The following is a 55755-nucleotide window of genomic DNA, read 5'->3' as shown; positions in this document are numbered from 1 at the left end:
TATTCAAGGAGTTTTTCGTTCCTGCTACGCTGGAAGTGGGGCGAAGTATAAAGACTTCTGGAAACCCGTCAAGCGCTATTCGCAATAAATCTGTCACATCGGTCAAAAACGCTGAAAAACAAAAGAGGGAGGCCTTGCGGCCTCCCTCCTTTCAGCCCGACCTCAAAGGCTTGGGAATGCGAACTGCGATGCTTCATGGCTGGCGCGCTGCGGCCAACGCTGGGTGATCGCCTTGCGCCGGGTATAGAAGCGCACGCCATCCGGGCCGTAGGCATGCAGGTCGCCAAACAGCGAGCGCTTCCAGCCACCGAAGCTGTGATAGGCCACCGGCACCGGCAACGGAACGTTGACCCCCACCATGCCCACTTCGATCTCGTCGCAGAACAGACGCGCCGCTTCCCCATCACGGGTGAAGATGCAGGTGCCGTTGCCGTATTCATGATCGTTGATCAACTGCATGGCCTGCTCGAGGCTGTTCACCCGTACCACACACAGCACCGGGCCGAAGATCTCTTCCTTATAGATACGCATCTCGGGGCTGACCCGATCGAACAGCGTACCGCCCACGAAGTAACCTTGCTCATGCCCCGCAACACTGTAGCCGCGGCCGTCCACCACCAATTCGGCACCGGCGGCCAGGCCGTCATCGATATAGCCAACCACCTTGTCGCGCGCAGCCGCAGTCACCAGCGGCCCCATGTCCAGGCCGCAACTGGTACCGGCACCGATCTTCAGCGCCTTGATCTGCGGCACCAGCTTGGCCACCAGTGCATCGGCTACCTGGTCACCCACGCACACCGCTACCGAGATTGCCATGCAGCGTTCACCGCACGAACCGTACGCCGCGCCCATCAGTGCGCTGACCGCGTTGTCCAGGTCGGCATCGGGCATCAGCACCGCGTGGTTCTTCGCACCACCCAGCGCCTGCACACGCTTGCCACGACGAGTGCCCTCGGCATAGATGTACTCGGCAATCGGCGTGGAGCCCACAAAGCTCAGCGCCTTGACCTCTGGGGCTTCGATCAGCGCGTCCACCGCCACCTTGTCGCCATGCACCACGTTCAGCACGCCCTTGGGCAAGCCGGCTTCCAGCAACAGCTGGGCAATGAACAGCGACGAGCTCGGATCGCGCTCGGACGGTTTGAGAATGAAGCAGTTGCCACAGGCAATCGCCAGCGGGTACATCCACAGCGGCACCATGGCCGGGAAGTTGAACGGGGTGATCCCCGCAACGATGCCCAGCGGCTGGAAGTCGGACCATGCATCGATGTTCGGGCCCACGTTGCGGCTGTATTCGCCTTTGAGCACTTCGGGGGCAGCGCAGGCAAACTCGACGTTCTCGATACCGCGCTTGAGTTCACCCGCCGCATCCTCGAGGGTCTTGCCATGCTCTTCGCTGATCATCTGCGCAATGCGCGACTCGTTCTGCTCAAGCAGTTGCTTGAAGCGAAACATCACCTGGGCCCGCTTGGCCGGCGGGGTATTGCGCCAGGCCGGGAATGCCGACTTGGCCGAATCGATGGCCTGCTGCACGGTTTCCCGGCTGGCCAGCGCCACCTTGCGTACCGCCTGGCCGGTGGACGGGTTGAACACATCGGCGGTGCGCTCACCGCTTGAAACCATTTCACCGTGGATCAGATGCTGAACAATGCTCATGCAGAACTCCAGAAAGGGGGTTCAGGCGCGGCACCGCGCGCCTGCTTATATAAAGAGAGGGATCAGCCGACCTGGTTGATCGCTTCGCCCACCGCATCGAACAGGCGATCCAGTTCTTGCGGGGTGGTGTTGAAAGTCGGGCCGAACTGCAGGGTGTCGCCGCCGTAGCGAACATAGAAGCCGGCGTTCCACAGCTTCATGGCGATCTCGAACGGACGCACGATGGCATCCCCGTCCCGCGCGGCAATCTGGATGGCACCGGCCAGGCCGTAGTTGCGAATGTCGACGATGTTCTTCGCGCCCTTGACTCCGTGCAGCACACGTTCGAAATGCGGTGCCAGGTCGGCAGCCGACTGCACCAGGTTCTCCTTCTCCAGCAGGTCGAGTGCAGCCAGGCCGGCAGCGCAGGCAACCGGGTGCGCGGAGTAGGTGTAGCCGTGCGGGAATTCGACCGCGTATTCCGGGGTCGGCTGGTTCATGAAGGTCTGGTAGATCTCGCTGCTGGCAATCACCGCGCCCATCGGGATGGCGCCGTTGGTAACCTGCTTGGCGATACACATCAGGTCGGGCGTCACACCAAAGGCGTCGGCACCGAACATGGCACCCATACGGCCAAAACCGGTGATCACTTCGTCGAAGATCAGCAGAATGTTGTGCTGGTCGCAGATCTCGCGCAGGCGCTTGAGGTAGCCCTTGGGCGGTGGCAGTACACCGGCGGAGCCGGCCAGCGGCTCGACGATCAGTGCCGCGATGTTCGACGCATCGTGCAGCTCGATCAGCTTGAGCATCTCGTCGGCCAGGGCGATACCGCCCTCCTCCGGCATCCCCTTGCTGAATGCGTTGCCCGGCAGCAGGGTGTGCGGGATATGGTCCACATCCAGCAACTGGCCGAACATCTTGCGGTTGCCGTTGACGCCGCCCAGGCTGGTGCCGGCGATGTTCACGCCGTGGTAGCCACGGGCACGGCCGATCAGCTTGGTCTTGGTCGCCTGGCCTTTGAGGCGCCAGTAGGCACGCACCATCTTCAGCGCGGTATCGGCGCATTCGGAACCGGAGTTGGTATAGAAGACGTGGTTCAGGTTGCCCGGGGTCAGGTCGGTGATCTTCTCGGCCAGCTGGAACGACAGCGGGTGGCCGAACTGGAAGGCCGGCGAATAATCCAGCACACCCAGCTGACGCGACACCGCTTCCTGAATCTGCTTGCGGGTATGCCCGGCGCCGCAGGTCCACAGCCCCGACAGCGCATCATAGATCTTGCGCCCCTTGTCATCCGTCAGGTAGCTGCCTTCGGCGGCGACGATCAGGCGCGGGTCGCGCTGAAAGTTGCGGTTGGCGGTATAGGGCATCCAGTGCGCATCCAGCTTGAGCTGGCTGGCAAGGCCGAGGGGAGCGTTTTCAGGCAGATTCATGGGACAAACCTCGCAAGGCAATGAGCAACATGAGGGAGGCAAACGTTGTTGCAGCTAAGTTGTCACGGGGATAAAGTCTGAAAAAGCCTACTTTTCTAATCTTCAGTTAGCTGGACACTAAACTATGAGCCGTCGCCCGGAGCCGCTTGCGCAGGTCAGTGATTTCGACATCCGCCTGTTGAAAATCTACCGCAGCGTGGTGGAATGCGGCGGCTTCTCCGCAGCCGAGAACGTGCTGGGCATCGGCCGCTCGGCCATCAGCCAGCAGATGAGCGACCTGGAGCAACGCCTGGGCCTGCGCCTGTGCCAGCGTGGCCGTGCCGGGTTCTCGCTGACCGAAGAGGGCCGCGAGGTGTACCAGAGCGCCCTGCAACTGCTCGGCGCGCTGGAAAGCTTTCGCACCGAGGTCAACGGCCTGCACCAGCACTTGCGCGGCGAGCTGAACATCGGCCTCACCGACAACCTGGTGACCCTGCCGCACATGCGCATCACCCATGCCCTGGCGCAGCTCAAGGACCGGGGGCCGGAGGTACGCATCCAGATCCGCATGATCGCTCCCAGCCAGGTCGAACAGGGCGTGCTCGACGGCAGCCTGCACGTCGGCGTGGTCCCCCAGACCAGCCCGCTGTCGGGGCTCGAGTACCAGCCACTGTACAGTGAGCGCTCACTGCTCTATTGCGCGGTCGGGCACCCGCTGTTCTATGCCGATGACCGCCAGCTGGACGACGACCGCCTCAACAGCCAGGACGCGATCGCCCCCACCTTCCGCCTGCCGGCCGAGATCCAGGCCCAGTATCAGGACCTGCACTGCACCGCCAGCGCCTCGGACCGCGAAGGCATGGCGTTCCTGATTCTTACCGGGCGCTACATCGGCTACCTGCCCGACCACTACGCCAACGCCTGGGTACAGCAGGGGCGCCTGCGCGCCCTCAAACCCGACGAACGCTTCTATGACCTGAGCCTGTGCTGGGTTACCCGCAAGGGACGGCGCCCGCACCTGGTGCTCGAGAGCTTCCTGGACAGCCTGGCGGCCACCCGCTGATGCGGTTTATCGGCTTTTTCGCCGATGAGCGCTTGCCCGCCTGCCACGGCTGGGTTATCAGTGCATGTGCCACACTACCCCGCTCTGTCCGGAATCGCCCATGACCTTCGAAGTCCCCGCACACCGCCTCCAGGCTGCCAGGCCTGCCGGCCGTATCCGCCAGAAGAACGAGCAGGCCATCATCCAGGCTGCCGAAGACGAGTTCGCCCGTCACGGCTTCAAGGGCACCAGCATGAACACCATCGCGCTGAACGCCGGGCTGCCCAAGGCCAACCTGCACTATTACTTCACCAACAAGCTGGGCCTGTACGTGGCGGTGCTGAGCAACATCATCGAGTTGTGGGACAGCACCTTCAACACCCTGAGTGCCGACGACGACCCGGCCGAGGCGCTGAGCCGCTACATTCGCGCCAAGATGGAATTCTCGCGGCGCAACCCGCAGGCCTCGCGGATCTTCGCCATGGAGATCATCAGCGGCGGCCAGTGCCTGACCGACTACTTCAGCCAGGACTACCGCGACTGGTTCAAGGGCCGGGCCGCCGTGTTCGAAAGCTGGATGAATGCCGGCAAGATGGACCGCCTCGACCCGGTCCACCTGATCTTCCTGCTCTGGGGCAGCACCCAGCACTATGCCGACTTCTCCACACAGATCTGCCAGGTAACCGGCCGCAGCCGCCTGACCAAGCAGGACATGGAAGACGCCAGCAATAACCTTATCCACATCATCCTCAAAGGCTGTGGCCTGACCCCACCGAACTGAACCCTGCTTATGCCTTTTACCCTGTTGGACACTTGCGAGTTTCGCGAAGAGATCCGCAAGAGCCGCTTCATCACCCTGGCCGGCCCCATCAGCAGCCCGGCCGAGGCCCAGGCCTTCATCGAACGGCACAGCGACCTGGCCGCCACCCACAACTGCTGGGCCTGGAAACTGGGGGCGCAGTACCGCAGCAGCGACGACGGCGAACCCGGCGGTACGGCCGGGCGCCCGATCCTGGCGGCCATCGAGGCGCAGGACTGCGACCAGGTAGTGGTGCTGGTGATTCGCTGGTACGGCGGCATTCAGCTGGGCACCGGTGGCCTGGCCCGGGCCTATGGCGGTGGCGCCAACAAGTGCCTGCAACAGGCCGAAAAGCGCCTGCTGGTAAGCCGTGTTGAGCTGCACTGCAGTTGCGCATTCAGCGAACTGGCCCTGCTCAAGCTACGCGTCGCCGAAGCCGACGGCCTGGTGATGGACGAGCAGTTCACCGCCAACGGTGTCGACCTGTTGCTGGCGCTTGGCGAGGAGCAGATCGAACCGGTGCAACGACAACTGGCCGACCTGAGCCGCGGGCGCATTCTGCTCGAACGGCGCTGACACTTGCCCACATCCACTGTGGGCCCGGCTGTGGATAACCTCTTAGCACTCGGCTGCAGCCCTTCTGGATCAAGGCTCGCAGAGAAACGATCATATTTTGATCAAGATTTGATGACAGGCCATCAAGCGGCGTCGAATCAGTGACTTATCCCCAGCCAGGTGTCCTCGAGGGCCGGCTCCATGGCCACAAAACCGTGCCTGGCGCTTGCGCACAAATACTGTGGAGCAAGCTGTGGATAAACCGTGAGCGCCTGCGCCAAAGGCCTGCCGGCCAATGCTCAGCGTCGATTGATCATTTTATGAGCAGCCTCCAGGCCATGCTACGCTGCGTATCCTCTGCCCACCTGTACGGAGTTATCCCATGACCGCCCCCAAAACCGCACTGATCATTGGCGCATCCCGTGGCCTGGGCCTTGGCCTTGTGCAGCGCCTGCGCGAGCAGGGCTGGAACGTGACCGCCACCGTTCGGGACCCTGCCAGGGCCCCTGCGCTGGCCGCGGTGCCCGGCGTACAGGTCGAGACCCTGGAAATGAACAGCACCGATCAGCTCGATGCACTGCAGGCGCGCCTCAAGGGTCAGACCTTCGACCTGCTGTTCGTCAATGCGGGGGTCAAGGGCCCTGATGACCAGAACCCGGAGCGGGTACAACTGGCGGATATCGGCGAACTGTTCATGACCAACAGCGTCGCGCCGATTCGCGTGGCGCAGCGCTTGAGCCCGCAGCTCAACGACAAGGGTGGGGTGATCGCCTTCATGAGCTCGGTGCTGGGCAGCGTGAGCATCCCCGACGCGCCCGACCTGGCCCTGTACAAGGCCAGCAAGGCTGCGCTCAATTCCATGATCAACAGCTTCGTCGTGCAGCTGGGCGACACCGGCCTGACCGTGCTGGCCATGCACCCGGGCTGGGTCCAGACCGACATGGGCGGCGAAGGCGCTGAAATCGACGTGCCTACCAGCACCGGCGGGATGGTTGAACAGGTCACCCTCAACAGCGGCAAGGGTGGCCTGCATTTCATCAACTACAAGGGCGAAAAACTGATCTGGTGATCTGACGCGCGGTGGGTGTAGACTCGGCCCTTCGCCCACCGCGGCGGACCTGGATCAGCAGACAGGGCAACACTGAGCTGGCTAACCTGAACCCACTTTCAGAGGAGCCGGCACCATGCCTGCGACCCGTATCTGGTTGAAAAACCCGCTTGCCATCTTTACCGCCAACACCCTCGACGCCCGTGGCGGCCTGGTGCTCGAAGGCGGCATCATCCGCGAAGTCCTCGGCCTCGGCCAAACCCCCGCCACACCTTGCCAGCAAACCTTCGATGCCCGTGAGCACGTGGTACTGCCAGGCCTGATCAACACCCATCACCACTTCTACCAGACCCTTACCCGTGCCTGGGCTCCGGTGGTCAACCAGCCGCTGTTCCCCTGGCTCAAGACGCTGTACCCGGTGTGGGCCCGGCTCACCCCGGCCAAGCTGGAGCTGGCGACCCAGGTAGCCCTGGCCGAACTGCTGCTGTCGGGCTGCACCACCGCTGCCGACCACCACTACCTGTTCCCCGACGGCCTGGAAAACGCCATCGACGTGCAAGTGGAGAGTGTGCGCAAACTCGGCATGCGCGCCATGCTCACCCGCGGTTCCATGAGCCTGGGTGAAGCCGATGGTGGCCTGCCACCGCAGCAGACGGTGCAGCAGGGTGAGGTCATCCTGGCCGACAGCCAACGACTTATCCACAGTTACCACGAGCGTGACGCGGGCGCGCAGATCCAGATCGCCCTGGCCCCCTGCTCACCGTTCTCGGTCACGCCCGAAATCATGCGCGCCAGCGCGACCCTGGCCCAAGAGCTGGACGTGCGCCTGCACACGCACCTGGCCGAAACCCTCGACGAGGAAGACTTCTGCCTGCAGCGCTTTGGCCTGCGTACCGTCGACTATCTGGACAGTGTCGGCTGGCTCGGCCCGCGCACCTGGCTGGCCCACGGCATCCACTTCAACCCCGACGAGATTGCCCGCCTGGGCGCTGCCGGCACCGGCATCTGCCATTGCCCCAGCTCCAACATGCGCCTGGCATCGGGCATCTGCCCCACCGTGGATCTGACCGACGCGGGTGCGCCAGTGGGCCTGGGTGTGGATGGCTCGGCCTCCAACGATGCGTCCAACATGATCCTCGAAACCCGCCAGGCCCTGTACCTGCAGCGCCTGCGCTACGGTGCCGAGGCCATCACCCCCGAGCGCGTGCTGGGCTGGGCCACGCGAGGTTCGGCGCAACTGCTTGGGCGCGACGACATCGGCGAGCTGGCCGTGGGCAAGCAGGCCGACCTGGCCCTGTTCAAGCTGGATGAACTGCGTTTTTCCGGCAGCCATGATCCGCTCTCGGCCCTGCTGCTGTGCGGTGCCGACCGGGCCGACCGGGTGATGGTCGGCGGCCGGTGGCGAGTGATCGATGGCCAGATCGAAGGGCTGGACGTGAAGGGCCTGATCGCCGATCACCGCCAGGCCGCCGCGCAACTGATCGCCGGCTAGGCAGCTACAGGCCCAGCAGCGCCAGCATGATGAACGTGGCGAACAGCACGAAGTGGGTCATGCCCTCGATCGCGTTGGTTTCGCCATCGTTCAGGTTGATGGCGCTGACGATCAGCGTGATGAAGATCATCACCGTCTGCACCGGGGTCATGGCCATCTGGAACGGCTGACCGGTGTACAGGGCCATGGCCTCCATCAGCGGCACGGTGAGGATCACCGTCGACAGCGAGGCTCCCAGGGCGATGTTGACCACCGATTGCATGCGGTTGGCCAGCGCCGCGCGCAATGCGGTGAGAATCTCCGGCGCGGCAGAGATGGCCGCCACCACGATTGCCGTCAGTACCGGCGGTGCTCCGCTGCCCTCCAGGCCATAGTCCAGGGTCTTGGACATGACTTCGGCCAGCAGGCCGATCACCACCACCCCCGAAATCAGAATCGCGATCGATCGCGCCTTGTGGCCGCCCGGCGTACCTGCCACCGGGTCGCGGCGCTTCTTCTGCGGGTAGCTGTAGCTGAAAAAGTAGCTGTGCGGCCCCACCTGCATGCGCAGAAACAGCGTATACAGCACCACCATCGCGCCGATGGTGAAGGCCGAATACAGATGCCACTGGGCTTCGGGGATGAACTCGGGCACCACCATCGACACGCCCATCGCGGTCATGATCATCACGCTGTAGGTGCGTGCCGAATCGTCGTTGTAGCTCTGCTCGCCGTGCTTGAGCCCGCCCATCAACGCGGCCAGGCCCAGGATCCCGTTGATATCGAGCATCACCGCCGAGTAGATGGTGTCGCGCACCAGCGTCGGCGAGGCCTCATTGCTCATCATGATGGCCAGGATCACCACCTCCACCAAGACCGCCGACAGGGTCAGGATCATGGTGCCGTAGGGGTCGCCGACCCTTTCCGCCAGCAGCTCGGCATGCTGTGCAACCCGCATCGAGGCGCACACGATCGCCCCCACCAGCGCGAACCCGGCCAACAACGCCACGCCATGGCCGTGCCCCAGCAACAACGGCTCCAATGGCCAGGCCAGCAGGGCGGTCACCACGGCCAGCAGCAAGAGCTTTTCCTGGGTCAGTAGCTTGAGCATCGGCGGCCTTGAACAGAAGGGGTGTGGCTAGAGACTGTAGCTGCTGTGGAAGGTTTCCTGCTGCCGGACCATCCGGCCAGGTTTCGCGCCGCCCCTCGTCAACCGCTGTAGAATGGCGCGCAACCGCACCTTGATGAGAACACGCTATGTACGACTGGCTTAACGCGCTGCCCAAGGCAGAATTGCACCTGCACCTGGAGGGATCGCTCGAGCCCGAACTGCTGTTCGCTCTGGCCGAACGCAATGGCATCGCCCTGCCCTGGAACGATGTGGAGGCCCTGCGCGCGGCCTATGCGTTCAACAACCTGCAGGAGTTCCTCGACCTGTACTACCAGGGCGCCGACGTGCTGCGCACCGAGCAGGACTTCTACGATCTTACCTGGGCCTACCTGCTGCGCTGCAAGGCACAGAACGTGATCCACACCGAACCGTTCTTCGACCCCCAGACCCATACCGACCGGGGCATCCCGTTCGAGGTGGTACTGGCCGGCATCAGCGCAGCCCTCAAGGATGGCCAGCGCAAGCTGGGCATCAGCAGTGGCCTGATCCTGAGCTTCCTGCGCCACCTGAGCGAAGATGAGGCCCACGCCACCCTCGATCAGGCCCTGCCCTTTCGCGATGCCTTCATCGCCGTGGGGCTGGACAGCTCGGAGCAAGGCCACCCGCCCAGCAAGTTCCAGCGCGTGTTCGACCGCGCCCGTAGCGAAGGCTTCCTGACCGTCGCGCACGCCGGCGAGGAAGGCCCGCCCGAGTACATCTGGGAAGCCCTGGACCTGCTCAAGATCCAGCGTATCGACCACGGCGTGCGCGCCATCGAGGACGAGCGCCTGATGCAGCGCATCATCGACGAACAGATCCCGCTGACCGTCTGCCCTCTGTCCAACACCAAGCTGTGCGTGTTCGACCACATGCGCGAACACAACATCCTCGAGATGCTCGAACGTGGCGTGAAGGTCACGGTGAACTCGGACGACCCAGCCTATTTCGGTGGCTACGTGACCGAGAACTTCCATGCCCTGCATACCCACCTCGGCATGACCCAGGACCAGGCCAGGCGTCTGGCGCAGAACAGCCTGGATGCGCGCCTGCTCAAGCCCTGACCTCTGCGCGGGCAGGTCGACCCATCACCGGTGGGTCGGCCTTGCCCGCCACCTGCGGCTACTCCCCCACCGCCAACGGCATGGGCGACTGTGCAATCAGCGGGATTTCACGCAACCCGGCGGGAGTGACGTGCAAGGCGCGCGAGTCACCGTTCATGCGCACCCAGCCCGACTGCACGAAAAGCCTGAGCAGGCTGCTGCCCAGAGCCCCGCCCAGGTGCGGGCGCTGCTCGCTCCACTCGCTGCAGCAACTGCACGCGCTGCAGGCTCTGCCCTCGCGCAGTGCCAATGCCTCGACGAAGATGCCAAAGTCGGCAAAGTGCAGGCGCCCCAGCGAGCTGACCTCCAACTGGCGGTCGCAGAGCTCCAGCCACTTGGCCTCCTGCAAGCGCTGGTAAAGGTCGGCCGCCAGCTCACCGCCCAGGTGGTCACGGCACAAGCGTGCGCGGCGCATCGCCAGCGGGATCCCCGGCGCCTCCCGGCTGACACGCACGCCCTGACGAAAATGCTCGCGCACCGGCACACTGGCCAGCGCCTCCACAGCGGCGCCCACCTCCGGGGCTGCCAGCCGAAAATACCGTTTGCGCCCGCGCGCCTCTATCTTCAGCAGCCCCCCTGCCAGCAGGCGCCCAAGGTGAGCGCAGGTGGAAGAAGGTGTCAGGCCGGTCATCCTGGCCAACTCGTCGGAGGGGCGGGCCAGACCGTCGATCAAGGCCCACAGCATGGCGCTGCGCTTGGGGTCAGCCAGCAGGCTGGCGATCACACTGATACTTGCTACAGGTTTCATATCTGCACTCCCTGCGGATTCCGAAGACGTAACTTGCCCGCCCCTGCAATGGAAACGTCTCTTGCTGGTAACGACTGCGGGGGCAAGTATATGCCGGCCTGTAAGCACTTAAACGGCCTCTATCTCCGGCAAAATTGCCCGTTTTGGGCAACCATGTGGCCTTCTGCAAAGGTCACTTTCGGGTGGCGGGCCTTCCGCCCCTGGCACCACAGCCGCATGGGGGCGGCTTTCCCTGCAGAGCGAGGGTTGCGCGCAAGGGCCGATGAGCGCGCAACGCCCTACATCCAAGGTAAACAAGTCACTCAACCTAAAATGAAATGTATGACCCTGATCCAGCGCCCGACAGCCGGCCCTGCCTAGCCGGTCATCGCCAGCAGCGGCTCCAGCAGGTGCCGGCATCTGGTCTTGAGTTCGTCGCGCAGCAACTGCACCGGCTTGCCGAGCTGCGCCCGGTGGGTGCACAGCAGATTCAGCGGCGCAGCTTCACCCCGCACCCCGGGCAGCAGCACTTCGAGGCGCCCGGCCTTCACATCGGCTGCCACATCCAGCCATGACTTGTAGGCAATGCCCACACCTGCCACGGCCCAGCGCCGTACCACGTCGGCGTCGTCGCAAAAGCGGTCGCCACGCACCAGCACCGTCTGTGTCGCGGCCCCGTCACTGAAGCGCCACTGGTCATGCACACGGCCACCCAACTGGTACAGCAGGCAGTTGTGCTCGGCCAGCTGTGCAACCGTCGCCGGTTGGCCATGGCGCGCCAGATAATCAGGTGCGGCGCACAGCACCCGGCGGTTGTCGGGGCACAGGGGCAACGCCACCAGGCTCGAGTCTTCGGGGGTTCCGTAGCGCAGCGCCACATCCACCGGCTGGCGAAACAGGTCGGCATTGCGATCGCCCAGCAGCAGGCGCACGTTCAGCAATGGGTGCGCCTGCTGCAACTGGTCCAACCAGGGCAGCAGCACATTGCGTCCGAAATCCGACGGTGCCGACAACTGCAGCACGCCGCTCACCTCGGCCTGGCCCTGAGCCAACGCCCGCCGTCCCTCCTCGAGGCTGGCCAAGGCTACCCGGGCGTGGTTGAGGAACCCCTCGCCTTCAGCGGTCAGGCGCAGACTGCGCGTCGAACGGGCCAGCAGGCGCACCTTCAATTGCGCCTCAAGGCGCTTGAGCGCTGCGCTCGCCACTGCCGGCGAAAGGTCGAGCTGGCGCGCAGCGGCCGACAGGCTGCCCAGTTCCGCGGCGCGCACGAACAGTTGCAGATCATCGGTACGCAGCACTTGTCGGCCTCATTATCAAAAAAAAATTGAAAGTATCTGCCGTTTTATCGGGTTTTAACCCCAAGTGAAAGCACTGATGATGGCGGCACTCCCCCCCTCAAGGACCTCTTCATGAAAGCCATTGCCTACTATCAATCGTTGCCGATCGCCGACCCCGCCGCGCTGCAGGACATCGAGCTGCCCGCCCCGCAGCCTGGCCCGCGCGACCTGCTGGTGCAGGTGCACGCCATCTCGGTCAACCCGGTCGACACCAAGGTGCGCCAGAATGTGCAGCCCGAGGCCGGCGTGGCCAAGGTGCTGGGGTGGGACGTTGCCGGTGTGGTCAAGGCGGTGGGCAGCGAGGTCAGCCTGTTCCAGCCTGGCGACAAGGTCTACTACGCAGGCTCCATCGCCCGCGCCGGGGGCAACAGCGAGCTGCACGTGGTCGACGAGCGCATCGTCGGGCACATGCCCCGAACCCTGGGTTTCGCCGAAGCCGCCGCATTGCCGCTGACCGCCATTACCGCCTGGGAGCTGCTGTTCGAACGCCTGCAGATCGCCGAAGGCAAGGCCGACCTGGGCCAGAGCCTGCTGATCGTCGGTGGCGCCGGCGGCGTCGGTTCGATCCTGACTCAACTGGCCAGCCAACTGACCGGGCTCAAGGTCATCGCCAGCGCTTCACGCCCCGAAACCCAGGCCTGGGTAAGGGAGCTGGGCGCCGATGTGGTAGTCGATCACCGTCAGCCCCTGGCCCAGGCCCTGAAGGCGCAGGGTATCGATAGCGTTACCCACGTTGCCAGCCTGACGCAGACCGACCAGCACCTGGACCAGCTGGTCGAGGCACTCGCCCCGCAGGGCAAGCTGGCGCTGATCGACGACCCCAAGCAGTTGGACGTGACCAAGCTCAAGCGCAAGAGCCTGTCGCTGCACTGGGAATTCATGTACACCCGCTCGCTGTTCGAAACCGCCGACATGCAGGCGCAGCACACGCTGCTCAACCGCGTGGCCGAGCTGATCGACGCAGGCACCCTCAAGACCACCCTGGGCGAGCATTTCGGCCCGATCAATGCAGCCAACCTGCGCCGGGCCCATGCGCTGCTCGAAAGCGGTGCAGCCAAGGGCAAGATCGTGCTGGAAGGGTTCTGAGCCCCTCCGGGCCCCGGCATGACCGTCAGTCAGTACACTGACGCCGGCCATGCCGGGGCCCGGTCGCGGCGCTACAATGCTGCTGCATTTACCCAACCACACAGGTAGGCAGCGATGAAGATTATCGTCAGTGCATCAGCCCGCAAACCCGGGTGCCCGTGGCAGGTTCAGCTCGACCAGCATGTGGTCAGCTTTCGCAGTGAGGCCGAGGCTCGCGCCTTTGTCGACACCCTGCAACAACGCTTGCGGGCCCCGCACCCGCTCAAGCAGGTCGGCTGAGCTGCAGGCGTCGGGTCAACATAGCCACGCCCACTGCCGCCGTACCGCACAGGCTGATGACCAGCGCCATCGGCAGCGCGCTGCCGTCATGCAGCACTCCCACCAGGGCAGCCGCACCCGCCGCCACGCTGAACTGCACGCACCCCAGCAACGCCGAGGCACTGCCGGCGCGGGCACCCTGCCCGCTCATGGCGCAGGCCGAGGCGTTGGGGATGATGCAGCCAAGGCTGGCAATGCACACGAACAGCGGCACCAGCAACGGCCACAGCGCCTGCGTATGCAGCGCGCTGATTCCCAGCAGCACCAGCCCGGCCGCCAGGTATACCCACACCGTGCGGGCCAGCAAAAAGGCAGGCCCACGCTTGGCCAGCAATCGCGCATTCACCTGCGCCACCAGGATGAAGCCCGCCGCATTGCTGCCGAACAGCCAGCCGTAATGTTCGGCCGGTACGCCATAAAGCTTGATGAACACGAAGGGCGAACCGGCGATATAGGCGAACATGCCGGCAATCGCGATGCCGCCGGTCAGTGCATGCCCCATGAACACGCGGTCCTTGAGCAGGCGCCCGTATTGGCGCAACGCCCCCGACAGCGGCTGGCGTGGTTGGCTGGAAGGCAGGCTCTCCGGCAGGCCCAGGGCAACAGCCAGCGTACAGCCGGCGCTGAACAGGGTGAGCACGAGGAAGATCGACTGCCAGCCATACAGGTTGACCAGCACCCCGCCCAGCATCGGGGCAAGGATCGGCGCCAGGCCCATCACCAGCATCAGTTGCGAGAACACCTTGGCCGAAGCCACTGCATCACACTTGTCGCTGACGATGGCCCGCGACAGCACCATGCCTGCGCAACCACCCAGGGCCTGTACAAAACGCGCGGCGATCAGGGCGTCCAGGCTCGGTGCAAAGGCACAGGCCAGCGACGCCAGGGTAAACAGGGTCACCCCGACCAGCAGCGGAATGCGTCGACCGAAGCGGTCGGCCACCGGGCCATAGGCCAGCTGCCCCAGCGACAGGCCTAGGAAATAGGCCGCCAGGGTGGTCTGGATGTGTTTTTCGTCGGTCGCAAAGGCCAGGGCCATTGCCGGGAAGCCGGGCAAGTAGAAATCGATCGCCAACGGCCCGAACGCACTGAGTGCGCCGAGGATCAGGATGGTGCGCAGGTTCATCGGGAATCCATAGCAGGCTAAGCAAGTGCCTTAGTCTAACCGGGCTGCCATGGATAAGCCGCGAATCTTTTGCCGAATTCGCTGGCACGTGCGCCCCTTGTTGGAGCCGGCCTTGCCGGCGATCGAGCGCGCAGCGCTCGCACACCGGAATGCACAGTGCAGCAGACACACCGCCCATGCAGGGTCGGTAGCCGCTTCGCGCCGGTTCGCCAGCAAGGCTGGCTCCTACAGGCGAAGCGGCTACCGGCTTGTTCAGGCCACAAGCTCGGCCTTGTAACCCTCATCGACAATCGCCTGCACGATCTGCGGCGCCTGCAGCGAACTGTCGACGCGCACCTGCTTGCTGGCCAGGTCCACCTCTACGATGGCCTGTGCATCCTGGCTCTGTACCGCACGGGTCACGGCCTTCACACAGTGGCCACAGGTCATGCCTTGAACAGTGAATACTTGCATGGGAACTACCTCCTTGGGATTTGAGCGCAGTCTCAAGCTTGCCATCGGGGCAAGGTCAAGTGCATGCCGAACTGGAAATCCGCGCCAAGCTCGGCCAAGCTGCGCCCTTGTCGAACGATCAGCAGGAGATTCATTCATGGGCAGGGCAGCATTGGGCCTTATCGGTTTGCTCGGGTTGTGCAGCATCGTGCCCCTGGCCAGCGCCGAAGGGCCGTCGGACTACAGCGTGTTGATCATTTCCCGCGAGCGTCTGGAGGTCGCCACGTCCTGCGAGATCGGCATCTATCTCAACGACCAGCTGTCGGCGCGACTGTTCCAGGAACACTCCACCTCGTTCAACCTGCCGGGCGGCCCGGTGAACGTGCGCCTGCGCCTGCTTCCCGGGCAGGCACCGGGTTGCAACAACGGCATCGAGAACCAGCGCAGCACGCGAATCAACGTACTGGCGGGCCAGGTCAACAAGTACCGCATCGTCATGGACAACAATGGCCTCAGCCTGAAGAAGGCCGCTCTGGGCTATTGACCTTGCCAATGGGGTAAGGTTGATGCTTGGCGCCTGTCCAAGGAGGAGAGCCCCATGTCCGCATCAACCACCTTCGATCTGCCGATTCAAGGCATGACCTGCGCCAGCTGCGCCGGTCGTGTCGAGCGCGCCCTGCGCAAAGTCGCCGGCGCCGAACACGTCAGCGTCAACCTCGCTACCGAACACGCCCGGGTGCAAGCCCCTGCCGACGCCCTGCCGGCACTGGTCGACGCCGTCAGCCAGGCCGGTTACAGCGTGCCCGCCCAGAGCCTCGAACTGCAGATTGGCGGCATGACCTGCGCCAGCTGTGCCGGGCGCGTGGAGCGGGCCTTGAACAAGGTGCCCGGCGTACAGCGGGTCAGCGTCAACCTGGCCAACGAGCGCGCGCACATCGAGCTGCTGGGGCAGGTCGACAGCGCGCTGCTGATCGACGCGGTGACCCAGGCAGGTTACACGGCCAGCCTGCCGCAAGCGGGCAAGGCCGACCAGGCCGACGCCGAGCGACGCCTGCGCAAGGAGCGCTGGTCGGTCGGCCTGGCCATACTGCTGGCCCTACCGCTGGTGCTGCCGATGCTGCTGCAGCCCTTCGGCATCCACTGGATGCTGCCGGCCTGGGCACAGTTCGTGCTGGCCACCCCCGTGCAGTTCATCCTGGGCGCACGCTTCTATGTCGCGGCCTGGAAGGCGGTACGCGCCGGGGCCGGCAACATGGACCTGCTGGTAGCCCTGGGCACCAGCGCCGGTTACGGCCTGAGCCTGTACGAATGGGCACGGGCCACTGCAGGCAGCATGCCGCACCTGTATTTCGAAGCCTCGGCGGTAGTCATCGCCCTGGTGCTGCTGGGCAAGTACCTGGAAAGCCGCGCCAAGCGCCAGACCGCCAGTGCCATCCGCGCCCTCGAAGCCCTGCGCCCTGAGCGCGCCCTGCAGGTGATCGACGGCCAGGAGCGCGACGTACCCATCAGCGCCCTGCGCCTGCATGACCTGGTGCGGGTACTGCCCGGCGAACGCTTCCCGGTGGACGGTGAGGTGATCGAGGGCCAGAGCCATGCCGACGAAGCCCTGATCAGCGGCGAAAGCCTGCCCGTGCCCAAGCAGCCGGGCGACCGCGTGACCGGCGGCGCCATTAACGGCGAAGGCCGCCTGCTGGTAAGTGTGCTGGCCCTGGGTACTGAAACCGTGCTGGCGCGCATCATCCGCCTGGTCGAAGACGCCCAGGCCGCCAAGGCCCCCATCCAGAAACTGGTCGACCGGGTCAGCCAGGTGTTCGTGCCAGCCGTGCTGGTGCTGGCCCTGGCAACCCTGGTCGGCTGGTGGCTGGCCGGCGCGCCAATCGAAACCGCGCTGATCAATGCCGTGGCCGTGCTGGTCATCGCCTGCCCCTGTGCCCTGGGCCTGGCCACACCCACCGCGATCATGGCCGGTACCGGCGTGGCCGCGCGCCACGGCATCCTGATCAAGGACGCCGAAGCGCTGGAGCGTGCCCATGCAGTCAACCGCGTGGTGTTCGACAAGACCGGCACCCTCACTTCCGGCAGCCCGCGCATCGTTCACAGCAAGGCCCAGGGCATCGAGGCAGGCGAACTGCTGCAACTGGCCGGCGCCCTGCAACGCGGCAGCGAACACCCGCTGGCCAAGGCGGTACTGGATGCCTGCCAGGAGCAGGGCCTGACCGTACCCGACATCGACGACAGCCAATCGCTGACCGGCCGCGGCATCGCCGGCCACCTCAATGGCCGCGACCTGGCCCTGGGCAACCGTCGCCTGCTGGAAGAAAGCGGCCTGCAACCGGGTGAACTCGCCACCAGCGCCCAGGCCTGGGAGGCCGAGGGGCGCACCTTGTCGTGGCTGATCGAGCGCGGTGCGCAACCACGCGTGCTGGGCCTGTTCGCCTTCGGCGACAGCCTCAAGCCTGGCGCAGACGCCGCCGTACGCCAGCTGAGCCAACAGGGCATCAGCAGCCACCTGCTGACCGGCGACAACCGCGGTAGCGCCAAGGTGGTGGCCCAGGCCCTTGGCATCAATGACGTGTACGCCGAGGTGCTGCCGGCCGACAAGGCCGCCACTGTTCTCGAACTGAAGAAATCGGGTGTGGTAGCGATGGTGGGTGACGGCATCAACGACGCGCCGGCCCTGGCCGCCGCCGACATCGGCATCGCCATGGGTGGCGGCACCGACGTGGCCATGCAGGCCGCCGGCATCACCCTGATGCGCGGCGACCCGCGCCTGGTACCGGCCGCCCTGGAGATCAGCCGCAAGACCTACGCCAAGATCCGCCAGAACCTGTTCTGGGCCTTCATCTATAACCTGATCGGTATTCCGCTGGCGGCCTTCGGCCTGCTCAACCCGGTGCTGGCCGGTGCGGCCATGGCCCTGTCGAGCGTCAGCGTGGTCAGCAACGCCTTGCTGCTCAAAACCTGGAAACCGCAAACGCCGCCACAGGACGATGCCCCATGAACATCGGACAAGCCGCCAAACGTACCGGCCTGAGCGCCAAGATGATCCGCTACTACGAGTCCATCGGCCTGCTCAAGCCGGCCTCGCGCAGCGACAGTGGCTACCGCCTCTACCAGCAGGACGACCTGCACGCGCTGGCATTCATCAAGCGCTCGCGAGACCTGGGGTTTTCATTGGAGGAAGTGGCCAAACTGCTGACCTTGTGGCAGGACCGCCAGCGCGCCAGCGCCGACGTGAAAGCCCTGGCCAACGAGCATATCGCCGACCTGAACCGGCGCATCGACGAGTTGGTGAGCCTGCGCGATACGCTGAGCGAGCTGGTCGCCCACTGCCAGGGGGACGATCGCCCCGACTGCCCGATCCTCAAGGACCTGGCAGCCGGCAGCTGCTGTCACTAGCGCGTTACTGCATCCACGGCGGTGGCGGTTCCTCGGCCTTGGCCGGGCCGTTCTCCGCCTCGGCGCGTGCAGCCTGCCGGCGCGCCTCGTCCAGGCGCGCCGCTTCGATCTCGCGCATCACCCCGTCGACATCGGCGCTGTGCTCGTCCTCCGCGAACTGCCCGCTCAGCGGGCTTTCCGGAGTCAGCTCGCCGGCCTCGTACAACGCCCACATTTCCTTGGCGTAGCGGGTGGCCTTGAGCTCCGGGGCAAACTGGCCGAAGTACCCGGCCATGTTCCCCACATCGCGCTCCAGCATGCTGAACGCATGGTTGTTGCCGGCCGCATCCACCGCCTGGGGCAGGTCGATGATCACCGGGCCGTCAGGGCCGAGCAGCACGTTGAATTCCGACAGGTCGCCATGCACCAGGCCGGTGCACAGCATCAGCACGATCTGGCGGATCACGAAGTCGTGGTACTCGCGGGCCTGATCGGCCTCCAGGTGCACGTCGTTCAGGCGTGGCGCCGCATCGCCATGGGCATCGGACACCAGCTCCATCAACAGCACGCCATCGAGAAAGTCGAACGGCTTGGGTACCCGCACGCCGGCACTGGCCAGGCGAAACAGGGCTGCCACCTCGGCATTCTGCCAGGCCTCCTCGGCCTCCTTGCGCCCATACTTGGAGCCCTTGGCCATGGCCCGCGCCTGGCGGCTGTTGCGCACCTTGCGGCCCTCCTGGTATTCGGCGGCCTGACGGAAGCTGCGCTTGTTGGCCTCTTTGTAGACCTTGGCGCAGCGCAGCTCGGTACCGCACCGCACCACGTACACCGCGGCTTCCTTGCCACTCATCAGGGGTCGGATGACTTCATCGACCAGCCCGTCTTCTATCAGTGGTTCTATGCGTTTTGGAGTCTTCATCGGCTTTTGTTCTGGGTCCTGTTTTGCCAAACACACGGGTATCACGGGTTGCCGGCCATCGTCTCACAGCCATGAGCCAGATGCGCGCTCACGATACAACAAGGCCCTCAAAGGAAGTGGACCCGATAATGTCCAAATAATTTAATCCCGCCTGCACCGAGTGCCTCGTGGCTTCCCGAACATGGCAGACACTCACTGCCTGAACAGTTCCCCCGGCGTCGCCCCGAACAAGCCCTTGAACGCCACGATGAACGCCGACGTCGACTCATAGCCGCAACCCAGCGCCGCCTGGGTCACGCTCTGCCCCTGCTCCAGCGCCTGCAGCGACGACAGCAGGCGCATGCGCTGGCGCCAGCCGCGAAAGCTCAGCCCCGTCTCGCGCTGAAACAACCGCATCAGGGTCTTCTGCGAACGCCCCAGGCGCTCGGCCCAGTAGGCCAGGCCGGCGTCCTGCTCCGGGTGCGCCAGCAATGCATTGCACACCTCGAGCAGGCGCGGGTGCTGCGGCAGCGGCAACGAAAAACCCACCTCGGGCAGCCCCTGCAACTGCTCCAGCAGCACCTGCACCAGATGTGCCTCGGGGCTCTCGCCTTCGGCGTAATCCACCGGGAACAGGCAGAACTGCTTGATCAGCTCACGGGCCAGCGGCGTCACCTCCAGCACCCGGCAGCGCGGCCCGGCCCACGCCGCATCGGCCTGACGCACATACAGGCTGCGCATTTCGGCACGGGTCGAGGTAATCACCTCATGCTCCACCCCGGCCGGTATCCACACGCCCCACTGCGGCGGCGCAAAAAAACTGCCCTCGGCGGTGTACACCCCCAGCACCCCGCTGATCGCATAGGAAAACTGTATCCAGTCGTGTCGATGACGCGGCGTCCACGAGCCGGCCCCCAGGCTTTCGGCACGCGCATACAGTGGCCGCGGCAGGGCATCGAGCAGCGGGATTGGGCGTGGCAGCAGATTTTGTCCGTTACTCGGCATCGCTTGGCCTTGTGTCGCGAGACGGAAGAATGGCCACAGGTTAGCCTGCCGCTTCGTTATTACAAGATGATTCGCAGGCCCGCCTATGCAAGCTCACCTCAAGCGCGTGGTAACCGACTGGTTCCTGTGCGGCATGTTTCTCGCCACCTTCCTCGCCTGGCTGTTCCCGCACTTCGGTGCCAGCGGCGGCTCGATGCACGCCGAATACGTGATCAACATCGGCGTGTTCGTGGTGTTCTTCCTGCACGGCATCAACCTGTCCAGCGAACAGATCCGCCATGGCCTGAAGAACTGGCGCCTGCACCTGATGGTGCAGGGCTTCACCTTCGTGGTGTTCCCGCTGCTGTGGTGGCTGGGCAACAGCGTGCTGGGCAGCCATGTGCCGGCGCTGCTGATGCTGGGCTTTCTGTACCTGTGCGCCCTGCCCTCGACCATCTCCTCGTCGGTGGCGCTGACCGGCAGCGCCGGCGGCAACGTGCCCGCCGCAATCCTCAACGCCAGCCTCTCCAGCGTGCTGGGCATCTTCCTGACCCCGTGGCTGGTGAGCCTGGTGGTGGGCAACGGCAGCGATGGCATCGACCTGGGCGCCACCCTGCTCGACCTGTGCGCCATGCTCCTGCTGCCGCTGGTGCTGGGGCAGTTGCTGCGCCCGTGGCTGGGCCGCTTCTTTGCCCGCCACAAGCGCTACACCAACGTGATGGACAAGGTGGTGATCCTACTACTGGTGTACGCGGCGTTCTGCAACTCGATGATCTCGGGGCTGTGGCAGCAGCAGGGTGGCTCGGTACTGCTCACCGCCGTTCTGGGCAGCGCGTTGCTGCTGGCGCTGATCCTGTGGCTGACCACCCGCAGCGCGCGGCTGCTCAGGTTCAGCCAGGCCGACGAGATCGCCGCAGTGTTCTGCGCCAGCAAGAAATCCCTGGCCGCCGGCGCACCGATGGCCGCATTGATCTTCGGCGCCCATCCCGGGCTGGGGCTGATTCTGCTGCCGATCATGATCTATCACCCGCTGCAGTTGATCGTGTGCTCGATCATGGCCGAACACTACGCCAACCGCCCGGCGCCCCTGGCCAAGGAGGCGCCGCTGGTCAGCGCTCGATGATCGCGGTCACGCCCTGCCCGCCCGCGGCGCAGATCGAAATCAGCCCGCGGCCCTGGCCGGCCTCGTCCAGCAGCTTGGCCAGGTTGGCCAGAATGCGCCCGCCGGTGGCGGCGAACGGGTGCCCTGCAGCCAGCGAACTGCCCTTGACGTTGAGCCTGTCGCGGTCGATGGCGCCCATCGGCTCGCTCAGGCCCAGCCGGCTCTGGCAGTAGTCGGCGTCTTCCCAGGCCTTCAGCGTGCACAGCACCTGGGCGGCGAAGGCTTCGTGAATCTCGTAGAAGTCGAAGTCCTGCAGGGTCAGGCCGTTGCGCTCCAGCAGTCGAGGTACCGCATAGGCCGGCGCCATCAGCAGCCCCTCCTGGCCTTTGACGAAATCCACCGCAGCATTCTGACCATCGAGAAAATACGCCTTGATCGGCAGCCCGCGCTCGCGCGCCCACTCTTCGCTGGCCAGCAGTACCACCGAAGCGCCATCGGTCAGTGGCGTGGAGTTGCCCGCCGTCAGCGTGCCCTTGGCGCTGCGCTCGAACACCGGCTTGAGGCTGGCAAGTTTCTCCAGGGTCAGGTCCGGGCGCAGGTTGTGATCGCGGGTCAGGCCCAGGAAGGGCGTGAGCAGGTCATCCTGCCAGCCTTCGGCAAACGCCCGGGCCAGGTTCTGGTGGCTGCGCAAGGCCAGCTCGTCCTGCTCGGCACGGCCTATCTGCCAGGTCTGCGCCATCAGCTCGCAGTGCTCGCCCATCGACAGCCCGGTACGCGGCTCGCCATTGCGCGGCAGCTCGGGCTTGAGGTGCCAGGGCCTCAGTTGCAGGAACACCTTGAGCTTGTCGCCCGTGGTCTTGGCCCGATTGGCCTGCAGCAGCAACTTGCGCAGCCCCTCGTTGACCGCAATCGGCGCATCGGAGGTGGTGTCCACGCCGCCGGCAATGCCGCTGTCGATCTGCCCCAGGGCGATCTTGTTGGCCACCATCAGCGCGGTTTCCAGCCCCGTGGCGCAGGCCTGCTGCAGGTCATAGGCCGGGGTCTGCGGCGACAGCCGCGAGCCCAGCACGCATTCGCGGGTCAGGTTCATGTCGCGCGAGTGCTTGAGCACCGCGCCCGCCGCCACTTCGCCCAGTTGCAGGCCATGCAGGCCGAAACGCTCCACCAGCCCTTCGATTGCCGCAGTCAGCATCGCCTGGTTGCTGGCCGTGGCGTAGGGCCCGTTGGAGCGGGCGAACGGGATTCGATTGCCGCCGATGATCGCGACCCGACGTAAAGCGCGCATGCACAGACTTCCTTATTCCGAGACGGGATAGACCCGCTATAGCGTAGGTGTTTTTTCGCCAGTCGAACGACCGAAGGCGAAACATGGTCCACACTTTGGTGCTTAATTTCCGGGAGACGTTCACATGAGCGACCGCTATATCGACTTCGCCAACTCTTCATTCGGTCGGCGCGTGGCCGGTGCCGTCGGCCTGCCCACCCCCGCCCGCCTGGAGCGCTGGGAAGCCGGCAGGCTGCGCCCGGTCGAAGGCGCCCTGCTGCTCGGCGGCGGGCCGCTGGTGACGAACGTGGCCGCCTTTGCCAGGCGCCTGACCGACGAGGTCTACAGCTATGCCGATGAAAGCCTCGAACTGCCGGCCTGGGTCGCGGGCCTGGGGCCCAAGCTCAAGGCCGTGGTGTTCGACGCCAGCCACCTGAGCGACAGCGACCAGCTCAAGCAACTGCGCGAGTTCTTCCAGCCGCTGCTGCGCAGCCTGGCTGCCAGTGCGCACATTGTGATCCTGGGGCGCGCGCCCGAATCGCTGGACGACCCGCTGGCCAGCGTGGCGCAGCGGGCCCTGGAAGGTTTCAGCCGTTCGCTGGCCAAGGAACTGCGCAACGGCGCCACCCTGCAACTGCTGTATGTGGATAAGGCCGCGCAGGACCAGCTCGAAGGCGCGCTGCGCTTCTTCCTCTCGCCCAAGAGCGCCTTCATCAGCGGCCAGGTGCTGCGCCTGACCGCCTGCGCCACCCAGGTACAGGACTGGTCGCGCCCGCTGGCCGGGCGCAAGGCGCTGGTCACCGGTGCGGCCCGCGGCATCGGCGCCGCCATTGCCGAAACCCTGGCCCGTGACGGCGCCGAGGTGGTGCTGCTCGACGTGCCCCAGGCCAAGGCCGACCTCGACGCCCTGGCCGCGCGCCTGGGTGGGCGCAGCGTGGCGCTGGACATCTGCGCCAGCGATGCATCGGCGCACCTGCTCGAAGCGCTCCCCGAGGGCATCGACATCGTCGTGCACAACGCCGGCATCACCCGCGACAAGACCCTGGCCAACATGACCCCCGAGTACTGGGACGCCGTGCTCGCGGTCAACCTCAAGGCCCCCCAGGTGCTGACCCAGGCGCTGCTCGACGGCGGCGCGCTGCACGACAACGCACGCATCGTGCTGCTGGCCTCGATCAGCGGTATCGCCGGCAACCGCGGGCAAGCCAACTATGCCGCCAGCAAGGCCGGCCTGATCGGCCTGGCCCAGGCCTGGGCGCCGCTGCTAGCCAAGCGGGGTGCCAGCATCAATGCGGTGGCCCCCGGCTTCATCGAAACACGCATGACGGCGGCCATCCCCTTCGCACTGCGCGAAGCCGGGCGACGCATGAGTTCCCTGGGCCAGGGCGGCCTGCCGCAGGACGTTGCCGAAGCCGTGGCCTGGCTCGGACAGCCCGGCAGTGGCGCGGTCAACGGCCAGGTGCTGCGCGTATGCGGCCAGGCCGTGATGGGGGCATGAGCATGGACCGACACTGGCACGATCTGCACCGCACGCAAGGGCTGAGCGGGCTGTACCTGAAGGCTGCGCGCAAGCGCAGCATCACCGGCGACAGCCTGCCCGCCAGCGGCCTGCACTGCGCCATCGGCGTGAATCCACAGCGCCTGCAGGCCTACCGCAAGCTCTGCCACTTCGGCGACGACAGCCACCTGCCGCCGACCTTCCCCCATGTGATGGCGTTCGCCCTGCAATTGCAACTGCTGACCGCCGACGACTTCCCGTTCCCGCTGCTGGGCCTGGTGCACCTGAACAACCGCATCCGCGTGGTGCGCCCGCTGGGTGGCATCGGCACGCTGCGCTTCAGCGTGTTCGTCGACAACCTGCAGCCCCACGCCAAGGGCGCGACCTTCGACCTGATGACCGAAGCCGAAGACAGCCTGGGGCTGCTCTGGCACGAGCGCAGCCGCATGCTGTGTCGCGGCGTCAAGCTCGAAGGCGAGCCACCCGCCGTCGACACCCCTGAACCGCTGCCTCTGGGCGAGCTGACCCGCTGGTATGCCGACAGCGACATCGGCCGGCGCTACGCCAAGGTCTGCGGCGACTACAACCCCATCCACCTGAGCGCGCTCAGCGCTCGCCTGTTCGGGTTTCCCCAGGCCATCGCCCATGGCATGTGGAGCAAGGCCATGGCGCTGGCCGCGCTGCGCGGGCACCTGCCGCTCAGCGGCTACGAGGTGGACGTGGCCTTTCACAAGCCCGTGCGCCTGCCCAGCGAAGTGGTGCTGGAGGGCAGCGCAGTCGCACCCGACGGCCAGTTCCGCCTGGTGGGCCACGGCGACCTGGTGCACATGACCGGCAGTTGGCACACGCTGCACGAATCTTCTAGACCTGCCTGACGGACCGGGCGATAACGGTTTTCTTTGCCGGTAGCACACGATGAACAGCAACTGGATAGACCTGCGCCAGGAGCCCGATACCGGCATCGAGACCCTGCGCGCGCATTTTCGCGGGCATGCCTATGATCCGCACTGGCACGACAGCTACCTGGTGGGCGTGACCGAACAGGGCGTCCAGCAGTTCACCTGTCGCCGCGCCCGCCACCAGAGCACCCCGGGCAAGGTGTTTCTGCTCGAACCCGGCGAGTTGCACGACGGCGATGCGCCCAGCCCCGAGGGCTTCACCTACCGCATGCTCTACCTCGACCCGCAATGGCTGGAGCGCGAGCTGCGCGGCTTCACCGAGCATGCCCCGCCCGCCGGCCAACCCGGTTTTGCCCACACCCTGGCCAGCGACCCGCGCCTGGCAGCGGCCACCGCGTGCGCCTTCCAGTCGCTGCACGAGCCGGAGCTGCGCATGGTGCGCCAGGCGGCACTGGACCAGTTGCTGGAGCACCTGAGCGGGCATCTGCAATGGCGCCGCCGGCTCGACCCCGACCCGCGCCTGCCGCTGGTGGCGCAAAGGGCGCGCGACTACCTGCATGCACACCTGCACCACGACATCGGCCTCGAGCAACTGGCCGCAGCGTGCAACATCGACCGCTTTCGCCTGAGCCGCGCCTTCAAGGCCGCGTTCGGCCTGGCGCCCCACGCCTACCTGGTGCAACTGCGCCTGGCCCATGCACGCCGGCTGCTGGCGGCAGGGTCGAGCCCGGCACAGGTGGCGCCAGCGCTGGGCTTTGCCGACCAGAGCCACCTGGGGCGCTGGTTCCTGCGCGCCTATGGCATGACCCCTGCACAGTACCGCAGGCGCTGCACAAAGCTTCCAGACTGACGCGCGCCAACACGCGAGCATGCAAGCCCCTCTACCAAGGAGCCTGCCCATGCTGGCCTTCATGCTGTTTGCCTTCGTTGCGTCCATCACCCCCGGGCCGACCAATTTCCTGGTACTGAGCAACAGCGCCAGCCATGGCCTGCGCGCTGCATTGCCAATCATCCTGGGGGCCGGTGCAGGGGCCGCGCTGATCGTCTGGCTGGTGGGCAGTGGCATGGGCGAAGCACTGTTCCGGGCCCCGGCAGTGCAGCCGCTGCTCAACGGGCTGGGCGTGGCCTGGCTGACCTGGCTGGCCTGGAAGATCTTTCGCAGCCCAGTGCAGGTGCAGCAATCGGGCGCGACGTCGGCCAGGCTGGGCCTGTGGGGCGCGGCGGCGTTGCAGGTGATCAACCCCAAGACGTGGATGATGGCGCTGGCGGTGGCCAGCGTGTTCATCGATGCCGCAGCCAGCGACCGCCTGCTGCAGGTGACGCACCTGAGCCTGGTGTTCTTCGTGATCGCGCTGCCGTGCCTGGGTGGCTGGGCCTTGCTCGGCAGCGGGGCGCGGCGCCTGAGCGGTTCGCCGGTGGTGCTGCGCCGGGTCAACCAGGGGCTGGCGCTGCTGTTGCTGGTGTCGGCCTGGGCAAGCCTCTGGCAGTGAGGCCCATGCACCTGACACAGGGCTTGTAGGAGCCGGCGTTGCCGGCGAACAGGCCAGCACAATCCCCTGAAAAACCCGCCGACCCGCGCTAAGCTACGCCGCACGAGGAGAGCCCCCACCCATGAACCTGCAAGAACTCACCACCCGCCTGCACACCATCCGCGACAACAACGACTGGCGCGGCTTCCATAGCCCCAAGAACCTGGCCATGGCCGCCAGCGTGGAAATGGCCGAGCTGGTGGAGATCTTCCAGTGGCTCAGCGAGGACCAGTCGCGCCAGCTGTCCCCCGAGCAGCTCGAACACGCCGGCCAGGAAGTCGGCGACGTGGTGCTCTACCTGTTGCTGCTGTGCAGCGAACTGGGCCTGGACATGGACCAGGTGGTGCGCAGCAAGCTGGCCGACAGCGAACGGCGCTTCGCCCGATGAAAGACCGCCACTTCGACGCACTGGCGACCCGCTTCGCCGAAAAGATCTACGGCGGCGCCAAGGGCGCCATCCGCCTCGCGGTGCTCCAGGCCGACCTCGCCGAAGCACTGCCCGACCGCCCCCTGCGCGTGCTCGACATCGGCGCGGGCCTGGGCCACATGGCCCTGTGGCTGGCCGAACGTGGCTACCAGGTGACCCTGGCCGAACCCGCCGCGCCTATGCTCGAGGGCGCCCGCGAACGCTTCGCCGCCGCCGGCCAGCCGGCCACCTTCATCCAGGCGCCCTGGCAGGAACTGCTCGGCCAGCTCACCGAACCCTACGACCTGGTGCTGTGCCACGCCGTGCTCGAATGGCTGGCCGAACCCGAGACCATCCTGCCGGTGCTGCACCAGCTCACCCGCGCCGACGGCCTGCTGTCGCTGGCCTTCTACAACCGCGACGCACTGGTGTATCGCAACCTGCTCAAGGGCCATTTCCGCAAACTGCGCGGGGCCAGCTTGGCCGGTGAAAAGCAGAGCCTGACCCCGCAAAAACCACTTGATCCGCGCGAACTCCGGGCGCACCTTGAAGGTCTGTGGGATATACACAGCGAGAGCGGTGTACGGGTGTTCCACGACTACATGCCCGTCGAGTTCCAGGCCAAGGCAGAACTGCTCGACCTGCTCGAAATGGAACTGGCGCACCGCCGCCACCCGGCCTTCGCCTGCCTGGGCCGCTACCTGCACTGGATGTGCCACCCACGCTGAGTACCGAGCCGTGTCTGCCGGGAGACTGCCATGCCGTACCGTTTGACCCTGGGCCTGTTGTGCCTGGCCCTGGCCGCCTGCCAGGGCAGCAACCCGTATGTGGCCAGCTCCCGACCGCTGCCGCCGGCCCCGCCCCAGGCGGCCACCACCTTCGACGCCAGCGCCTACCCGGCACCGGCCCGTGACTATGGCCGTTACCGCAGCTGGTCATGGCGCAACGGCCAGCTCCCGGCCGGCAGCGCCTCCAGCGACCCGGCCGAGCTTGCCGACGCAGTCAGCGCCGCCCTCGACCAGCGCGGCCTGCGTCCTGCGCGCAACACCCGCAGCGACCTGCTGGTCAGTGCCGACCTGCGCATGGAACGGCGCCTGCGCCAGGTGCGCGACGATTACTACCCCTATGACAACTACGGCTACGGGGGCATCGGCTACAACCGCTACGGCGGCTATCGCAACGGCTATGGTGTGTATGGCAGCGTGCCGATCATACGCACCTACCAGGTCGACGTGATGGTGGTGCGCCTGGACCTGTTCGATGCCGGCAGCGGCCAGCCGGTCTGGAGCGCCAGCGCAGAAACCACCAGCCAGGGCTCACCGAGCGAGCGCGCCCGCGCCCTGCGCGATGCCGTGCACAAGGCCCTGGATGGCTACCCCCCAAGCTGAAGGCAACCGGAGAATCATCATGCTGCGCCGTCTCGCTCTACTCCCCCTGTTGGCCCTGTTGGCGCTGCTCGGCGCCTGCCAGAGCAACAACGTCACCCAGGACTTCGATGCCAGCCGCGACTTTGCGGCCTACCGCAGCTGGAGCTGGCAGGAGCCGGCCCTGCAATATCGCCCGGACGACCCGCGAATCAAGAGCGACCTCACCGAGCAGCGCATCCGCCAGGCCGTCAGCGAACAGCTCGACCAGCGTGGCCTGCGCCCGGCCCAGGGCAACGCCAGGGGTGACCTCAAGGTGCAGACCTACCTGATCGTCGAAAACCGCCAGCAGCAGATCACCACCAACTACGGCGGTGCCTGGGGCGGTTACTGGGGTGGCTACTGGGGCGGCCCGGCCTACAACGAGACCCGCAGCGTCGACTACAAGGTCGCCACCATCCAGGTCGACCTGTTCGACAGCCGCGACGGCAAGCTGGTATGGCGCGGCAGCGCCGAGCAGATCATGAACAACTACCCGCCCGGCCCCACCGAGCGCAACACCGCGATCCAGAATACCGTGGCCAAGGTACTGGCCAACTACCCGCCCCACTGAGCCGGCGATGGCCGGTCGCCACCTCAAGGCGACTGGCCATTATCTTGACTACACTTCTTTGACGCATGCGTTCGCGCACGGCCTGGTGCCGGCAAAGGAGTGCTCGTGGCTACCCGATTCCCAACCCGGCAGCGTGGCGCGATCGGCCTGATGGCCGCCCTGACACTGGCCCTGGCGCTGGTGTTCGCCCTGTTGGTGATCGATAGCGGGCGGCTCTATCTGGAACAGCGTTCGCTGCAGCGGGTGGTCGACATGGCCGCCCTCGAAGCGGCTGGGCAAAGTGCGGTGTGCACCGGCAGCGGCCCGCAGGCGGCGACCGTCACCCAGGCCAGCGCCGCACGCAACGGCTTCGCGCCCGGCGCCAAGCATACCCTGGCCACCACCTGCGGCACCTTGCAGACCGGTGCCGGCAGCCGGCGCACCTATACCGTCAACCCGAGCAAGAGCGAAGCGATCCGGGTCAGTGCCAGCAGCACCGTGGCCACCAGCATTGCCGCCGGTGTACAGGCCCTGCTGAGCGGCGTCGCCGTGCCGGCCACCACCACCCTGCACGCCAGTGCGGTGGCCTCGCTGCCCAAGCCGCCACAGGCGATGCTGCGTCTGCAAACCACGCTGGCCGTGGTCGACTCGCGAAAATCCGCTCTGCTCAATGCACTGCTCGACCCGCTGGGCGGCAAGGCGACCCTCGATGCCCTCGGTTGGCAAGGCATCGCCAACGTCGACATCAACCTGCTTGCCTACATCGACCAGTTGGCCGTGAATGTTGGCGTCGGCGTCGGCCACTACGACGAGCTCCTGGCCAAGAACCTCAAGGCCACGGACCTGATCAAGGCAGCCATCTACGTGGCACAACGAGGTGGCGCCACGACCAAAGTCATCGCCGATCTGGGCAAGGTGCTGGCCGCCGCCAATATCGAAACCGACCTCCAGCTGGGTAGCATCCTCGATATTCAGAGCGGCACAGTCGCCTCAGGGCTGGATGCCAGCGTGCAACTGCTCCAATTGCTGCAGGCCGTGATCCTGCTGGCCAACAAGCAAAGTGCAGCGGTGGTTGATCTGCCCCTGAGCGTACTTGGCCTACTCAGCGGCTCGATCAAACTGAAGGTCGTCGAGCCGCCGCAGTTCTCTGCAGTCGGCAACCCGGTCAAGGCCAAGGCCGCGCCACTGGGCAGCGACCAGATCATGGTCAAGACTGCGCAGATACGCGCCATGGTGTCGATCAACATGGGGCTGCTGAGCGGCATCGGTGGCCTGGTTGGCGCCATTTCCACGATTGCCTCGCCCCTGACCTCTGCAGTCAGCAACCTGCTGGGGCTCAACCTCAAGGGCACCATCACCGCACTGCTGTGCGTAGTGGGGCCATGCGAGGCAGGCGACATCGTGCCCTTCGGCTCACCCACCATCGACATCAGCCTGGAGGTCGCGCAAGCACGCAGCTACGTGACCGACTACAGCTGCGGGGCCAGCAAGAGCCTGACTGCACGCACCGACAGCGCCGCACTCGACCTCAAGCTGGGCAAGATCGTGCCGGCCAGCAACTTCAACAGCAGCCCAACCGTGTATCCCCTGCCACTGATCGATATCGGCACACGCACCTGCAGCCTGCTGCTGATATGTGGTCCGCACAAGGAATTCACCGGGGGTGGCGTCGGCATAAAGATCGACACTGCGCTGCTCAAGAGCAGTAACGTCGACCTTCTGTTCAGCGCAGTCAACAGCACCACACCGCCCGATATCGGCAAACCGCCCGCGTACAACACGAGCCAGGCGACCAACATCCTGCAGAGCCTCACCACGACGGTCGACGGCATCGAGCTGCAGGTCTACCGCCCCCAGAACGGCAACCTGCTGGGCAGCCTGTTGGTAGTCGCCGACGAACTGCTGACAAGCGTGAGAAAGCTGCTGGATCCGGTCATCGAAAACCTGCTCAGCCCCCTGCTGGACCCGATCCTCAACAGCCTGCTCAAGGGGCTGGGCATCGACCTCAACCATGTCGAGGTCGGTACCAATCTCACCTGCGGCAGCAACCGCGCTCAGCTGATGCTCTGAACCGGCAGCTCGATCACGAAACACGCGCCCTCGGCGCCATTGTGTGCGCTGAGCAACCCGCCCATGCCCTCGATGATTCCGCCACTCACCGACAGGCCCAGCCCGGTCCCCACGCCGCTGGGCTTGGTGGTGAAGAACGGCTCGAAAATCCGCTCCAGCAGCCGCGGGTCGATGCCGCCGGCATTGTCGCGCACCTGCAGGCGCACCCCACCCGCCACCGGCTCGGCCTCCACCGCGATCCAGGGGCGCAACTGCGGGTCGGCCTCACGCCGGCCCAGCAAGGCGTCGCGGGCATTCACCACCAGGTTGATCAGCACCTGCTCCAGCTGATCGGCATGGCCGCGCACATGGCAGCCGCTCAGCGCCGGGCCCAGGTTCAGCGCCACGCCCTTGCCAGCCAGGCCGTCGGCCAGCAACGACACGGCACCCTCAACCGCCTGCCAGGGCTCGAACAGTTGCTGTTCGACCTCCGAACGCCGCCCGAACACGCGCATGTGGTCCACCACCTTCGAGGCCCGCAGCACCTGCGCATCGATGCGCCTGAGCTTGTCCTGCAGGTATTCCACCTGCACGTCGCCGTTCTCCAGGCGCTTGAGCGCGTTGACCACCGCCATGCGCATCACGTTCAACGGCTGATTGATCTCGTGGGCGAGGCCGGTGGCCATTTCGCCCAGGGTGGCCATCTTCGCGCTCTGCAACAGCTGCTGCTGGCTGCGCCGCAGCGCCGTGTTGTCGCGCCCCACCGCCTGCACCTCCAGCAGACGGCCCTGCTCATCGAACAGGCCGCGGTCGGACCATACCCACCAGGCATGTTCGCGCCCCGGCAGTTGCAGGCAGATTTCGGCACTGCTCACCGGCTGCTGCGGGGTCAGGCCGGCCAGGCGCTGCACGAACGCCTCGCGCTGGGCCGGCGACATCCACTGCCCCAGGTCGCTCCCGGGCAACTGGTCAGGTAGGCACTCCAGGTAGTCGGCCAGCGGGCGGTTGCCGAACAACACAGTCAGGTCGGGCCGGTAGCGGCAGATCATCGCCGGCGAGTCCTCCACCAGCACCCGGTAACGTTCCTCGCTCTCGCGCACCCGCTCGGCGGCCAGGGTCGCCTCGGTCACGTCGAGCCAGATACCCACGGCTTCCACCGGCAGGCCCAGGTCGTCACGCAGCAGGCGCGCTTCATCCAGCACCCAGTGGTAGATGCCCTGCGCATCGCGCAGGCGGTAGCGGCTGCGCACCTGGCCCTCGCGCAGCAGGTCGCGGGTACGTTGCAGCCACAGCGCCTGGTCGTCGGGGTGTACCCAGTGCGCCGGTTGCAGGTCGGCAGCGGGCGTCCAGCCAAGCAGCGGCTGCAGGCTGGCACTGAAGAATTCGGCCTGCAGCGCGCCGGCGTCATAGCGCTGGATATAGATCACTGCCGGCGAGCTGGCGATCAGGTTGTCCAGCCGTGCGTGCGCGGCACTGGCCTGCTGCTCCTGGGCCTTGATATCGCTGATGTCGAGCATGAAACCCTGCAGACGTCGCTGCTGCCCCTGCCCGTGCACATCGCCACAGATGCGGTACCAGCGCAGCGACGCGGCCTGCAGGCGCACGCACAGTTGCAGGCTGCAGCCCTCGCGCTGCAGCGCCTCGAACGCCAGTTGCGCCGCCTCCCGGTCGGCCGGGTGCAGCAGCGCCCACCAGGCCGGCAGCGCCAGTTGCGCACTCACGCCGAAACTGGCCGCCAGCCCCGGTGCCAGGTGCAGGTAGGGCTCGTGCAGCGACCACTCCCACCAGCCCGCACCGAGCAACCCCTGTACATTGTCCAGGCGCTGCTGGCTGGCCTGCAGCCGGTCGCCCGCCAGGCGCGCCAGCAGCGGCTCGGCCATGGCATCGAGCAGCAGGGGGGCCGCCTCGGGCCGGGCCTGCCCGCCCTCGTCCGCGCACAGCAGCCAGGCCTGGGCCTGATGCTGCTGCGCATGGCCCACCACATACAGCGGGTGAGTCGGGCAGAGCACCTGCAAGGCCGGAAACTCGGCGCTGCACAGCACGCGCCCCGACGGCAGGTGGTCGAGTACCGCGCTCAGGCGTGCATCGTCGGCCCAGGGCACGCTCGATGCGTCCCGCGCGAAGGTGTGCCAGCCGCCAGGGGTGCGCAGCAGCAGCGCCGCCCAGCCCATGCGCCAGTGCCAGGCCAGGCGCTGCAACTGCTCGGCGGCCACCTGGGGCAGGCGCTCCAGGCTGCAATCGCGCAGTGCTGCGCCGACCTGGCGGGCCAGTTGCTGCTGGCGCCGGGCATCCTGGCCCTGCTGACGCTGCTGCAGCAGATCGCCCACATCGAACAACTGCAACAGCCAGTCCTCGCCCTGGGCCAGCAACCAGCCGCGGGTGTGCAGGGTGCTGCCATTGGCGGTTCTGAAGTCCAGGTCCAGCGGTTGTGCCTGCCAGTCGGCGGGCTCGCCTTCGAGCACCAGCAGGCTGTGCGCCTGCACGTAATCCTGCACCCGCGCAGCAGCCTGCGCGGGCAGCGCCAGGGCACTGCGCAGCGGGCCGCCCAGGCGCAGCACGCGGCCCTTGTCATCGAGCCACAGCTGCAGGCCCACCGCCGCCGGTACCGAGGCCTGCGGTGCGGCCACCGCGGCGGCCGGGCGCCCGCGCCAGCGATCGAACAGGCCGTGGCCACCGCTCAAAGCTGAAGGCTCGCGGTGGCGCCAAGGGTTGCCGGCAGGCGTGGCACCTCGCCCACCACCGGCAGGTCGAGCACCGGCAGCACCGTCGTGAGCCGGGCCTTGGCGTAGTTGATGCGCACGGTCAGCAGGTTGGTGTTGCTCAGGGTCACGACCGCGTCGGTGCCGGGCTGGAACTTCAGCGTTCCCGGCATCCACGCCAACTGCTGGGCCAGTACCTCGCGGGCCAGTGCCGGCACATCGGTGCGGTAGGTGGCGCTGGTCGGGTCCAGCGCCATGCAGCGACGCACCGCCTCGCTGCTGGCCTGGTGGAACGACTGCAGCATCAGCAGTGGCAGGGCGTAGCTGACCACCCCGTAGAACACCGCGAAGAACACCACGAACACGGCGGCGAATTCGATCGCCGCCGCACCTTTTTGCCGTCTTGCAAGGCCTGCTTTCATGATCGCGTCTACCCTGACAATGACACCCGCAATCAAGCATAGAATCAATCACGACCAAGGGATGGCATTTCGCCTATGCAAAGCATCGTCCTGCTGCTGTGGCTCGCATTGTGTGCCGAACAGGATGCCCGAGAAAGGCAGATCAACAACACCTTGACCCTTGGCGCCGCAGCCTGCGCCCTGGCCTATCTCTTCATCACCGGGCACACCTGGATCGGCGCCGATGCCAGCGAGGGCGGCTGGGCGCTGCTGATCGTGATGCTGCTGACCCTGCCCGGCTACATGCTCGGGCGCCTGGGCGCCGCCGATGTGAAACTGCTGGGTGCGTTGGCGCTTGCCACTGATCGGATGTACCTGCTGGGCACCTTTATCGGTGCCGGGGTGGCGGTGGTGATCTGGTTGCTCAGCCGCCGCTGGCTGTGGTCCCTTCTGAGTCAGAAGGTTAAGCAACGCTTCAGGCAGGTGATCGAAGAAGCGTCAAAAAAACAGCCCTTCGCCCCCTTCGTGCTGGCCGGCTTTTTATTGGCTGCGGTATGGATCCATTGATCGAACAACCCGTCTAACCTGCTGTACATACGTTGTACATAGCCGCCAACTGCGTCTATTTTTCTAGTCACTGCCCCTCGATACCACAAGCTTCATGGCCGTACCAGGAAGGGCACGTCAGCAGGGAGTTGCGTGTGAACAAGCCAGTGAGTCCATTCAAGGTGTTGATCGTCGACGACCAGCCGTTGATCGTCGAAGAGCTGTGTGAATTCATCGAGGGCAGCGGGTACCGGTGCGTACCGTGCCACAGCAGCCAGCAGGCCATCGAGCGGTTTACCGAAGACCCGGCAATCGGCCTGGTGCTGTGCGACCTGCACATGCCCGAGCGTGACGGCATCGAGCTGGTCAAGGCGCTCAAGGCCATTGCCGGCAAGCAGCGGATCTTCGAGGCAATCATGCTCACCGGGCGGGCAGAGAAGCAGGATGTGATCAAGGCGCTGCGCGAGGGGTTCGCCGACTACTACCAGAAGCCGGTGGACCTCCCCGAATTGCTCGAAGGGCTCAAGCGCCAGGAGACCGCGTTGCTGGAGCGGCAGAAGAACTTCCAGCACCTGGGCCACCTCAACCAGAAGCTGCAGTACCTGGCCGAGTCCATCGACGACCTCTACCAGGACCTGGGCAAGGCCCGCGAGCAGGTGGTGGGCACGGGCCTGGGTGGCGAGGATGCAACGGCAGCCGAGAGCATGCCGGCGATCTTCGACCAGCTGTCACCGCGCCAGCTGGACGTCGCGCGGCTGGTGGGCAAGGGCCAGACCAACTATCAGATCGCCTGCGAGCTGGGCATTACCGAGAACACGGTGAAGCTGTATGTGTCGCAGGTGCTGCGCCTGACCCACATGCACAACCGCACCCAGCTGGCCCTGGCGCTGGCGCCCAACCCCTCGGCGCTGCGTCAGCGCATCACGGCGCATTGATCGAATTCTTGTGGGAGCGGAGTAACCCGCTCTCACGGGTTTTCGCTCTGTGCAAGGACTGCTTCTGGCCGAAGGCCGTGGGAGCTGGCTTGCCAGCGAATCGAGCGCGAAGCGGTCGAGTGCACGGTGTATCAGGCAGACCGGGGCGCAGGCCTAGCTGTCGCTGTGCGCCAGATCGCGGATGAATCCGCTCAGATACAGGGCTGCTCCCACCGCTGGTGCAATGCGCTCTCACTTGTCGCTATTGCTGGTCTTCTCCCACCGGAAGAAATCCGGAATCACGTATTTGTAGGTATCCAGCCAGCGTTGCATGCTCTGGTCGCGCTCCTTGGGCGTGGCGCTCTGCGGGGTCTTGGAGGCCTGCGCGCCGCTGGCCTGCACCTGCAACCACGCCTCGGTGGCCGACTGTGCCCTGGACGAAGGCCCGGGCTCGATCGCCTGGGCAAGGCCCGGCAGCACTACCAGCATCACCAGTATCCGACTGTTCATGACGACCTCTGCACGGCAGCCACACTGCCAGGTTTGAGTTGTTGGGCGCGCGCCTGCGCTTCGTTGAATTGCGCCGCACTCAGGCCCAGCCGGCTCACCAGGTCGGCCGCCTGCTGCCATTTGTCCTGGTACAGCAGCAAGGTCACCAGGTTGACCGCCGCCAGACGGTCGCTGTCCTTGAGTTCGATTGCAGTCAGAAACTCGAAGCGCGCCTGCTCCAGCTTGCCCTGGTTCAGGTACACCACCCCCAGGTCGTTGCGGATCTTCTCGTCGGTGGGGGCCAGTTGCATGGCCCGTTGCAGATGCTGCAGCGCCTGCGCGTTGTCGCCACGGGCCGCCGCCATCTGCCCCAGCCCATGCTCACCCTCGGCCGCCAGGCACCCGCCAAGCAGGCTGCGGTACAGCGGCTCGGCCTCGCTGCGTCCAAGCAGGCGCAGTACCTTGGCCTTGCGCACCCGCACCTGGGCCAGATCGGCCGGCAGCGCCTCCAGGTGCGCAAGGCTGGCATGCGGGCGCCCGTCGGCAAGCATCTCATCGGCCATGTTCAGCGACAGCTCCTGGCTCGAATCGGGCTTGGCACAACTGGCCGTCGAGCCCGGCATGGCCAGCCACGGCGCCGAGCCATCCGTGGCGCAACCACCGAGCAACAACAACCCCAGCGCCGCGATGCATGCCTTCATTGCGTCCACTCCTCTCAAGCCCCGAATGCCCTGGCCAGGGCGGTGAAGCCCGGGCCGGCGAGTACGATCAGCAACGCCGGGAACAGAAACAGCATCATCACTGCCGACATCTTTCCCGACATCTTCGAAATCCGTTCCTGCAAGGTGGTCAGGCGCCGGTCATCGAGCAGTTGCTTGAGCGCCAGCAGCGACTTCATCGCCCCGCCCCCCTGGGTCAGCAACTGGCGCAGGATGATGCAGGTGTCGCTGAACGCCTCCACCCCCAGCAACTGCGCGCTCTTCTCCAGCTCCGGGGCCAGCGCCAGCCCCGAATCGACCCGTGCCAACAACAGCCGCAACTCCTCGCTCAGCACCGGCAGCAGGCGCTGCCCCTCCAGGCTCAGCAGGCGCAGGCTCTGCTCCACCGCCAGGCCCGACTCGAACATGATGCGCAGCAGCGGTATGAAGGTCGACACCTCCTGCGCCACCTGGCGCTGACGGCGTGCCGCCAGCAGCGCCAGCAACCGCTTGGGCAGCAGGTAGCCCAACCCCAGCCCCATCAGCGGGAACAACCAGGGCGAACGGCTCTCGCGAAAGAACACCTCCTGCACCAGCACCGCCGCCCCCATCAGGCATAGCGGCAAGCCCACCTGGCAGGCCGCGAACAGCGAGCGCTGGCGCGAACGCCGCCAACCCACCCGGTCGAGCAACTGGCGGGTCTCGCCGTCCAGGTTCAGCGAACGCTGCCCCAGCCGGCTGTCGCCCATGCGCTGCAACCAGCCGCGCAGTGCCGGCTCGTCCGGCGCACGCCCCTGCAGGCGTTGCTCCACCAGGCGCTGGCTGCGCCGCTGACGCAGCCACTGACCCAGCAGCAGGGCGAACGCGCCAAACAACAACACCGCACTGAGCAACAAGGCCATCTCAGATACTCCGCAACATGCGCCACAGCGCCAGACACCCCAGCGCCTGCAGCACGAAGGCACTGAACAGCAGGCGCTGGCCGACACTGTCATGCCACATGGTCAGCAGGTAATTGGGGTTGCTGAACATGAAGTAGCCGGCCACGCTGACCGGCAGCACCGCCAGCACCACGGCGGTGATGCGGGTTTCACCGGTCATCGCGCGCAGCTGCCGCGCGCCCTGCTCGCGCTCGCGAATCACCTTGATCAGGTTCTCCAGCAACTCGCTGGCATTGCCGCCATAGCGGTGGTTGATGCGCAGGCCCAGAGCGAACAGGCGCAGCTCTTCACGCGCGTACACTTCGGCCAGATCCGACATCGCATCGTCCAGGCTCACCCCCAACTGCACGTTGCGCTTGACTCGCTGCATGGCCCCCAGCAACGGCTCGCGCGAGGCATCGATGGCCCCCAGCACCGCATCGCTCAGCGTGCGCCCGGCCTTCAGGCTGCGCACGCAATGGTCAAGCAGCACCGGCAACTGTTCGATAAGGCGGCGTACCCGGTGCTGGTAGCGCCAGGCCAGGAACAGGCGCAACAGCAACGGCCACGCCAGCAGCACCAGCAGCAGGCCAGGCCAGCCGCCGTACAGCCCGGCGCACACGGCCAGCAGCAGCCAGCCTGCCACCCACGCCATCAGCCGATCATTGCGGCGGTCGAAACCTGCACGCAACAGCATCAGCTCGAGCCAGTCGGGGCCATGTGGCCCGCTGTTGTCGGCGGCCTGCTGGTGCTGGCCCAGGCGCTGCAGAATGCGCTCGTTGCCCGAGCGGTGCAGGCTGGTATAGAACAGGCGCATCGAGATGCCGAGCATGACCACGCCCCCCAGCCACAACCACACCGCGCCGCTCACGGCCCGGGCTCCGCATCGTTGAGGTCACGGCGCAGCTTGTCGCTGGCCGGGTTGACCGCCTCGCGCAGGAAGGTGTCGCCGCCGCGCCGGTCGAGGCGAAACAGCGTGTTGGTGACATACACGTCGTCGCGCACCCCCACCACCTCCAGCACCTCACTCACGCAGCGACGGCCATCGGGCAGGCGGGCCAGCTGGATCACCACGTCGAGCGCGGCGCAGATCATCTGGCGCAAGGTCTTCTCGGCCACCTGGCGACCGGTCAGGCCCACCAGTGTCTCCAGGCGCAGCAGCGCGTCCTGCGCGTTGTTGGCGTGCACCGTGCTCATCGAACCGTCGTGGCCGGTGTTCATCGCGGTCAGTACATCGAGCACCTCGACCCCGCGGATCTCGCCCAGGATGATGCGGTCCGGACGCATGCGCAGGGCGTTGCGAATAAGCTCGCTGGCCTTGATCTCGCCATGCCCCTCGGCATTGGGCGGGCGGGTTTCCAGGCGTACCACGTGCGGGTGATCCAGCTGCAGCTCGGCCACGTCCTCGATGGTCACCAGGCGTTCACGGGGGCTGATCAACTGGCTGAGAATGTTCAGCAAAGTGGTCTTGCCGGTGCCGGTGCCGCCGCTGACCAGGATGTTGCAGCGCTTGCCCACGGCTCGTTGCAGAAAGTCGAGGATCGCCTGGTCGATGGCGCGGGTGGCCAGCAGGTCGGCGCTCTTGAGCATGTCCTTGCGAAACTTGCGGATCGACAGGCACGGCCCGTCCAGCGCCACCGGCGGGATGATCGCATTCACCCGGCTGCCGTCGGGCATGCGCGCATCGACCATCGGCGACGACTCGTCCAGGCGCCGCCCCAAAGGCGCGAGGATGCGCTGCATCACACGCTCCACGTGATGCGCGTCGATAAAGCGCAGGTCGGTCTGCTGCAGCACGCCCGCGCGCTCGATGAACACCCGGTGCGGACCGTTGACCAGGATCTCGGTGACGCCCGCATCGCGCAGCAGTACCTCAAGCGGGCCGAAGCCGGTGAGCTCGTCGACGATCTCCTCGGCCAGGCGCTCCATCTCGTAGCGCGACACGGCCAGGTGCTGGCGCGCGATGTAGTCGCCCACCTGCTCCACCACGAACTGCGCCAGCGCCGGGCGGGCGCCCTCCAGCAGGTTGAGGCCGGTATCCTCGATGGCATCGATGATGTGCCGGTGCAAGGCCCGCTTGAGCCCCTGCGGGTCGCTGCCCGGGTTTTGCCGCGGGCCGCCGAACAGCTCGTCGCCGCTCATCTACTTGTGCCCCCACAGGCGCTTCATCCAGTTGCCCGCCTTCGGTTGCAGGCTTTCCGAACGTCGTGCCAGCCGCTCGCCCAAGGCCTTGAGCGCCTGGGTCAAGGCCTCGCGCGGGGCCACCTCGAACAGCGACAGCCCCTGGTTCTTGGCGTTCAGGCGCACCTCGGGGCTGTAGGGCAGCACCACCAGCACCGGCAGGCCATAGCGCTTGCCCAGCGCGTCGGAGTCGGGCGCCACGCTGCGCAGGTAGCGGTCCACCAGCAGGCTCGCGTGTTCCAGTTTCATGCCCTTCTCGCGCCACAGGGTCAGCACCTCCAGGTTGCGCCGGCAGTCCAGCACGTTCTGGTCGGTGTACCAGATCAGCTTGTCGCAATGGCTGACGAAGGTGCGCAAGGGCTCGCTGTCGGGCTGCCCGGCCAGGTTCACCACGATGTGCTGGAAGTGCTGGCGCAGCGCGCTGAGCAGCATGTACAGCTCGGCCGCGCTGGTGCGCTCCAGTGCCTCGTCGCTGTCGGTATAGGCCAGCAGGCGCAGGCCCGAGGGTTCGCGGGCGAACGCGCTGTCGATCAGGGTGGCATCCAGGCGGCGCAGGTGGCGCAGCGCATCACCGAAGTGAAACGAGGCCTCCAGCCCCAGCAGCGCCAGGCTGTCGCCACGGGGCAGGCCCAGGTCCAGCAACAGGGTCTGCTGACCACTGCCCTGCACCACCCGCGCCAGGTGACTGGTGAGCAGGGCGCCGTCGCTGGCGCACTGGGTGCCGTACAGCACCGTCAGGCCGCCCAGGTGCGGGTTGCTGGTCACCGGTGGCAGGCGCTTGCTCAGGCGGCGCACCAACCCGGCCACTTCGCTTGAGCGCGAGCCGTAGGCGACGAAGTCCCGCGCACCGGCGCGCATCGCATTGAGCACCAGCTGGTTGTCCATGCCATCGCCCAGGGCAACGATCGCCAGCATCGGCTTGGCCTCCAGCACCCCTTCGATCAGCGCGCACTGGCTCACCACCTGCTCGCGGTCCAGGCCCACGAACACCAGGTTGGCGAAGGTCACATCCACCAGTGCGAGCAGTTCGTCGAGGCTGCCGCTGCCGGCCCCCACCACCTGGCCCAGCGGCGCCAGGGCGGTTTTCAGCCACTGCAGGTCACCGTCGTCACGGGTGATCGCAAGGAAGGTCTGGCTCAGGCTCTGGCTCATTGGCTCAATCCACTGCGCTGTTCGAAATTGCCGTTCTCGAGAAAGAACAGGCGCCCCCAGCTCGGGTCGTAGGTGCGCAGGCGCTCGCCGGGCAACTCGGGCAACTTGGCATTGGCCGCCAGCGGCTGCACCAGGCGCGGGGTCACGATCATCAGCAGTTCGGTCTCCTCACGGCTGATCGACGACTGGCGAAAGAACGCGCCCAGGATCGGCACGTCGCCCAGGCCCGGAAACTTGTCCACCGCCGAGCGCGCACTGCTGCTGATCAGGCCGCTGATGATGAAGCTCTCGCCATCGGCCAGCGATACGCTGGTGTCGGTGCGCCGCACCGTCAGGCCCGGCACGGTGACGCCGGCGATGCGCACTGCGTTGTTGTAGTCCAGCTCGCTGACCTCCGGCGCCACCTTGAGGGTGATGCGGTCGCGGCTGACCACCGTGGGTGACAACGCCAGGCGAATGCCGAACTCCTTGTACTCGATGGTCACCGTGTCGCTGCCGGTGCTGGGCACCGGAATGGGGATTTCGCCGCCGGCCAGAAAGCTCGCGGTCAGGCCGCTGAGTACCACCAGGCTGGGGCGCGCCAGGGTGTAGGCGAAGCCGCTGCTCTCCAGCGCATCGATGGCCGCCAGGAATCGGCTGCTGCCGCCGCCCCACACGATATTGAACACATCGTTGTTCAGCGGGATGCTCGGGCGCACCTTGACCAGCCCGCCAACGCCGCCACCATCGGGGCTGGTCACCGCACCCGGCACGTAGCCCGGCGACACCGTGGTGTTGGGCACGCTGCCCGGCGAGCCGAACAGCGAGTTGTTGGAGCCCTTGAAGAACAGCCGCGTACCGGCCTCCTTGAGTTTGGTGCGGCTGACCTCGACAAAGCGGATATCGGCCTGCACCTGGCTCGGCAGCAAGGGGTCGAGGCTGGGCGGCAAGGCGCTGTCGGCCATCTCGGCAGTGGCCCGGCCCTTGATGAACAGCATGCTCTGGCGCGGCACGCTGGCGCATGCGGTCCACAGCATCAAGCTGGTGGCGCCGGGGCCCACGGCGCTGACCACCACGCCGCGCTCGCCACTGGCCTGCACATCGGCGATGTTGGGGTCGCCAACCGCCGCCCGGGTGATCGGCACCGGCAGGCGGATCTCCTGCTGCAGGCCCTGGTCCAGCTCGATGCTGGCCGGCACCGGGCTCAGCCCGGCACAACCCGACGGCGCCGCCAGGGCATGGGCAGCCGGCCCCCCCAGCAACAACAGGGTCAGGATGGAACGCTTGAACATCAGCTCGGAACGACTGCTCATCAACGGGCATCCTTGCTTCGATCAGGGGGTGGGCGTTGAAGCCTGGGGGCCTCGAATGATCTGCATCTGGTGCCTGGGCGCCTGGCCTGCAACCGGGGTTGCGGCCGGGGTCATGGCCAGTTGACTGAAGCGAAAGAGGTCGCGGTTGGCGTTGTCCAGTTGCGGTGCAGCGGCCTGCGGGTCGGCCCAGTAGCTGGCCAGGCGTTTCTCTTCGGCGCTGCGTACCGCCAGGCGCAGGCTGCCTGCCTGGGCGGCCAGCAACAGGCGGCTGGCCAGGGCTTCAGGTACCGCCAGCACCACGGTGCGCGCCATGGCGCGACGCTGTTCCTGGGCCGCCTTGGCATCGGTGTCGGCCTCCGGCGGGCGGCCATCGTTGGCCAGCCCCAGTTGCTCGCCCACGCTGAGCAGGCGCAAGGCTGGCACGGCCACCTGGGCCGAGGCCTGCGGGTTGAGGTTGTCTTCGCGCAGGTACAGCAGCACATCCACGTAGTCGCCGGGGCGCAGTTGTCCGGCGGCGCCGACCACTTCGTCCACCGCCACCGCCAGGGCGCGCTCGCCGGGGTGGATCATGCGCGCCAGCGGCCCACCGGCCTCGAAACTGCTCTCCTCCAGCCAGGTACCTGCAGGCAGGGCCCGCCAGCTGGTGCGGCCCAGCACCTGCTCGGGGCGCTGGAAGCTGCCGGCCGGGGCCACCAGCAGGCGCTCGACACTCAGATCCTCGGCTGTCAGCACGGTGTAGGCGGGTACGTCGCGGCGCAGCACCAGCACGGGCTTGCGCAATGCGTCGGTGCCAGCCTCCGTGGCCTGGTCCACCGGCTGAGCCGGGCCGGCCGGCCCTGGCGCCGCCGCTTGCGGGGGCTCCGGTGCCTCGGATGCACGGCTGAGCACCAGCCCCCAGTAACCTGCCAGCACGGCACCGATCAGGAACAGCACGGCAAGGATCATGGTGATGCGACTGCTCATGTCGGCGCTCCCTCTGCCTGAACATCCCTTCGGCCGCGCGGTGTGCGAACTGGCCCGCAAACATGAAGTTGCAAGTAACTATTTCGCTATTTGACGGTAGCGCAGCTAGGACAAAACGCCATTACCCGTCAGTTTTTTTTCGGTCCGAAACCCGACACCCCCTGAAAACAACAGCTTATTGGCGCCAGCGTTGACACCCTTACTTTGGTATTAATGCCTTCTTACATTTGCCGGTTTCGAACCGCTTGACGATGCTGTGATGGCAAAGGGGAATCACCGTTTCCGGGCCCCATTACCCGCGCCTGTGGCGCAAGGAGAAGTACCATGGTCCTTTCCCGCATCCTCAAGCACTGCAAGCTGTTCTTCCATCGCAAGGACGGCGCGTCCGGTATCGAATATGCCATCGTGGCCGCCATGGTGGCCGTGGTGATCATCGGGGTCTCGACCGATGTGGGAGGCGGGGTGAAAAAGGTCTTCGACGACATCGTCGCCGCCCTGCCCTCAGCCTGATGACAGGACCTGAACATGCCGGCTTCCCACTCACGTCAACAGCTGCTGCTGGTGGATGACGAAGAAGACGCACTGCTGGAGCTGGCCGAGCTGCTGGAGGGCGAGGGCTTCTGTTGTCACACGGCAACCTCGGTCAAGCTCGCCCTGCAGCAGTTGACGCGACATCCCGACATTGCCCTGGTGATCACCGACCTGAACATGCCGGAAGAGAGCGGCATCTCGCTGATCAGGCGCCTGCGCGAGCACACGGCGCGTCAGCACCTGCCGGTGATCGTCACCTCGGGGCATGCCGACATGGATGCGGTCAGCGATCTGCTGCGCCTGCAGGTACTCGACCTGTTCCGCAAGCCGATCTACCACCTGCGCCTGCTGGAAACCCTGGACAACCTGTTCCCCAAGCCCCGCCTGCAACTGGTTCAGTAACGCCTGGCCGCCACGCGGCCCTCGCGGGTCAAGCCCGCTCCCACAGTTAGTGCGCATACCTTGTGGGAGCGGGCTTGACCCGCGCTCGGTCGTCACAGCTGGTAACTGAAACTCAACGTATACCGTGGCCGCCGATTGAAGCTGTCCAGCGCGATATCCGACATCGGCTTGGCCGCCTCCAGCGAGATGTTGTAGTAGCGCGCATCGCCAAAGCGCAGCCCCAGCGCCGCCGACGACAATCGTGAATCACGCACCGCCAGCTCGTTGAACCAGGTACGCGCGGCGTCCACCACCACGTACGGCTGCAGTACCTTGAGCCAGCTGCCATCGCGCTTGAAACTGTAGTTGACCTCGTATGCCGCACCCCAGCCCTTGTCGCCGGAAGCCTGATCGCTGGGGTAGCCGCGGCCGAAGTTCTGCCCGCCGAACACCGCGCGCTCGCTGTCGGGCAGGCTGTCGTCGGTCCAGTACAGCGCCGCCGATGCCACCCCCTGCCAGTTCTGCAAGAACCGGTCACTCTGCACCCCCGACAGGCGCAGGCGCAAAAAGTCCAGGTCGTAGTCGCTGTCGGTCTTGGCACCGAAGTGATCGAGGCCCTGGTACACACCGGCACTGAGGATGCGCAGCTGCTGCGCGTCCGACTTGCTCCAGTCTGCCTCGAAGGCAAAAGCGCGCACATCGGTGCGGGTACTGACCTTCAATGGCAGGCCGACCACCCGGTAGTCGGTGCTGTCGTTCACCGCATAGAAGCGCGCTGCCACGTTCAGCCATTCGTTGCTCGAGGCGATCAGCGCCTGGCTCAGGCCAATGGAGTAACGGTCGTTCTCGCGGTGCTGCTTGAGGTCTATGCCGTTCTCCAGGCGCACCCGCGCCGCCGGGTTGCTGCGGTAGGTCGAGGCCGAAAGATTGAGCTGGGTGCCTTCGGCGTCCACGTACTGCGAGTAGTCGAGACGGTAGTAGCGTTCGTCATCCTGCCCCGGCGGGAACAGCGCGCTGAAGCTCAACTGCTCGGCCACCGCGGTCTGGGCGTTGCTGTTCAGGCCGAGCAGCGCCTGGGTGTCGTCGCGGCTGCCGTCGGTAAGGCTCAAGGTACTGGTGAACGGCTTGCGCGAGGCCTGCGCGATCAGCCGCGTGGCGCCGTCGGTGGTGCCCGGCGGCGGCACCTGGGCCTGCAAGGTCAGGCCCGGCACCCGGCTCATCAGCGCGGTGTAGCGTTCGAAGGTCTTGCGGGTGAGCGGGCGCTCGGCCTTGAGCTTGCCCACCAGCTTGTCGAGGTAGGCCGACACCGGCCCCACATCGCCCTGCAGTTCGTAATCACGTATGTAGCCTTCCACCAGCACCACGCGCAGACGGCCTTCGGCGAAGTCCTGCGGCGGCAGGTAGGCATACGACAACAGGTAGCCATCCTGCTGGTAGCGCTGGGTGAGGCGGCGGGTGGCCTCGATCAGCTCGCCCAGGGTCACCTCGCGGTCGAGCAGGCCCTGGTAGTTGTCGCGCAGTTCGCTGAGCGGGTAGATGGTGCCGCCTTCGATGCGCACCCGCTGCACGCGCACCCGCGTGCCCATCAGCAGCGGCTGTGGCTGCTGGCCGGCATCCGGTGCGGGCAGGTTCAGTTGGGGAGTGACGGGGCGAAAGGCATCGGCGGGCAGGTTGGGCGCTGGCAGCTTGCGCTCGGTCTCGTTGCTGTTGAGGAAGCTCGGCAGGGGCTCGGCATGCAGCGAAGCCACCCAGGACAGACCCAATAACGCGACGAACATCGATCGCATAGGACACTCCATGATCCTGAAAAATACGAGGGAACCAAAGACGGTTCCCTCGTCAGCCTCAAGCGTAGGTGTTGCCCGTAAAATCGTCTAATCGATGATGGCCATTTAGTTACTTGTTACCCCCGAGGCCGCCTTTCAGGCCGGTGGTCAGGCCATTGAGCAGACCGCCCACGCCGCCGCCCCCTTGCCCGTTGCCGTTGACCAGGGTACCGACCTGGCCCACGGTGCCGCCCACGGCATTGACCGTCGCCCCCAACTGGGTGGTGACCGGGTTGTTGCCGGCTGCGGCAATCTGATTGCCCACCCCGCTGACTGCGCTGCCCACCTGGGTGACCAGGCCGTTGACCGGCGCACCGATGCCGGTTGCCGCGCCTACCTGCTGGGTAACGCTGGTCACACCGCTCACCACCGGGGTGAGGCCAGCGCCCACGCTGTTGCCCAACGCAGCGGTGGGCACCCCGGCCGGCACGCTGGCCACGCCATTGCCGCCCAGTACCGGCCCCAGCGAGGCCACGGTCTGGCCCACCTTGTTGACCGTGCTGCCTGCGGCGTCGAGCAGGCCGTTGCTGCTGCCGGCGCCGAGCCCGCTGCCCAGGCCCGCCACGGCGCCACCGGCGGTTTCCAGCAGCCCCGCACCGGGGGCGCTGCCACCGCTGCCGGTGCCGGTGTTGACCAGGCCACCGCTGGTGCCGACCGCCGTGCCGACATGGCTTACCAGCCCGCCGACGGCGGTGGTCAGCGGGTTGCCGTTGCCGGCACTGGCGACCTTGTCGCCCACCCCGTCGACTGCGCTGCCAACCTTGTTCAACAGGCCGCTGACCGGTGCACCCACCCCGGTGGCATCACCCACCTTGCCGGTGGCGCCTTCCACCAGCGACACCACCTTGACCACCTGGTTGCTCAATTGCTGGTTCAGGTTGCCCAGCTTACCGGTGGTGCTCTGGGTGCTGAGGGTATCGCCAAGCATCACCACCACGTCGCCGACCTTGTCCACCACACCGTTGACCACGGGTATCTGTTCGATCAACTGGCTGCTGGCCACCGACTTGATCCCGCCGCCGATATCCGACACCCCGTTGCCCACGCCCTTGACCGTCTCGCCCAGGGCATTGCTGCCAGTGCCAAGCGTACCCAGGCCCTTGCCCAGGCCATCGCCGATGCTGGTGACGGCGTTGCCGGTGGCCGTCACCAGGTCGCCGGCACCGGTGCTGCCCACTACCGGTACGCCGCTGACGGCGTTGCCCACGCCGGACACGCCCGTGCCCACGCCCGACACGCCGCTGCCAACCTGGGCCACCACCTGGCCGACGACCGTGGTCGAGGTCGTGCCACCACCGTTGTTGCCGCCACCACCATTGTTGCCACCGCCGCCATTGTTACCGCCACCGCCGTTGTTGCCACCGCCGCCATCCGTACCGCCACCGCCGGTGCCACCACCGCCGTCCGTACCGCCACCACCTGTGCCGCCACCACCGTCAGTACCGCCGCCGGTACCGCCACCACCACTGCCGCCATCGGTACCCGAATCGGGTGTGGAACTGCTTACGTGACTCTTGTGACCGCCACCGCCGCTGCTGCAACCGGCCAGGCTCACGGTCAAGATCAACATCACTGCCGTACTTGCTTTGATCCACGCTTGAGTTTTCATGGCGACTCCCTGCTACTGCTGCCGCTGCTTTTATAGGTGTGAAGCACCGGGTTTCCGGCCACTCCACGTCCGTTGCAGCTATCTGAGCGCGCAGGCGCAAGGGGAACAATTCTGAGCTTGGTATTAACCCGATATATACAGTCGCAGCATTAGCAAAAGCCCTTTTTCTTCAGGCACTTGAAAGCAAGGGGAAGGTGCTTTGGCAGCCCTTCCCCTTTCGCGTTATATCCATCTTACGGGTGCGCGATCAGTCGTTGACCTGGAACTCGACCCGCGCGGTCTGCCCGCTGGCATCCAGCACGCTGAGCTCGTAGCGCCCCACCTCCTCCAGGTTCACGGCCAGCGCCGCCTGGGCTGTGGTCTCGCCCAAGGGTGCGCCGTTGAGGAACCACCAGCGCTGGCCTTCGCCACCCAGCGCCGAAACGCTCAGGTGCAGGGCATCGCGGCTGGTGGCGGGACGGCGCAACTGGTCGCCCGGGCGTATCCCCACCACCGACAACGGCGCGGCACTGGCCGGTACCTGCGGCGGGCAGCTCGGGTCGATGGCCGGCAAACGCGCCTCGCGCCGCTCCAGGCGCGGCAACCACGGGTCCAGTGGTGCCGGCCACAGCGCGATGTCGCGCGGCGCGGCCCCCGCACAGGCTGCATCCACCCGCAGGCCCCGGGCATTCACCCACACCTTCTCCAGCAGGCCGACACCCAGGGGCTGGTCCTGCGCGAGCAGGGTCGGCGGCGTGGTGTTGTCCAGGGTCCAGGCAAAGCGCTGGCGCCGGCAGTTGGGGTCGGTACGTGCCATCGGCTGGCCCAGCGGCCAGCAGATCGCGGCCACCCCGACGTTGCCCGGCACTGCCGGCACCGGGGCGGCAATGCCGCGCTGGCTGTCGCGGTTGCTCAGCACGTCATGCACCTGCAGCATCAGCGGCGCGGCCGAGGCCAGGCCGAACTGCCCCGGCACCGGGGTGCCGTCGGGGCGGCCGATCCAGATGCCGATCAGGTAGCGCGGCCCCACGCCGATCGACCAGGCATCGCGAAAGCCGTAGCTGGTGCCGGTCTTCCAGGCCAGCTGCGGGCGCTGCACCAGTTCGGCGTGCGGGTCGCGGTCGGGACGCGCCTGGCCACTGAGGATGCGCCGGATGATCCACGCCGAGCCCGGCGACAGCAGCCGGCGCTCGACCAGCGGCGCATCCGGTTGCAGGCGCAGCGGCGCGCTCATGCCGTCGCGGGCGAACGCACTGTAGCCACTGACCAGGTCTTCGAGGCGGCTGCCGGCGCCGCCCAGGATCAGCGACAGGTTCGGCTCGGCCGCCGTCGGCAGGCTCAGCGGCATGCCGCCCATGCGCATCTGCGCGGCAAAGCGCTTGGGCCCGTAGGCTTCGAGCAACTGCACCGCCGGCAGGTTGAGCGACAACGCCAATGCCGAGCTGGCCGCCACCGGGCCACTGAAACCCATCGAGAAATTGCCGGGGCGATAGTCGCCATAGCGGCGTGGCACATCCTGCAGCAACGACTCCGAATGGATCAGGCCGTCATCCATGGCCATGCCGTACAGAAACGGCTTGAGGGTCGAGCCCGGCGAACGCAGGGCAGTGATCATGTCGACGTGGCCGAAACGGCGCTCATCGCCAAGGTCCACCGACCCCAGGTAGGCGCGCACTGCCATGGTCTGCGACTCCACCACCAGGATCGCCGCCGAAGTGCGCTCGGGCAGGCGTGCGCGCCAGCCCAGCAGCAGGTCTTCCAGGCGCCGTTGCAGCGCAGCGTCGAGGGTGGTGTGGATCAGCGGCGGGCTGTCGGCACGGTTCAGCCGGCGAGCCAGCAGCGGAGCCAACGCCGGCTCCTGGCGTGGTGCCAGCAGCAGCGGTTCTTCCTGCGCTTCGGCGATGCGCTGCTGCGGCCACACCTGGTACTCGCCCAGGCGTTGCAGCACCTTGTCCCGGGCCAGGCGCGCGCGCTCCGGGTGGCGGTCGGGGCGCAGACGGCTGGGCGCCTGGGGCAGAACCGCCAGCAGCGCGGCCTCGGCCGGGGTCAGTTGCAAGGGCGACTTGCCCAGGTACGCCCAGCTGGCTGCCGCCACACCCTGCAGGGTGCCGCCGAACGGTGCGCGGTTGAGGTACAGCTCCAGGATCTGGCGTTTGGACAGGTGCCATTCCAGCTGCGCGGTGCGCCACACCTGGCGCAATTTGCCCGGCAGCGTGCGCGAGTGCGGGTCGAGCAGGCGCGCCACCTGCATCGACAGCGTGCTGCCGCCCGACAGCACGCGCCCGCCCGTGAGGTTCTGCCAGGCGGCACGGCCCAGGGCCAGCGGGTTGACCCCGGGGTGCCGGTAGAACCAGCGGTCCTCGTAGGTGAGCAAGGCTTCGAGGTAGTAAGGCGACACCTGATCAAGGGTGACCGGGTAGCGCCACACGCCCTCGGCATCGGCAAAGCGCCACAGCGGCGTGCCGTCTTCGGCCAGCACCACCCGCGCCAGATCGTCGGCCGGCATCGGCAATGGCCACAGGCGATCAGCCAGCCACAGCAACAGCACGCAGGCAAAGGCGGCGCACAGCAGCCGGGCGATGCGCGAGCGGGGTCGGGCTAAGCTGAACATCAGGCGCGGACACCTTTTTGCGTGGGTGAGGAACCGAGCCGGCAGGATGATGGCCAAAGCTCTGGGCACGGCGACTGCGCCGTAGCGTCGATCAGGAAGCGATTATGCATGTAGAAGGTTTTTTCGAATGGCTGGGGCAAGCGCTCGGCGCGGTGATCCGCTTCGTGGTGGATGCCCTGAGCGGGTTGTTCAATCTGCTGGCCAATGCCGGCGGCAACTTCATCGACGGCCTGGCACGCACACTGGGCATGGACACCTCGCTGGTCAGCATCCTGATGCTGGTGATCGGCCTGCTGTTGCTGTATTCGGCCGTGCGCGCGTTCATGCGCGCCTCGATCATCATGGGGATCATCTGGCTGATGCTGGGGTTGTGGGTGTTGAGCTGGGTGGTGCGGTGACAGCATCGCGGGTCAAGCCCGCTCCCACAGGGATTACTGCGACCCTTGTGGGAGCGGGCTTGACCCGCGATGGGGCCTGACTAGCGCCCCAGAATCACCATGTCACCCGGGCTCTCGCCCACCGCCTGCCAGTTGGGCCGGTACATCGACTCCACCTGCACCGGCGGCACGCGGTAGGTGCCCGGCGTGACCGCACGGGCCAGGTACAGCAGGTGCGTCACGCCATACGGGTCGACGTTCATCGCCGCCACGTAGCGGTCATCGCGAAACTCCTGGTGCACCACGTTGGCGTTCTGCATTGCTTCACGCCATTCCTTCACTGCACTGCTGGCGTTGTCCAGGCTAGCCGCACTTTGCGCCAGGTTCTGGTTTTCCAGCTCCAGGCCCGCCGGCAGCAGGTCGACGATCAGCGCGTCCGGCACCCGCTCGTTGGCGCGGATACCAATGTGCACCAGCACCAGGTCGCCACTCTTGAGCGACTTGATGTTCAGTGCCCGGCCATTCATGCCCAGGTACTCGCGGTAGATGCTCATGTTGGTGCCCACCGCACGGGGTGCGAAGCGCGGGTAACCCGACACGGTCAACTGCTGGTACACGGTCTTGTCGCTGGTGTTGGTCACGGTCAGCGGCGAGGCCAGCAACGGCCCCTCCAGCTTGAGCCCGGCCTGGGTCGGGCCCAGGTCGCGCAGCTCGCCCGCGCTGTCCAGGCGTGCACTCCAGCGGCCTTCAGGCTGCTTGAGCATGCCACGCCCGGCCATGAACAGCGCATTGCGTTCCTGGGTGGACAGGTACGAGCTGCTGGCCATCTTGTCCGACAGCTCGAACAGGCGCTGGTCGAGCTGGTCGGTGGCCAGCTTGTTCTCTTCGAGCAGGGCCAGGATCAGCGCCTCGTCACGTACCGGGCTGCCATAGTCGCTCAGCCACACGTCCTGACGCTTGACCGCCAGGCCCGCCTGCAGGGCCTGCGCCGAGCGCGGCTTGTCGCCCATCTTGTCCAGTGCGATCGACAGCTGTACCAGCGGCAGGCCCGAGCGTGCATCGGCGCGGCGCTCGAACAGGCTGCGCAGGGCACCCAGCGGGGCCTGCTGGGTACGCGCCAGCACCAGCGCCGCATACGCCTGTACTGCGAAGCGGCTGTGCTCGGCGTTGCTGGTGTAGTACGGCTCGATCAGGTTGCGTTCCTGCAGGTAGCGCAGCAGGCGTTCGTTGGCCTTTTTCAGCGCCTCGGGCGGCACCGCGTAGCCTTGCTCGCGAGCACGCTGCAGGAAGTCGGTGACGTAGGCGGTCAGCCAGTACTCCTCGCTGTCGTCCGCGCTCCACAGGCCGAAGCTGCCGTTGTAGCGCTGCATGCCGAGCAGGTGCTCGATGCCCATCTCGATCTTGCGCTGGCGCACCTTGGGCTCTTCACCCTTGATGCCCAGGCGCTTGAGCGTCTCGGCATCGGCGTACAGCGACGGGTACAGCCCGCTGGTGGTCTGCTCCAGGCAGCCATAGGGGTAGGCCTCGAGGGCACGGATCTGCTCGGCGATGTTCAGCGGCGGGCGGCTCGACAGCGACAGCATCGCCTCCAGGCCCTGGGGTTCGAACGCGGCCAGGTCCTCGGCGGGCAAGGTCCATGGCTGGTCCTTGAGCGCGGCGCGGTAGTGCCTGAGCTGCGCCGGGTAGGCCGGGCGAATGCCCAGGGTCCACTCGCGGGTGAAGGCGGTGTTCGGTTCGCCCGGCAGCACCAGGCCGCTTACCTGCACCTTGACCTTGCCCTGGCCCAGGCCACCCACGGCCTGCACGCCCAGCAGCGAGGTCACGCGCTGGCCGTCACGCAGGCTCAGTGGCTGCTCGGACGGGGTCAGCAGGTTCAACTGGCCCTCGGTGGTCACCTTGACCGTGAACTTCTGCGCCTTGCCCGACAGGTTGGACAGGTCCAGCGCCAGCTCGGTACGGTCGCCGCCGGCCAGAAAACGCGGGGCCGACAGTTCGGCGATCAGCGGCGCGGCGACCACGGTCTTGGCCTCGGCCATGCCGAAGCGCTCGTCGGTCCAGGCCTGGGCCATCACCCGAAGCTCGCCGTTGAAGTCGGGGATGTCCACCGTCGCCTGACCTTCGCCCTTGGCGTCCAGGGTCACCGGGGCGCTCTGCAGGGCCACGATGGTCACGCTGGTGCTGGGACGCTTGCCGCCCTTGGCCATGGCCGCGTCACCGCCGAATGCCAGGCTGGCCAGGCGGCCCTGCCCGGCTTCGATCAGCTGGCCGTAGATATCCAGCTGGTCGGCGCCGTAGGCCTTGCGGCCGAACATGCCGGTGAACGGGTCGGGGGTGGCGTAGCTGGTGATGTTGAGAATGCCCACGTCCACCGCGGCCAGCAGCACCTGCACCTGCTTGGGGATGCTGCCATCGGCATTGCGCGCCTGCACCTTGACGGTGAGCGGCTGCTTGGGACGCATCTTTTCCGGGGCCTTGAGAGTCAGCGCCAGCTTGCGCTCGGCGCGATCCAGCGGCAGGTGCAGCACGCCCACGGCACGTTTGGGCGTGGCATTGGCCTTGCGCTCGCCAGGGCGGATCACCAGGGCGCTGACGTACAGGTCGTGGCGGGCCCATTTGGGGTCGAGCTTGACCGCGTAGGTCTTGCCCTCGGCAGGCACGTCGATTTCTTCCCACCACAGCGGGCCGTCATTGCCCTCGACGATCAGGTAACCCTTGCCGGCAGCCGGCGGGGTCACGGTGATCTGCGCGGTGGCGCCATCGGCGTAGGCCGGCTTGTCCAGCGCCAGCTTGACCTGGTCGGGGCGCACGGCGCCGCCGTCGGTGTTGTCCTGGGCACGCCAGCCAGCCCAGAAGCGCACGCTGCTGGTCACGCCGGTGCTCGGGTCTTCGACCTCGACACGGTACGGGCCCCATTCCACCGGGAAGCTCAGCTTGGCAGTGCTGCCGGCCTTGATGCTGACCGGCTGCTCGGACTGCAGCAGGAATTTCTCGTTGTAGTTGTAATCCCAACCATCGCTGGAGGAATAGTTCCAGTAGTAGTCGCGGCGCTCCTGAATCAGGCGCACCTTGAGGTTGTCGGCGGCCAGCTTGTGGCCGTCACGGTCGGCCATCAGCAGTTCGAACTCGACCGGGGTGTTGCCGTCGACCTCTTCACCGTCGAACAGCCCACGCAGGCCGGGCATGCGCTCGGCCGGCCAGATCGGCTGCTCCAGGCGCCGGGTGATCGGCCGGCCACCGGACTCCTGCAGGCTGGCCTGCACGCTCAGTTGCAGCGGCGAATGCGCCTCGGACCAGCGGCTTTCGATCTGCAGCGTGGCATCGCCCGACGCGTCCAGGGTGGTTTCGTCCAGTTCCAGGTCGTGGCTCAGGTCTTCCTCGGTGATCGAGCCGAACTGGTAGCCCGGCAAGGCCGGCACCGCTTCGCGCAGCGGGCGCACGTAGGCCTGGCCGCTGAGGCGGTTGCCCGAGGCCGGGGCGCCGTAGAGGTAGCGGCCATTGACATGGATTTCAGCGGTTTCACCCGGGCTCAGCGGGGTCGCGCTGCCCTTGAGTTCCAGGGCCAGGCGCTCGGGCATGAAGTCTTCGACAAGGAACTCGAACACCTGCTTCTTGCCGCCGCCCAGGTCGAACACCAGTTGCCAGCGCCCGGTCGGGGCTTCGCTGGCCAGTTGCAACTGGTACTGGTAGAAGCCATTGGCATCGGCCTCCCACACGAACTTGCGGCTGACCTGTTCATCCGGACGACGCACCTCGACACTGACCGGCTGGGCTTTCACCGGCTTGCCATCCTGGTCGCGCAGCAGGCCGTTGAGCAGCACGGTTTCACCCGGGCGATAGAGGTCGCGCGGGCCGAACACGAAAAACTGCAGCGGGTTGGCCTGCGGCCCGGTCAGCGCGAATTCGGAGAGGTCGAGCGCGGCGCTGTTCAGGCGCAGCAAGGTGGTGTGCACGCCCTGCTTGGCCAGCAGTACGTCGGCCTTGGGCGGCATCGGCAATTGCGCATGGCCATCGCCGTCGGTCTTGGCCTGGGCCAGCAGCTTGCCTTCCCGGTCGAGCAGTTCGAGGTTGACCCCGTCCAGGGCCTTGCCGCCGTCCAGCGCCTGGGTGAACACGTCCAGGCGGTTGGTGTAGCGATGCGCCGACAGCCCGATGTCACTCAGGGTGAACAGGGTGGCCGGCTGCGAATAGTTGTAGCGGCCCGAGGCGCGCATCACCGCCAGGTACACCCCCGGTTCCTGCAACGGCTTGATCCCGGCAATCGGCAGCAGCAGGGTTTCGCGGGTGTTGCGCACCGGGTTCAGGTCGAAGCGGCCGGCATACACCAGGTCGGCCTTGCTCAACAGCTCTTCGGAGTTGTAGTACTCGAGCGAGGTGTTGCGGCCCCAGCTGGCCAGGAAGCTGGACATCGACTCGGGCTTGATGCGGAAGAACTCGACGTCCACCTTGTCGATGTTCAGCGCGATCACCGGCAGGCCTTCGGCCAGGCGCGTGGGCAGCAGAGAGCCGCGGCTGGCGAAGCCCACGGTGGGCTGCATGTCGCGGGTTTCGAGGCGGCTGACGTACTCGCTGGGGAGCTTCTTGCCGTTTACCCCGAGCAGGCCGGCATCCACGGTCAGCACCAGCTTGCGCTGCGGCTCCAGGTGACGCAGGCGCAGCTCCATCTGGTTTTCGCTGAGCTCCCAGGCGCCGTCGAGCTTGCCCCGGGTGGTGTCCACCAGGTGCACGCGCTCGGCAAGGTTCTGGTCCTTGTCCAGCGGCACCGAGAAGGTCACCGACAAGGCGCTGGCACCGTCGACCTGCACTTCGGAAACGTCTACCACCGTCAGCTCGCGACCGGCGTAGCGCTCGCCCAGGCTCGCCTGGGTGGGCGCCGGGGTCGCCGCCGGGGCCGGTGCAGCTGCGGGCGCGGCCGGTTCGGCGGGGGCCGGCGCCGGGGCTACCGGGGCGGCCTGTTCCGTTGGCGCGGGGGCCGGGGCCGGTTTTTCAGT

Annotated in this window: 50 protein-coding genes; 26 read left to right on the top strand and 24 right to left on the bottom strand. The window is 66.4% G+C overall.

Features of this window, described 5'->3' with window-relative positions; translation table 11 throughout:
• Positions 1-162 precede the first annotated feature (162 nt).
• Positions 163-1656, bottom strand: a complete 1494-nt coding sequence (locus B4I46_RS20915) for a CoA-acylating methylmalonate-semialdehyde dehydrogenase (protein ID WP_043860970.1) — start codon at positions 1654-1656, stop codon at positions 163-165.
• 62 nt (positions 1657-1718) lie between these two features.
• Positions 1719-3065 carry an aspartate aminotransferase family protein gene (locus tag B4I46_RS20910; RefSeq protein WP_043860969.1) on the bottom strand — a complete coding sequence of 449 codons (1347 nt, stop codon included), beginning with the start codon at positions 3063-3065 and terminating at the stop codon, positions 1719-1721.
• Between the two features lie 124 nt (positions 3066-3189).
• Here B4I46_RS20910 and B4I46_RS20905 point away from each other — a divergent pair, with 124 nt between their 5' ends.
• The 5 genes from B4I46_RS20905 (at position 3190) to B4I46_RS20885 (ending at position 7980) form a co-directional block, all read left to right on the top strand.
• Complete coding sequence (locus B4I46_RS20905) at positions 3190-4107, top strand: LysR family transcriptional regulator (RefSeq protein WP_043860968.1); 918 nt, start codon at positions 3190-3192, stop codon at positions 4105-4107.
• Between the two features lie 100 nt (positions 4108-4207).
• Positions 4208-4867 (top strand): TetR/AcrR family transcriptional regulator, encoded by a 660-nt coding sequence (locus B4I46_RS20900; protein ID WP_043860967.1) that lies wholly within the window; start codon positions 4208-4210, stop codon positions 4865-4867.
• A 9-nt stretch (positions 4868-4876) separates the two neighbouring features.
• Positions 4877-5461: an IMPACT family protein gene (locus B4I46_RS20895; protein WP_043860966.1), complete on the top strand. Its 585-nt coding sequence runs from the start codon at positions 4877-4879 to the stop codon at positions 5459-5461.
• 361 nt (positions 5462-5822) lie between these two features.
• Positions 5823-6509, top strand: coding sequence for an SDR family oxidoreductase (locus B4I46_RS20890; protein ID WP_043860965.1), 687 nt, complete (start codon positions 5823-5825; stop codon positions 6507-6509).
• A 115-nt stretch (positions 6510-6624) separates the two neighbouring features.
• Entirely contained in the window at positions 6625-7980 is a 1356-nt protein-coding gene (locus B4I46_RS20885; RefSeq protein ID WP_078481571.1) for an 8-oxoguanine deaminase, read from the top strand.
• Between the two features lie 4 nt (positions 7981-7984).
• Here the strand turns inward: B4I46_RS20885 and B4I46_RS20880 are convergent, their stop codons facing one another.
• Positions 7985-9070, bottom strand: coding sequence for a calcium:proton antiporter (locus B4I46_RS20880; RefSeq protein WP_286901661.1), 1086 nt, complete (start codon positions 9068-9070; stop codon positions 7985-7987).
• A gap of 146 nt (positions 9071-9216) precedes the next feature.
• Between B4I46_RS20880 and B4I46_RS20875 the strand changes: the two genes are divergently transcribed.
• Positions 9217-10170 carry an adenosine deaminase gene (locus tag B4I46_RS20875; RefSeq protein WP_054916632.1) on the top strand — a complete coding sequence of 318 codons (954 nt, stop codon included), beginning with the start codon at positions 9217-9219 and terminating at the stop codon, positions 10168-10170.
• A 58-nt stretch (positions 10171-10228) separates the two neighbouring features.
• Here B4I46_RS20875 and B4I46_RS20870 read toward each other — a convergent pair whose 3' ends face one another.
• A complete protein-coding gene (locus B4I46_RS20870; RefSeq protein WP_043860961.1) occupies positions 10229-10957 on the bottom strand; it encodes an ArsR/SmtB family transcription factor in 729 nt (242 codons plus the stop codon).
• Positions 10958-11313: 356 nt separating this feature from the next.
• On the bottom strand, positions 11314-12234 hold the full coding sequence (locus B4I46_RS20865) for a LysR family transcriptional regulator (RefSeq protein ID WP_286901660.1): 921 nt from the start codon (positions 12232-12234) through the stop codon (positions 11314-11316).
• A gap of 111 nt (positions 12235-12345) precedes the next feature.
• Here B4I46_RS20865 and B4I46_RS20860 point away from each other — a divergent pair, with 111 nt between their 5' ends.
• Together B4I46_RS20860 and B4I46_RS20855 are read left to right on the top strand one after the other, a co-directional pair.
• Complete coding sequence (locus tag B4I46_RS20860) at positions 12346-13359, top strand: zinc-binding alcohol dehydrogenase family protein (RefSeq protein WP_043860959.1); 1014 nt, start codon at positions 12346-12348, stop codon at positions 13357-13359.
• A 114-nt stretch (positions 13360-13473) separates the two neighbouring features.
• A complete protein-coding gene (locus tag B4I46_RS20855; RefSeq protein ID WP_116052671.1) occupies positions 13474-13638 on the top strand; it encodes a sensor domain-containing protein in 165 nt (54 codons plus the stop codon).
• On the opposite strand, the gene B4I46_RS20850 is transcribed toward B4I46_RS20855, so the two are convergent.
• Complete coding sequence (locus B4I46_RS20850; protein ID WP_275730272.1) at positions 13622-14803, bottom strand: multidrug effflux MFS transporter; 1182 nt, start codon at positions 14801-14803, stop codon at positions 13622-13624. The genes B4I46_RS20855 and B4I46_RS20850 overlap by 17 nt on opposite strands.
• 252 nt (positions 14804-15055) lie before the next feature.
• Positions 15056-15256 carry a heavy-metal-associated domain-containing protein gene (locus B4I46_RS20845; RefSeq protein WP_043860957.1) on the bottom strand — a complete coding sequence of 67 codons (201 nt, stop codon included), beginning with the start codon at positions 15254-15256 and terminating at the stop codon, positions 15056-15058.
• A gap of 136 nt (positions 15257-15392) precedes the next feature.
• On the opposite strand from B4I46_RS20845, the gene B4I46_RS20840 reads away from it, so the two are divergent.
• Genes B4I46_RS20840 through cueR form a run of 3 tightly spaced genes read left to right on the top strand, consistent with a single transcriptional unit; the run spans position 15393 to position 18634 of the window.
• Positions 15393-15779 carry a hypothetical protein gene (locus B4I46_RS20840; RefSeq protein ID WP_054916634.1) on the top strand — a complete coding sequence of 129 codons (387 nt, stop codon included), beginning with the start codon at positions 15393-15395 and terminating at the stop codon, positions 15777-15779.
• Positions 15780-15833: 54 nt separating this feature from the next.
• Positions 15834-18236, top strand: a complete 2403-nt coding sequence (locus tag B4I46_RS20835) for a heavy metal translocating P-type ATPase (protein WP_058540777.1) — start codon at positions 15834-15836, stop codon at positions 18234-18236.
• Positions 18233-18634 (top strand): Cu(I)-responsive transcriptional regulator, encoded by a 402-nt coding sequence (gene cueR, locus B4I46_RS20830; protein WP_043860954.1) that lies wholly within the window; start codon positions 18233-18235, stop codon positions 18632-18634. Before B4I46_RS20835 ends, cueR begins: the two co-directional genes overlap by 4 nt.
• Positions 18635-18638: 4 nt before the next feature.
• Here the strand turns inward: cueR and B4I46_RS20825 are convergent, their stop codons facing one another.
• Complete coding sequence (locus tag B4I46_RS20825) at positions 18639-19532, bottom strand: PA4780 family RIO1-like protein kinase (protein ID WP_043860953.1); 894 nt, start codon at positions 19530-19532, stop codon at positions 18639-18641.
• A 192-nt stretch (positions 19533-19724) separates the two neighbouring features.
• Positions 19725-20516: an AraC family transcriptional regulator gene (locus tag B4I46_RS20820; protein ID WP_088514185.1), complete on the bottom strand. Its 792-nt coding sequence runs from the start codon at positions 20514-20516 to the stop codon at positions 19725-19727.
• An 85-nt stretch (positions 20517-20601) separates the two neighbouring features.
• On the opposite strand from B4I46_RS20820, the gene B4I46_RS20815 reads away from it, so the two are divergent.
• A complete protein-coding gene (locus B4I46_RS20815; RefSeq protein WP_058540779.1) occupies positions 20602-21618 on the top strand; it encodes a bile acid:sodium symporter family protein in 1017 nt (338 codons plus the stop codon).
• On the opposite strand, the gene B4I46_RS20810 is transcribed toward B4I46_RS20815, so the two are convergent.
• Entirely contained in the window at positions 21605-22882 is a 1278-nt protein-coding gene (locus tag B4I46_RS20810; RefSeq protein WP_286901652.1) for an acetyl-CoA C-acetyltransferase, read from the bottom strand. The two genes, B4I46_RS20815 and B4I46_RS20810, sit on opposite strands and share 14 nt — an antisense overlap.
• Before the next feature lie 124 nt (positions 22883-23006).
• Between B4I46_RS20810 and B4I46_RS20805 the strand changes: the two genes are divergently transcribed.
• The 9 genes from B4I46_RS20805 (at position 23007) to B4I46_RS20765 (ending at position 31219) form a co-directional block, all read left to right on the top strand.
• Entirely contained in the window at positions 23007-24359 is a 1353-nt protein-coding gene (locus tag B4I46_RS20805; protein ID WP_286901650.1) for a 3-oxoacyl-ACP reductase, read from the top strand.
• Positions 24360-24361: 2 nt separating this feature from the next.
• Positions 24362-25234: a MaoC family dehydratase gene (locus B4I46_RS20800; RefSeq protein WP_088514183.1), complete on the top strand. Its 873-nt coding sequence runs from the start codon at positions 24362-24364 to the stop codon at positions 25232-25234.
• 40 nt (positions 25235-25274) lie between these two features.
• Positions 25275-26108: an AraC family transcriptional regulator gene (locus B4I46_RS20795; protein ID WP_286901646.1), complete on the top strand. Its 834-nt coding sequence runs from the start codon at positions 25275-25277 to the stop codon at positions 26106-26108.
• Positions 26109-26157: 49 nt separating this feature from the next.
• A complete protein-coding gene (locus tag B4I46_RS20790; RefSeq protein WP_104572955.1) occupies positions 26158-26748 on the top strand; it encodes a LysE family translocator in 591 nt (196 codons plus the stop codon).
• A 121-nt stretch (positions 26749-26869) separates the two neighbouring features.
• Positions 26870-27175 (top strand): MazG-like family protein, encoded by a 306-nt coding sequence (locus B4I46_RS20785; protein ID WP_043860945.1) that lies wholly within the window; start codon positions 26870-26872, stop codon positions 27173-27175.
• Positions 27172-27921, top strand: coding sequence for a methyltransferase domain-containing protein (locus tag B4I46_RS20780; RefSeq protein ID WP_286901643.1), 750 nt, complete (start codon positions 27172-27174; stop codon positions 27919-27921). Before B4I46_RS20785 ends, B4I46_RS20780 begins: the two co-directional genes overlap by 4 nt.
• A gap of 30 nt (positions 27922-27951) precedes the next feature.
• Positions 27952-28581, top strand: coding sequence for a DUF4136 domain-containing protein (locus tag B4I46_RS20775; protein WP_286901639.1), 630 nt, complete (start codon positions 27952-27954; stop codon positions 28579-28581).
• 19 nt (positions 28582-28600) lie between these two features.
• Entirely contained in the window at positions 28601-29170 is a 570-nt protein-coding gene (locus B4I46_RS20770) for a DUF4136 domain-containing protein (protein WP_043860942.1), read from the top strand.
• Positions 29171-29275: 105 nt separating this feature from the next.
• Complete coding sequence (locus B4I46_RS20765; protein WP_286901636.1) at positions 29276-31219, top strand: pilus assembly protein TadG-related protein; 1944 nt, start codon at positions 29276-29278, stop codon at positions 31217-31219.
• Here the strand turns inward: B4I46_RS20765 and B4I46_RS20760 are convergent.
• Both B4I46_RS20760 and B4I46_RS20755 read right to left on the bottom strand, forming a co-directional pair.
• The gene (locus tag B4I46_RS20760; RefSeq protein WP_286901633.1) at positions 31204-33879 is read right to left on the bottom strand and encodes a PAS domain-containing sensor histidine kinase; all 2676 of its coding nucleotides are present in this window, start codon (positions 33877-33879) and stop codon (positions 31204-31206) included. The genes B4I46_RS20765 and B4I46_RS20760 overlap by 16 nt on opposite strands.
• Positions 33876-34319 carry a TadE/TadG family type IV pilus assembly protein gene (locus B4I46_RS20755; RefSeq protein WP_043860940.1) on the bottom strand — a complete coding sequence of 148 codons (444 nt, stop codon included), beginning with the start codon at positions 34317-34319 and terminating at the stop codon, positions 33876-33878. Before B4I46_RS20755 ends, B4I46_RS20760 begins: the two co-directional genes overlap by 4 nt.
• Positions 34320-34394: 75 nt before the next feature.
• On the opposite strand from B4I46_RS20755, the gene B4I46_RS20750 reads away from it, so the two are divergent.
• Together B4I46_RS20750 and B4I46_RS20745 are read left to right on the top strand one after the other, a co-directional pair.
• Positions 34395-34865, top strand: coding sequence for an A24 family peptidase (locus tag B4I46_RS20750; protein WP_043860939.1), 471 nt, complete (start codon positions 34395-34397; stop codon positions 34863-34865).
• A gap of 134 nt (positions 34866-34999) precedes the next feature.
• The gene (locus B4I46_RS20745) at positions 35000-35779 is read left to right on the top strand and encodes a response regulator transcription factor (RefSeq protein WP_043860938.1); all 780 of its coding nucleotides are present in this window, start codon (positions 35000-35002) and stop codon (positions 35777-35779) included.
• A gap of 231 nt (positions 35780-36010) precedes the next feature.
• Here B4I46_RS20745 and B4I46_RS20740 read toward each other — a convergent pair whose 3' ends face one another.
• From B4I46_RS20740 to cpaB, 8 genes are read right to left on the bottom strand one after another with little or no spacing between them, the layout of a single operon-like run.
• Entirely contained in the window at positions 36011-36268 is a 258-nt protein-coding gene (locus B4I46_RS20740) for a DUF3613 domain-containing protein (protein WP_088514179.1), read from the bottom strand.
• Entirely contained in the window at positions 36265-36948 is a 684-nt protein-coding gene (locus tag B4I46_RS20735) for a tetratricopeptide repeat protein (RefSeq protein WP_043860936.1), read from the bottom strand. Before B4I46_RS20735 ends, B4I46_RS20740 begins: the two co-directional genes overlap by 4 nt.
• A 14-nt stretch (positions 36949-36962) precedes the next feature.
• Positions 36963-37847 (bottom strand): type II secretion system F family protein, encoded by an 885-nt coding sequence (locus B4I46_RS20730; RefSeq protein ID WP_078481558.1) that lies wholly within the window; start codon positions 37845-37847, stop codon positions 36963-36965.
• 1 nt (position 37848) lies between these two features.
• On the bottom strand, positions 37849-38697 hold the full coding sequence (locus B4I46_RS20725; RefSeq protein ID WP_286901664.1) for a type II secretion system F family protein: 849 nt from the start codon (positions 38695-38697) through the stop codon (positions 37849-37851).
• Between the two features lie 35 nt (positions 38698-38732).
• Positions 38733-40007: a CpaF family protein gene (locus tag B4I46_RS20720; protein ID WP_043860934.1), complete on the bottom strand. Its 1275-nt coding sequence runs from the start codon at positions 40005-40007 to the stop codon at positions 38733-38735.
• Positions 40008-41198: a pilus assembly protein gene (locus B4I46_RS20715; RefSeq protein ID WP_043860933.1), complete on the bottom strand. Its 1191-nt coding sequence runs from the start codon at positions 41196-41198 to the stop codon at positions 40008-40010.
• Complete coding sequence (locus B4I46_RS20710; RefSeq protein WP_054916708.1) at positions 41195-42490, bottom strand: type II and III secretion system protein family protein; 1296 nt, start codon at positions 42488-42490, stop codon at positions 41195-41197. Before B4I46_RS20710 ends, B4I46_RS20715 begins: the two co-directional genes overlap by 4 nt.
• Positions 42491-42511: 21 nt before the next feature.
• Complete coding sequence (cpaB, locus tag B4I46_RS20705) at positions 42512-43453, bottom strand: Flp pilus assembly protein CpaB (protein ID WP_100632882.1); 942 nt, start codon at positions 43451-43453, stop codon at positions 42512-42514.
• Between the two features lie 324 nt (positions 43454-43777).
• Here cpaB and B4I46_RS20700 point away from each other — a divergent pair, with 324 nt between their 5' ends.
• Together B4I46_RS20700 and B4I46_RS20695 are read left to right on the top strand one after the other, a co-directional pair.
• Positions 43778-43963, top strand: coding sequence for a Flp family type IVb pilin (locus tag B4I46_RS20700; RefSeq protein ID WP_043860930.1), 186 nt, complete (start codon positions 43778-43780; stop codon positions 43961-43963).
• 15 nt (positions 43964-43978) lie between these two features.
• Positions 43979-44386 (top strand): response regulator, encoded by a 408-nt coding sequence (locus B4I46_RS20695; protein WP_043860929.1) that lies wholly within the window; start codon positions 43979-43981, stop codon positions 44384-44386.
• Positions 44387-44478: 92 nt separating this feature from the next.
• Here B4I46_RS20695 and B4I46_RS20690 read toward each other — a convergent pair whose 3' ends face one another.
• The 3 genes from B4I46_RS20690 to pbpC all read right to left on the bottom strand — a co-directional run bounded on the left by B4I46_RS20690 (position 44479) and on the right by pbpC (position 50390).
• Positions 44479-46152 carry a ShlB/FhaC/HecB family hemolysin secretion/activation protein gene (locus tag B4I46_RS20690; protein WP_043860928.1) on the bottom strand — a complete coding sequence of 558 codons (1674 nt, stop codon included), beginning with the start codon at positions 46150-46152 and terminating at the stop codon, positions 44479-44481.
• Between the two features lie 109 nt (positions 46153-46261).
• Positions 46262-47761 (bottom strand): collagen-like triple helix repeat-containing protein, encoded by a 1500-nt coding sequence (locus B4I46_RS20685; RefSeq protein ID WP_349681957.1) that lies wholly within the window; start codon positions 47759-47761, stop codon positions 46262-46264.
• A 286-nt stretch (positions 47762-48047) separates the two neighbouring features.
• Positions 48048-50390: a peptidoglycan glycosyltransferase PbpC gene (pbpC, locus tag B4I46_RS20680; protein WP_043860926.1), complete on the bottom strand. Its 2343-nt coding sequence runs from the start codon at positions 50388-50390 to the stop codon at positions 48048-48050.
• Positions 50391-50494: 104 nt separating this feature from the next.
• Between pbpC and B4I46_RS20675 the strand changes: the two genes are divergently transcribed.
• Complete coding sequence (locus B4I46_RS20675; protein ID WP_043860925.1) at positions 50495-50788, top strand: hypothetical protein; 294 nt, start codon at positions 50495-50497, stop codon at positions 50786-50788.
• An 80-nt stretch (positions 50789-50868) separates the two neighbouring features.
• Here the strand turns inward: B4I46_RS20675 and B4I46_RS20670 are convergent.
• A partial coding sequence (locus B4I46_RS20670; RefSeq protein WP_286901620.1) for an alpha-2-macroglobulin family protein occupies positions 50869-55755 on the bottom strand: 4887 nt, incomplete at its 5' end.

Origin of the sequence: Pseudomonas sp. UBA7500, assembly GCF_002478435.1 — a bacterium.
Classification (GTDB): Bacteria; Pseudomonadota; Gammaproteobacteria; order Pseudomonadales; family Pseudomonadaceae; genus Aquipseudomonas; species Aquipseudomonas palmensis.
Note: the sequence above shows the minus strand (reverse complement) of the source record. Positions and strands in the feature narration are given on the sequence as shown.

Excerpts from the sequence above, each read along its gene's own strand:
- B4I46_RS20740 (WP_088514179.1), bottom strand. The coding sequence starts at position 36,268 with ATGAACAGTCGGATACTGGTGATGCTGGTAGTGCTGCCGGGCCTTGCC.
- pbpC (WP_043860926.1), bottom strand. The coding sequence starts at position 50,390 with ATGTTCAGCTTAGCCCGACCCCGCTCGCGCATCGCCCGGCTGCTGTGC.
- B4I46_RS20735 (WP_043860936.1), bottom strand. The coding sequence starts at position 36,948 with ATGAAGGCATGCATCGCGGCGCTGGGGTTGTTGTTGCTCGGTGGTTGC.
- cueR (WP_043860954.1), top strand. The coding sequence starts at position 18,233 with ATGAACATCGGACAAGCCGCCAAACGTACCGGCCTGAGCGCCAAGATG.
- B4I46_RS20775 (WP_286901639.1), top strand. The coding sequence starts at position 27,952 with ATGCCGTACCGTTTGACCCTGGGCCTGTTGTGCCTGGCCCTGGCCGCC.
- B4I46_RS20820 (WP_088514185.1), bottom strand. The coding sequence starts at position 20,516 with ATGCCGAGTAACGGACAAAATCTGCTGCCACGCCCAATCCCGCTGCTC.
- B4I46_RS20875 (WP_054916632.1), top strand. The coding sequence starts at position 9,217 with ATGTACGACTGGCTTAACGCGCTGCCCAAGGCAGAATTGCACCTGCAC.
- B4I46_RS20725 (WP_286901664.1), bottom strand. The coding sequence starts at position 38,697 with ATGCTCGGCATCTCGATGCGCCTGTTCTATACCAGCCTGCACCGCTCG.
- B4I46_RS20900 (WP_043860967.1), top strand. The coding sequence starts at position 4,208 with ATGACCTTCGAAGTCCCCGCACACCGCCTCCAGGCTGCCAGGCCTGCC.
- B4I46_RS20675 (WP_043860925.1), top strand. The coding sequence starts at position 50,495 with ATGCATGTAGAAGGTTTTTTCGAATGGCTGGGGCAAGCGCTCGGCGCG.
- B4I46_RS20860 (WP_043860959.1), top strand. The coding sequence starts at position 12,346 with ATGAAAGCCATTGCCTACTATCAATCGTTGCCGATCGCCGACCCCGCC.
- B4I46_RS20710 (WP_054916708.1), bottom strand. The coding sequence starts at position 42,490 with ATGAGCAGTCGTTCCGAGCTGATGTTCAAGCGTTCCATCCTGACCCTG.
- B4I46_RS20870 (WP_043860961.1), bottom strand. The coding sequence starts at position 10,957 with ATGAAACCTGTAGCAAGTATCAGTGTGATCGCCAGCCTGCTGGCTGAC.
- B4I46_RS20815 (WP_058540779.1), top strand. The coding sequence starts at position 20,602 with ATGCAAGCTCACCTCAAGCGCGTGGTAACCGACTGGTTCCTGTGCGGC.
- B4I46_RS20780 (WP_286901643.1), top strand. The coding sequence starts at position 27,172 with ATGAAAGACCGCCACTTCGACGCACTGGCGACCCGCTTCGCCGAAAAG.
- B4I46_RS20890 (WP_043860965.1), top strand. The coding sequence starts at position 5,823 with ATGACCGCCCCCAAAACCGCACTGATCATTGGCGCATCCCGTGGCCTG.
- B4I46_RS20715 (WP_043860933.1), bottom strand. The coding sequence starts at position 41,198 with ATGAGCCAGAGCCTGAGCCAGACCTTCCTTGCGATCACCCGTGACGAC.
- B4I46_RS20810 (WP_286901652.1), bottom strand. The coding sequence starts at position 22,882 with ATGCGCGCTTTACGTCGGGTCGCGATCATCGGCGGCAATCGAATCCCG.
- B4I46_RS20825 (WP_043860953.1), bottom strand. The coding sequence starts at position 19,532 with ATGAAGACTCCAAAACGCATAGAACCACTGATAGAAGACGGGCTGGTC.
- B4I46_RS20805 (WP_286901650.1), top strand. The coding sequence starts at position 23,007 with ATGAGCGACCGCTATATCGACTTCGCCAACTCTTCATTCGGTCGGCGC.
- B4I46_RS20850 (WP_275730272.1), bottom strand. The coding sequence starts at position 14,803 with ATGAACCTGCGCACCATCCTGATCCTCGGCGCACTCAGTGCGTTCGGG.
- B4I46_RS20855 (WP_116052671.1), top strand. The coding sequence starts at position 13,474 with ATGAAGATTATCGTCAGTGCATCAGCCCGCAAACCCGGGTGCCCGTGG.
- B4I46_RS20795 (WP_286901646.1), top strand. The coding sequence starts at position 25,275 with ATGAACAGCAACTGGATAGACCTGCGCCAGGAGCCCGATACCGGCATC.
- B4I46_RS20690 (WP_043860928.1), bottom strand. The coding sequence starts at position 46,152 with ATGCGATCGATGTTCGTCGCGTTATTGGGTCTGTCCTGGGTGGCTTCG.
- cpaB (WP_100632882.1), bottom strand. The coding sequence starts at position 43,453 with ATGAGCAGTCGCATCACCATGATCCTTGCCGTGCTGTTCCTGATCGGT.
- B4I46_RS20700 (WP_043860930.1), top strand. The coding sequence starts at position 43,778 with ATGGTCCTTTCCCGCATCCTCAAGCACTGCAAGCTGTTCTTCCATCGC.
- B4I46_RS20915 (WP_043860970.1), bottom strand. The coding sequence starts at position 1,656 with ATGAGCATTGTTCAGCATCTGATCCACGGTGAAATGGTTTCAAGCGGT.
- B4I46_RS20695 (WP_043860929.1), top strand. The coding sequence starts at position 43,979 with ATGCCGGCTTCCCACTCACGTCAACAGCTGCTGCTGGTGGATGACGAA.
- B4I46_RS20685 (WP_349681957.1), bottom strand. The coding sequence starts at position 47,761 with ATGTTGATCTTGACCGTGAGCCTGGCCGGTTGCAGCAGCGGCGGTGGC.
- B4I46_RS20730 (WP_078481558.1), bottom strand. The coding sequence starts at position 37,847 with ATGGCCTTGTTGCTCAGTGCGGTGTTGTTGTTTGGCGCGTTCGCCCTG.
- B4I46_RS20720 (WP_043860934.1), bottom strand. The coding sequence starts at position 40,007 with ATGAGCGGCGACGAGCTGTTCGGCGGCCCGCGGCAAAACCCGGGCAGC.
- B4I46_RS20800 (WP_088514183.1), top strand. The coding sequence starts at position 24,362 with ATGGACCGACACTGGCACGATCTGCACCGCACGCAAGGGCTGAGCGGG.
- B4I46_RS20840 (WP_054916634.1), top strand. The coding sequence starts at position 15,393 with ATGGGCAGGGCAGCATTGGGCCTTATCGGTTTGCTCGGGTTGTGCAGC.
- B4I46_RS20910 (WP_043860969.1), bottom strand. The coding sequence starts at position 3,065 with ATGAATCTGCCTGAAAACGCTCCCCTCGGCCTTGCCAGCCAGCTCAAG.
- B4I46_RS20845 (WP_043860957.1), bottom strand. The coding sequence starts at position 15,256 with ATGCAAGTATTCACTGTTCAAGGCATGACCTGTGGCCACTGTGTGAAG.
- B4I46_RS20835 (WP_058540777.1), top strand. The coding sequence starts at position 15,834 with ATGTCCGCATCAACCACCTTCGATCTGCCGATTCAAGGCATGACCTGC.
- B4I46_RS20785 (WP_043860945.1), top strand. The coding sequence starts at position 26,870 with ATGAACCTGCAAGAACTCACCACCCGCCTGCACACCATCCGCGACAAC.
- B4I46_RS20885 (WP_078481571.1), top strand. The coding sequence starts at position 6,625 with ATGCCTGCGACCCGTATCTGGTTGAAAAACCCGCTTGCCATCTTTACC.
- B4I46_RS20880 (WP_286901661.1), bottom strand. The coding sequence starts at position 9,070 with ATGCTCAAGCTACTGACCCAGGAAAAGCTCTTGCTGCTGGCCGTGGTG.
- B4I46_RS20905 (WP_043860968.1), top strand. The coding sequence starts at position 3,190 with ATGAGCCGTCGCCCGGAGCCGCTTGCGCAGGTCAGTGATTTCGACATC.
- B4I46_RS20790 (WP_104572955.1), top strand. The coding sequence starts at position 26,158 with ATGCTGGCCTTCATGCTGTTTGCCTTCGTTGCGTCCATCACCCCCGGG.
- B4I46_RS20895 (WP_043860966.1), top strand. The coding sequence starts at position 4,877 with ATGCCTTTTACCCTGTTGGACACTTGCGAGTTTCGCGAAGAGATCCGC.
- B4I46_RS20770 (WP_043860942.1), top strand. The coding sequence starts at position 28,601 with ATGCTGCGCCGTCTCGCTCTACTCCCCCTGTTGGCCCTGTTGGCGCTG.
- B4I46_RS20750 (WP_043860939.1), top strand. The coding sequence starts at position 34,395 with ATGCAAAGCATCGTCCTGCTGCTGTGGCTCGCATTGTGTGCCGAACAG.
- B4I46_RS20755 (WP_043860940.1), bottom strand. The coding sequence starts at position 34,319 with ATGAAAGCAGGCCTTGCAAGACGGCAAAAAGGTGCGGCGGCGATCGAA.